Genomic DNA, 57,671 nt, shown 5'->3' on the forward strand with positions numbered 1-57,671 from the left:
ATCTGCCAGAAACTCATGGTTCGTAACAATAGTCTTTTTATATAAAAACAGAACGGGATTAAACCAGGTGAAAATCTTTAATACATCTATCAATATAAGATCAAGGCTATGTTTTTGGGAAATATGGCTTTTCTCATGGAGGAAAATTCTTGGGTCTATTTCATCTTCTTTAAGATAGGCTCTCCCTAAATAAATCGTATTCCAGAAGCTAAACGGAGAAAGATTTTCATTCGTTAACAGTACCCGTTGTCCTTTATAGATGATTGTATTTCCTTTTATTCTTATAATCTTCAGAACAGCAAATATGCTCCTGAGCAGGAAAAGCAAAGTTATAGCAGCGTATATAATCCATAGTACACTCATCCAGTGTAAACCTTCAGGTTCGTTATGGATAGCAATTATTTTTTGTGCCGTATCTTCAATGATGAGCTGCGGTCTGCTTATTTTCTCTTTCGGCAGTTGCAGGCTAATGCTAATAAACGGAATCAGATAAGAGAGTGCCAGCGAACCCAGTAAATAAAACCGGTTGAATCTATATATTCTCTCCTTTTCCAGAAACCAGTAATAAATGGCAATAAACAAAGAAGAACACAATATTATTTTCATGATAATGATAAGCATATTCATTCCTTTATTTGTTTATCAATGATATCACGAAGTTCTTTCAGCTGCTTCTGTGTAAGTTTTGAATTAGAGGTAAAGAATGAGGCAAACTGGGTTACCGAGCTGTTGAAAAAACGGTCAATCATGGAAGTCATTTCTTCCTTGAAATATTCTCCTTTTTCTACTTTTGGGTAGTATTCACGGGAATTTCCATAAAGTGTATAGCCTACTAAGTCCTTGTTTTGCATTCTTTTCAGTAAGGTGGCAATTGTGGTAGCTGCAGGCTTAGGGTCGGGGTAAGCCTCCAGGATATCCTTCATGAAAATATTTTTATTCTCCCAAAGGATTTCCATCAGTACTTTCTCGGCGTCGGTTAATTTGATATCTTTCATTCTACAGCTTTGTATTTTGTTCTACAAATGTAGAATAAAAAATTGTATTATACAAATTTTATGGCATTATTTTTCTATTTATCTTTATAACACTAATCATAATGTTATGAAAATCAATCAATTTTATATTGCAGCTGTGAGTGTCTTATTGATGTTATCATCATGTAAAGAAGGCCATGCCAATGCACAGCAGATAGGAAGTGACGGGAGTGTGGAAACCGAAAAACCAAATTCTGAATATCAGCCAGCCTTTAAGGGACAGACAAGAATTAAGGCTGTAAAAACAAAAACACCTTATAAAGTGGAAGTTTTGAATAAAGAACTCGGAAAGCCATGGGGAATTATTAATCTGCCGGACGGGAGATTTCTCATCACTGAAAAAACAGGATATATGAATGTGGTTTCCAAAGATGGAAAACAGGTTTCTAAAATTACCGGTTTTCCAAAAGTAGACGCAAAAGGGCAGGGAGGAATGCTGGATGTAGCGCTGGATCCTGATTTTAAAAACAATAATATTATTTACTTCAGTTTCTCAGAACCGTTTGGAAAAGGAAACCTGACTTCTGTAGCCAAGGGAACATTATCCCCTGATCTTAAAAGTATTTCCGGAATCAAGGTTATTTTCAGGGCAGAGCCTTCCTATGATGGTGATAAGCATTATGGAAGCCGCCTGGTTTTTGATAAAGATCAGAATTTATATGTAAGTACGGGAGAAAGATCAGATAAAGTGACAAGAGTATATGCTCAGAAAACGGATAATTATTTAGGTAAAATTATGAAGATTACCAAAGAAGGTTTGCCGGCACCCGGAAATCCTTTTATTGGTAAACAGGGGTATAAACCGGAAATTTATGCCTATGGATTACGGAACCCGCAAGGATTGGCCCTGGATCCGCAAGGAAATCTCTGGGATGTTGAAATGGGTCCCAGAGGAGGTGATGAAATTAACCTTATCCGGCCGGGGAAAAATTACGGCTGGGGAGATGTGACATATGGTATTGAGTATTCAGGAGACCAGGTAGGACAGGGGATTACGCAGAAAGCGGGGACAGAGCAGCCGGTATACTATTGGGATCCCGTAATTTCTCCAAGCGGAATAACATTTTACACAGGGAATATTGACGAATGGAAAGGCAACCTGTTTATTGGATGCTTAAGTGGTGAACATATCGACCGGATTGTAATGAAGGATAATAAAGTGGTAGGGGAAGAGCGTCTTCTTGCCGATCAGAAAGAGCGTTTCAGGGATGTACTGGACGGCATGGATGGAAATCTCTACGCTGTAACAGATAGCGGAAAATTATATAGAATTTCAAAGAAATAAAAAAGGCCTGCTGAAAAATTTTCAGCAGGCCTTGTTATAAGGAAACAGGAGTTCGGAAGAGGAAGCCCTTACAGTCATGATAATAAAAACTCTTCCAATCTTCTTAAAATTTAAAATTAAGTCTGGCAAAAACCTGTCGTCCGGCAAATCCCATTTGTACGGGATCGAAAATGCCTCCGGATTCGGTATTTCCGGTTGATACCTGAGTGGTTTGTAATGTAGGGTATCGGTTGAATAAGTTCTTACTCCCCAAAGTCAGATTCAGGTTTTTAGAAAACTCGTATCCAAAAGAAAGATCCGTTGTTACCTTTGGGTTGTATATCTGTTCAGCATCATCATACCCAATTAATGTAACCTTATCAAACCTTACCAGCTGAAGATTTGCATTGAACCTATTGATCTTATAGTTAAGATTAAGGTTAATCTTTGTTTTAGGAGCTGAAGCCAGAATAAAAGCTCTTTCCCTGGCACTTAAATAAAACGTCTTCCTTACCCTGCAGTTTGGGTGAAGTATTGATCTGGGTAATTTCCATATCATTATAGTTTCCGGCTAAAGTTGCCGTTAATTTCCCTGAACCTAAACTTTCACTGTAACTCAGGATAAGGTCAATCCCTTTGGTTCTTGTGTCAATGGCATTGGAAAAAAATTGCGCCTGATCAATATAAGGATAATCATTCTGGACATCGGTAGGTAAATCATCTCTTGAGAAATTTCCTGTCAGAACGATTCTGTTTTTTACACTGATATAGTATCCGTCAATCGTTGCGGTGAATTTTCCCGTATTAAAAGTAAATCCGGCACTCCCGTTTACAGATGTTTCCTGCTTCAGCTGTTCAATACCCAATCTGTTGGCGAGATCACTATCATTCGACGCCAATTGGATGGTAACCAACTTCCCTCCCTGAAAGTTCGTGAACTGCTGGCTGTAATATTTCTGAGCAAGAGAAGGGGCTCTGAATCCTGTAGAGACAGATCCGCGGAAGGCAAATTGAGGAGTAATTGCATACCGTGTAGCAAATTTACCGTTTAAAGTACTTCCAAAATCATTGTAATTCTCAAATCTTCCGGCTATACTTATCATCCAGTTTTTGGTAACATCCAGCTCAGTATCTACATAAGCTGCAAAATTATTTCTGCTTTTACCAATATCAGTAGAATAACCGGGGAATCCTTGTGAACCACCCGGCCTTATGTTATCTTCCGGATCGGCAAGAGGGTTGGTTACCAGTAAATTACCTGGAGTATCAGGAGTTACAGGATTCCCATTGATATCATACATGGTATAAGACGCCTCTTCTCCTTTAATAATATTGAATTTTTCATATCTGAATTCTGATCCGAATGCAATATTTAATCCTTCAAGTACCTTAAACTGTCTTACAGCGTTAAAACCTGTTGTGTTTTGCAGTAATGAATGCCCGCCGGCATAAAATTGAGTCGGGGATTTAGAGCCTAGAGTCGCATTGACGGTATTGGTTATGTCATACGTAAATCTGTTGTTTCCAAAGGCATTATAAAAATCCACATCCCAGTTGGCCACTTTAAATTTTAAACCGTTATCGAAGGTGAAGTCACTGATGCTTGTATCTTCAATAGGATCAAATCCCATCGGATAGATATCCGGAACGTTCCCATTAGCTTCAGGGGTTCTTGTCCAGGCATAAGCCTTGGTATTTCTGTGGGAAAATCCCTGACGTGAATAAAATTTCAGGCCGTCAGATAATGGAAGTTCAATGTTTCCGAAGAAATAGACATTCTGAGCTTTGGCATCTCCGAAACGTTGCCTTGGAGCATTATACATTTGAGGGTTAGCATTCCTGATTGCATAATCTTTGTTGACAAATTCTGCAGTAAAGTTTCCAAAACCTCCTTTGTTGCCAATTTTTGTACCCAGGTTTCCACTGAAGTCAAAAGTGATTCCATCTGCTTTATGGTCTGATACAACATCATTATTGCCGGGACTTTTTAAAAAGGTTCATTCCGTAAAATGCATTTCCTTCAAAACCCTTATCCCGGTCATTAAGGATTACATTGATTACCCCTGCAATTGCGTCAGAACCATATTGTGCTGAAGCTCCGTCGCGAAGGACTTCGACTCTTTTTATAGCTCCGATCGGGATGGTATTCATATCGTACCCTGTATTTCCTCTTCCTTTGGTTCCAAAAAGATTAATCAAAGAAGACTGATGGTACCTTTTTCCATTTAATAAAAGAAGGGTTTGATCAGGTCCTAGCCCTCTCAGTGTTGCCGGATCTACGGCGTCTGCACCGTCTGATCCGGATTGTTTGTTGGAATTGAAGGAAGGAGCCGCAAACTGTAACAGTTGGTTGACTTCTACCTGGCCTGTTGCCTGGCTGGCTTGTTTGATGTCAATGATATCAATGGGAACCGGGGTATTCGTAACCGTTCTTTTCTTATTCCGGCTTCCCGTGATGGCAACTTCATCTATCTTAGATTCCTTTGTAATGGTATCGTTTACCTGTTGGGCATATGATAAGGTAGAGGCCCCCAGTAAAACAGCGCTTATGTATTTTATTTTCATATTGAAGCTTTTGAGTGGTGATTTACTCAAAATTATCATTTTTTATTTTTAAATCAATATGAAATATCGTTATTTGTTAAGGATATATTAATTTTATTCTACTTGTAGCAAAATATAGAATAATAATCACATTTTTGATGTTTTTAATGAAAATTATTAATCGTTAAAACTGGAGATCATTCTGTTAAGCCCTTCTTCTAAAATTTCCTGTGAGGTGGAAAAACAGATTCTTATATGGCCTTCAGCACCTTTCCCAAACCACCTTTCAGAACCGGGAACAATGGCTACTTTTCCGTGTTGTAGAGCATGGCGGGCGAATTCTTCACTGCTTAATCCGTTTTTAATTTCAGGAAATAATACGAAGGTAGCTTCAGGAAGATTAGGCGTTACAATTCCGGAATGGCTTAATATATTAAACGCAAAGTCACGATTGCCCTGTAAATGTTTTAAAAATTCCTTATACCAGGGCTTTGCTTTCTCCAACGCTATGCTTCCTGCCATCTGTGATAATGTTGAAACGCCTTCTATGGTAGAGTTAAAATTTGATTTTTCTGTAAAATCGGTAAGAATATCCACATCATTGCAGAGAACGGCCCCAATTCTCAATCCGGCAATTCCGAAAGATTTAGAAAACCCGTATACGGTAAAGCTTTTTTTCCTTGCCTCTTCAGAGACAGATGAATAGGTATGGAAATTTCTGTTGTCATAGATAATATCGCTCCATATTTCATCGCTCATTACCCATAGATCATGGGCAGAAGCTATTTGGGCTACTTTTCTCAGAACATCGGGGGAATAGACCTTGCCAAGAGGGTTGTGAGGATTGCAGATGCTGATAAGTTTTGTTTTTGAATGGATCAGAGAATTTAATGTTTCAAAATCAATTTCCCCGGTATGGGTATCCACCGGACACAGGTTTACTTTTCCACCAGCCGTTTCTACTGATTTTTTAAACAAAAAATCAACGGGGTCCAGAATAATGGCTTCATCTCCGGGATTCAGGATATAGGAGGCAATCAAAAACATTCCCTGTGCGGCACTGTTGACGGCAAGTACATTTTCAGGAGAAAAGTTTCCGGATTTTTCTTTATTGAAATGATCCGCAACGCTTTTCTTAAACTCGGGCAATCCGGAAAAAGGGCCATAGCTTAGATAGCCATCTTTGATATACTCAATGATTCCGTGTTCTATTTCCCGGGCTATCCTAAAATCAGGATCTGCCGCTGTAAGCGGAATAACTCCGTCTTCCAATGTGGCCCATCTTCCATTATAGGCTTTCCGTTTCAGGGCTTCAAAATTAATATCGTTATTGCTGAACATTTTTATTTATAAGATATGGGTAAAATATTTTCTGTGTATTGATTAAGAGGCAAAAGGAACTGATTTAATAAAACTCTTCCGTTTTTAATATGGATTTCAATTTCCGGTTTTCTTTCTTCTTCATATTTCCTGAAAGCATCGTAAATATTCCTTTTTTCAACTAAATATTCCGTTAAGGCAAAACAATCTTTCAATGCTGAGGTTACTCCCTGGCTTGTAAATGGTATAAGAGGATGTGCTGCATCTCCTATGAAAACGATTTTGTCCTTATAAAACGGATTGAGTTTTTCCAATTCATAAACATGCCATAGATGAACATTTTCATAGTCCGATTGCAGAATAATCGATGGAATGAGGGAATGCCATTCATTAAAAATATCAAGCATATAGGCTTTTAAATTCTGGGGAGGACATTCATTAATCTTATATTTCTCATTATCAAACTGAGAATACCATAGAATAGTATCCGCAGATAATTTAAGGATCCCGAAAGTAAGCCCTCCTTTTTCATGATGAAATTTCATGAAATCATTACTGATGGACTGGGCTATATCTTTATTTTTAACAATATTAACAACTTCGCTTTCTCTCACAGTTCTGATTGTTTCTTCTTTGAATACTTCTCCCCTGATACGGCTTTTTGAGCCATCAGCGATAATGGTAAAATCGGCATTCATATAGCTTCCATCCTTGTACTGTAGTTTCCCTTTTTCTATATCATAAAGGGTGACGGTTTTTCCATAAGTTATTTTTTCCTGGGAAATGTTTTGAGACAGAATATTGATTAATGCCTGCCTTGAAATAGCAAAAACACGATCAAGATTCTTTTCGGCAAGCATTTTTCCTTTGTGAGAATATTGTATATATTTTTCTAAAAAATTTCCCTGTTCATAAAGAAGCTGACAGTCTATGATCCGGGAAAGATATTCAAGACCTTCCTGTGGAAGAAGAAATCCATGTCCTGCCAGATCTTCTTTCTTTCTTCTTTCAAAAATATGATAGTCTAAGTTGTGTTTTTCTAAGTAATTCGCCATGCTCAAACCGGAAATACCAGCGCCCACGACAGCAATATTTTTCATTTCGGAATAATATGTTTTCAGGTTAGTGCTTAAATTTCAAATTGCAAAATTTTAAGGAAACTGCAAATGTAAATTTAAATAGATTCATATTTTTCAAAAAACACAAAAAAAGATTTTTAAATTTTAGTTTTGGATAGAAATTAACTACAACCGGAAATATGTTAACGGACCTGTTTACAGATACCGGAAGAAAAACAGTGGTTGATTAAATTTTTTATTGAAGAAAAGAATTAGGATAAGTATATGCCGGAAAGGTTTTAAGAAAGAGAATAAAACCAGGGGAGAATAGGAAAGAGGTATATTCTCAGAAAGAAAAGGCTGTTTCAAAAAAGCCTGTTTTTAGACCTTTGAAACAGCCTTGTTTTTTATGCTTTTTCAAGCTGAACCGTAAAATGTCTTAAAATTTCAGGCTCCCAGACAATTTTATACCCTTTAGAAATTTCCTCGCGTCTTTCATAAACGTTTTTAATCGCTGCAGCAATATAATCCATGTGATTATTGGTATAGGTTCTTCGGGGAATTGCCAGGCGTACCAGTTCAAGCTTCGGATAACGGTTTTGTCTTGTTTCCGGATCCCTGTCGGCTAATAGAGTACCGATTTCCACTGTTCTGATACCGGCTTCTTTATAAATTTCAAGTCCCAGGGTCTGGGCCGGATATTCCTCGCGGGAAATATTGGGAAGGAAGTTTAAAGAATCAATAAACACGGCATGCCCTCCGATCGGTTTTTGTACGGGAATTCCGTACTCAATTAGTTTATTTCCGAGATATTCCACCTGGGAGATTCTGCTTTCAAGATATGCGAATTCTGTGGCTTCATCCAGTCCTACAGCTAATGCAGCCATATCTCTTCCTGCCATTCCCCCGTAGGTAATAAACCCTTCATAGATGATGGTGAAATTGGAAGCTTTTCTGAAAACCTCTTCACTATTCAGCGCAATGAAACCTCCGATGTTTACTAATCCATCCTTTTTAGAACTCATTGTCATTCCATCCCCGTATGAAAAGATTTCTTTACAGATTTCCTTGATACTTCTGTTTTCCTGCCCTTTTTCTCTTTTTTTTATGAAGTAAGCATTTTCTGCAAATCTCGCCGAATCAAAAAAGACAGGGATTCCATATCGATCGGAAAGTTCTTTCACAGCTTTCATGTTTTCCAGAGAAACAGGTTGTCCCCCCGAAGAATTACAGGTAATGGTAATCAAGCAAAAAGGGATATTTTCCTTCGGGTGGCTTTTGTAAACTTCTTCCAGTTTTTCAAGATTGATATTTCCTTTAAAAGGATGAAGGTCATTGATATCAAAAGCCTCATCAATGGTACAATCGATGGCATGCGCCTTTCTGAATTCGATATGTCCCTTTGTGGTATCGAAATGAGAGTTGCCGGGAACTACATCCCCTTCTTTCACCAGCACTGAAAAAAGAACATTTTCAGCTGCTCTTCCCTGGTGGGTTGGCAATAAATATTTAAAACCTGTAATTTTTTCAACGGTATTTTGAAGCTGTTCGAACGAACGGGATCCTGCGTAGCTTTCGTCTCCGGTCATGAGAGCAGCCCATTGCCTGTCGGACATAGCTCCTGTTCCTGAGTCTGTTAAAAGATCAATATAAACCTGTGAGGATTTTAAGTTGAAAAGATTGTATCTGGCTTCTTTCAGCCATTGTTCTCTTTCCTCTCTTGTGGATAGACGGATTTCTTCCACCATTTTAATGCGGAAGGGTTCCGCGTACGGTAAATTCATGGGATAAGTATGTTTTTTAAATTGTTGATAAGAAAATGGTTTGAAAATAATTTCAAATTCATCAAAGTAAGTAAAGGGGAGTGAAGAAATTACTCCGGAGCTTTAAATATGTTTTCATCAGAATGGAACCCGGCCACACCGCCGCTTACCGCAAACTTCATTGCTGAAGCAGCAGTCATACCTACTACAGGTTTGATGTTTTTTTCTTCAGTAACAATTACCCAGCCCGAAATCGCATAGGAATGGGGAAGGTATACCGCAACGTAATTATGTTTATCAACGTCTGCCATTTCTTTTTGTGTCAAAAAACCGATTCTCCATATTTCAGGATTTTCGTTGGTTTTTACCCAGACAGGATCGTTGAATTTTTTCTTATCACCCACAAATGAAGACATAACATCTTTTGTGGGGGTATAGATATGTTTTACTCCGGGTGTTTTTTCCAACAGGCTATCCATGGTATCAAAAAAGAACCTGCCTACAACGAATTTATTACCCAGGTATCCTAAAATAGCAGTAAACAATATAGTAGAGACAAAAACAAGTCCAGGAACCTGTCTGGCAAGAGAAGGCACAAGATTGTCAATAGCGCTTACAATATACCAGATCACAAAAATGGTAAGCCCTATCGGACCAATAATTACCAGCCCCTGAAAAAAGTTTTTCAGGAAAAGGTTGGCTATATTTTCAAAAGCGGACTTCTTCAACGTTTGTTCTTTACTGTTTATATTTTAACCATGAATGGTTTCTTTATTTCCGTAGGATTTGATAATGTTTGCTTCATATTCCAGCCATTCATCCCAGCGCTGGTTCACCTTATCCGGATCTCCGAGCTGTCTTGCGAATCCAATGAATGTTGTATAGTGATTAGCCTCAGAGATCATCAGCTCCCTGTAGAAAACTTTCAGTTCTTCATCTTTGATATTTTCTGTAAGCACTTTAAATCTTTCGCAGCTTCTGGCTTCAATCATGGCGGCAAAAAGCATTTTATCTACAATCAGATCTTCTCTGCTCCCCTGAATAATAAATTTTGCCAGTTCATTCACATAATCATCCTTTCTTGCTCTTCCAAAAGTATAACCTCGTTTCTTAATAATCTCGTGAACCTGATTGAAGTGGTCCAGCTCCTCCTGTGCTATAGCCAGCAGCTCTGTAACAATTTCAGGATATTCGGGAAGCATCGTGATCAATGTAATGGCATTGGTAGCAGCTTTTTGCTCACACCAGGCATGATCCGTTAAAATTTCTCCAATGTTTCCTTCAGCAATATTTGCCCACCTTGGATCGGTAGGAAGTTTCAACTTAAACATGTTATAAAATTTTTGTAAATTTAAACAAATTGAAATAAGAAAACTTAAGTTTATTTCAATTTAGTCACGAAAGTCTTAAGAAGTAGTCTTTCTTCTTAAAAATTCCAGAATATTCCAGCCTAAGGTATCTACCTTTTTCAACCCTGCCGAAATAATAAATGCCAGGATAATATTAATACTGTAAATGATAATCATTAAAATCCACCAAGGCATAATTTCCTTTAAAGGAACCACAAGGAAATACACCAGCGATGAACTTATTCCCTGAGCAAAATAGAAGAATATAGCATTCTTCCCAATATAGGTGATGATATTATCTTTTGTAATCTTTAGCCTGTTATAAAGAACAAATAGGGTTAAAAGGGAAAACTGGGCCCAGATAATATAAGGAATTTTAGGAGGGAATTTATTTTTATTGATTTTATAGAAAATGTCATTTCCGTAATACCAGAACATTCCGATTAAGAGACAGGCAACCAGGGCATATAATACAGGAATGATGTTTTTGGGGATTTTCTTTCCACGCATTTTATGGCCGACTAAAAAAAACGGCAAGATAAAATGCTATATATCCTACCTGCCCCGTTGGATAATATTCCGGTACCATGTTGAATAGCAAAGTTAAAACGGCACAAAGGCCTATAAACCAGTTGATATGTTTGGGGAAAAACCTGAGGATAAGTACCCCAAATACGGTAAGTATGAAATAGACTTTGAGATACCAAAAGCTTCCCATGACTACCGGGAATGTATCGGTATTAGTATATTGGTGAAGGTACCAGTTTCCGAGATTCTGCCACTGCGGTGTGGTGGAAATATCTGTTGTAGCATATTTTGACCCAAATGTAGAGTAAAAGCCCTGAAGCCACTCCATAGAAAAGAAACTTAACCCGAAAACCTTGAAGAAATAATCTAAAAAGAACAAAAGCGTTACAAAAATCATATAAGTAATCTGTAATTTTAATAATCTGTAAAAGGTTTTTTCAATGTTTGCTCCTGAGGTAATTCCGCTTAACGCATAGAAAAGCGCTACATCAAATACCAGAGAAAAGACCCTCACTTCTGCAGGAATATAAAACTGTCCGGACCAGAAGGCGGTATGAATGAATATAATGGAGAGGGTTGCCATTCCTTTGGCAAAATCAATATAAAGATCTCTGTTCATATTGTATCAAATATGGTTCAAAAGTAAATAAACTTCTGTTAAATAAAAAAGAGGCAGAACAATTACGTCTGCCTCCTTCTTAAAATATGCTAAAAATGAATGTTTGTTTATTTTAAGTGTTTGAATTCTTCCGCAGAAATTTCCCCGGTCTGAATTTTTCTAAGCTCGTCAATATATTGGCTCATATACGCATCAACTTCTGGACTTACCGTATTCTTAGCCATTTTGTAAGTGCCATTAAGAACTCCCTGATAATAATAGAAGAAGTTATAATCAAAGCTGGATGCTGTAAGATTAGAATTAGCCTGTGCTAAAAGGAATCCTAAACGTACGGCAGATCTTCTTTGTGCAGGTGTTCCATGATGATTGGGACTTGAAGTCTGGTAATCCCCGATGCTTTGTGCAAATTCATAAGCGGCAGCAATCTCCGAGAAGGTGGTTTTGTTGTAGCCATTAGGATTTCTAAGATAGTACCCTGCAAAGCCGTCTGCTTCCAGCTCATTGGGTCTTGCTGTGTTTTCATTTACTGAAGGAAGCCCGAAAATGTACTGTAGCTGATGTCCGTATTCATGAGCCAGAATCATTGCATTTACGATATCACCACCTTTTGCTTTTGCATCATAATAGATAGCATATCCGTAGTATATCTTTCCTGTAGAATAAGAAATAGCATTGTACGTGGAATTGTAATTGGAAGGGTCATTTACAAATCTCAGCGTTGGATTGCTTCTTCCCCACATGCCGGCAATTTTAGTCATTTGGGAATTCATAAAATTGGTGTCTGCAGAACTTTGAAGACCTGTTAGCAAAACAGCTGTGGAGCTCCAGTTATTGTCTACATAATAGCAAACTTTTTCACGGTCTCCGGGTTGTTCAATTTTTGCGCTAAGATTTTCTTGTGGCTGGACAGTGTCATCCATTTTGTCATCACTACATGCCGTCAATGAAGATACAGCAATGGCACCTGCTAAAAAGCAGAGATTAAAGTTTCTTTTCATATATAAATTAGTTTGGTAAAACGAAGGTATGAAATATTCTTATATGTGTGAATACTTTAATGTTAAAAATTATTCAAGACATAGTGAATAGGTGAATTTTGAAAAAACATTGCTTTGATTGTAAGCAGATTAGAATTTTATTTGTATATTTGCACCTCGAAATAACTAAAAAATTTTTATAAACAAATGTTTGCAATTGTAGAAATAGCAGGGCTTCAATACAAAGTTGAGCAAGACCAGAAGTTGTTTGTAAACCGTTTAAAAGGAGACAAAGGAGGAAAAGTTTCTTTCGATAAAGTTCTTCTTACTGTAAACGGTGCAATCACTGTAGGCGCCCCAGCTGTAAGCGGAATCACTGTAGAAGCAGAGATTCTTGATCACGTAAAAGCTGATAAAGTAATCGTTTTCAAAAAGAAAAGAAGAAAAGGTTACAAAGTGAAAAACGGTCACAGACAATCTTTAACTCAAATTGTAATCACTGGTATTACAGGTTTTGAGGGCGGAGCTAAAAAAGCTGCTAAAAAAGAAACTGTGAAAGGAGAAGTTCTTTCTGACAACGCAACTGTTAACTTTGGTGAAGATCACGAATTGAACTACCACCTTAAGAAAAACGGATTGTCTCAGTCTAAAGAAAACAGAGAAGCTTTAATCGCTTTAGGTAAAGAAGTAAAAGCTGAATTAGGTAAAGATGTTCTTACTCATGAAGATGTAGATGCAGCAATCGCTAAGAATATCGAAAACTTTAAAGCACTTAACAAATAATAATAATCCACTAATAAAATGGCACACAAGAAAGGAGTCGGTAGTTCCAAGAACGGTAGAGAGTCTCACTCTAAAAGATTAGGTGTGAAGATTTTCGGAGGACAAGCAGCTATTGCCGGAAATATTATTGTTAGACAAAGAGGTACTCAGCACCACCCAGGTGATAACGTGGGAATCGGTAAAGACCACACTTTGTTTGCATTAGTAGATGGTAAAGTAGTTTTCAGAAAGAAAGCAAACAACAGATCTTTCGTATCTGTAGAACCAAACGCGTAATCAAGCGTTTTATAAAAAAATAAAAGCCTCTGCATTATTTTGCAGAGGCTTTTTTGTGCGTGTTGACTATTTGTTTTCAGTAAATTGCGATAGCCGAAAAGCATGTAGAGTAGGCAAACATTAAAACGAATTATCAAAATTAAAAAATTAACCAAGAAGAGCCTCAAGGCAATTAATGGCAGTGCGGCATTGTGTCCACCCAAACCTATCCATGCGATATATGGTGCGGACCAACCCCTAAGCAGAAGATGCGTTGTTTACTGGATGTAGAAGACGGATGTGGATGCTATTAATAATTGAGAAAGATGTTCTAAGCATTTAGCTTTTAATTATCCGGTATTGATGAAATTAAATCACAATTGGAAATAAAGTTGGGCGGCTTCGAAGAAGCCGCCCAACTGTTTATTATTATAGATGAAACTATTTAAAATCCTACCTGAATTCCGGCTTTAACGCCAAACTTGGAAATATCTGGTCTGTCAAGATAATTTCCTCTCCAGTTAAAATCTACTCTGAAGAGTCTTAGATTGCCTATTCCTATGTTTTCAATGCCAAATCCATACTCGTAATAAATATGTTCACTTGGAGCAGAATATTTAAAGCCTTCAACGTTGATAGCCTTAGAAGCATCACTTAAAGTTCCGTATGCCGCCCTGATGAATGCAACCTCCCTGAACTTTAATTTCTTGATTAAAGGAATATAAGAAAGCAGTTTACCATTGAAATGATGCTCCAGATGAAGGGTGGTGTAAGCATCAGCTACGAACTCATAGTAATTAAGCTGTGAAAATGTATTAGGAACCAGCCCATATGAAAGATTGGCCGGGATTATATTCTGCAATGCTAAAGGAACAGTATTGAAGTTCTTTCCTGCCTCAAAATTGACAACTGTTTTACCCAATGTTCCAATAAGAAAGGGTTTATAAAACATAAATTGTAATTTGTCATAATTAAAATCGGCATTAAAAAGTCCTTCAATACCACGGGTATATCTCAGTACGATAGTGGGAGCTAAGTTTCTTGCCTGGTACCGGTCTATCCCTGTTTGAGAGAATTTAGCACCAGGTTTTGCGATGACACTGATTGTAACGTGAGAATCGTTTACTGTTTTTCTTAATTGCCCATCCTGGTAATACATAAGGTTGAACTTCTCGGGAATGGCAGATTTAATACTCTGCATTACTCCGTCTACTCTGAACTGAATGTTTTTCCAGGGTTCGATTGCTACAAAAACATTAGTCTGGTTTACAGAGCTTAATGATATATTTTCTCCTCTGGCGAAAAAGGTACTTGACGATAAGGATCTGGAAGCAACTCCATCTCCTGATGTAAGCTGTCCGCCAAGCTGAACGATATCCCTGCTGGTTCCTGCACCAATCATAAACCGGTTAAGCCTGTTGAACATGAACCTTGCATCAACACCATATTTTACCTGTTGATCTTTGAAGCCGTACGCTGTATAAAACTGAACCCTCCATGGATCATTTAATCCAAAATAAGATCTTGCCCCTATCCTTATTCTGTCTCCTTCTACTTCGTTTCTGCCATAGACAGAAAAAATTGGTCCTAAATCTACTCCTTTAAAAGCATTATAGTAACGGGAACCAAGGGTTTCAAACAGCTTTACCATCCGGTTGAATTTAGGGGTCTGCTGCAGTTGATCCAACATTTTATATACACCTTGTTCAGACTTGGATAAAGTGTCAGGCCTGGCTTTTGCCCAGTAAGCCTCATCCTTGTCGGTGAATTTATCTTCATACTCTTCTTCCTTTCGTTTAAAAACACTGGGATCTAAAGGTTTATTGAACTCATAATTGGAATAATCCACGGATCTTTTGGCAATAATGCTTTTAGACCCTCTCTTTTTTGAAAAAGGACTTATTTCAAACTCGGTAACCAGCTTTTTAGGAAGAAACGTTGTTTCATCAGGATTGTCGTATTCCAGTTCGGTAGAAACACTGTTGACGAAGTTGACATTTATTTTCTGGGTAGATTTTAAGGTAGCTCCTAAAACAGCATAAGTATCAGTGTCAATATACAGATTACCCTGAAAGGCGAGTACATCTTTTCTTTTAGGCTGATATCTGATATGGAAAGCTTTCTCACCATGAACAGTAATAGTGTCTACCAGGCTATAATCATAGGTGCCAAATCCATCCGTTCCTACAGGGCTTTGAAACCCGATATCAAAATAATTCAGGGTATTGTCATAAATATTAATGTCCCTGTAGAGGTTCTTTGCAGAAACGGTGATGACCTGGTTATCCTGAAATCCGGAAGTCTTTTGTGCAACAAGCGTTCTTTTGCTATCTTTTTCCGGTTTGTTTTTTCCGTAATTTTCATAAACGGCTTCATTCAGGAAAATGGGAAGCCCCAATCTTCCGCTTGCGGTAGAATCTGCGTAACTGAAGATGAAATCCAGTTTTTTGAAAATTTTCTTCTTCATGAAAGCGCTGTCTATGTTGTTGAGGTCAAACTGGGTTTTTTCATACTCTTTATAGGAATAGGTATCAAACTTTTCCAGCCCGTTATTCCTTTTCCGTGCCCATACTTTCTGCATGATGGCATAGGCGGGGTTTTCTTTTTTGTTTTTGTACTTCGGTTTTCCGCTGTTGATGACAATTTCCTGAATACTGCTCACCTTTGCCTGGGAAAGCTGTACGAAAATGTTTTCAGCGTTTTCAGGGGTAACATCAAATGTTTCTGTGGTATAATTTTTTTTGGAAAACCTTAACTTGGTAATAATACTGTCAGACTGCACCATAAAGTTGCCCGAAGTAGTGGTAAGGGAAGGTGTTTTATTATCGTTGATAAAGATATCTACTTTGCTGAGTTCTTTATTGCTTTTTTCATCCACAATTTTACCGCTGGCTTTATTTTGGGCCCACGCTAAACCAGTGAAAAACAGGAAAAATAATATAAAATTGTGTTTAGAATTATTGTTTAACATCATTCGTTTCTTCAAGCAATTAGCACAAACAAAAAAGTATGCAGTTTATTTTTAAAAAAATTTGAAAAAAAGTAGAAAAAAAAATTTTATTCTACGTAAAACAGCAAAATGTAACGAAAATAATACTACGATTTACTAAAAATTAAATATGAAATTTTATAGGCTAAAAGATGAAGAATCAGGAAATTAAAGAGTAAACGGAAAGTAGTAATAGGAGTGGAGTTTATTACCCAATATGGAGGAACAGGTATAAATTGAATATAATAAAAAAAAGACTTACATTTCTGTAAGTCTTTCTGCTCCTCCTGCTGGGCTCGAACCAGCGACCCTCTGATTAACAGTCAGATGCTCTAACCAACTGAGCTAAGGAGGAATGTCTTTGTTTTAAGTGGTGCAAATATAGGAGGAATATTAATATCAGTCAAGTTTTCTCCCTGATTATCGATAAATTTAGGCTAAATACATTGAGTTTCAATACGAAATATTTTTAATTTCAGTTCTGGAAATTCAGTGTAGAAAAAATAAGTTAATGTTTTTGAAATTTTTGATAGTGGATGTATGGATGTTCGTAGGCTAGAAAGGGCAATGAAATTGCTTCTACCTTGCTATTTTCAATTATAACATTAGATGAAAATCAAATTTAAAAGACAAAATATAAATAATCTAATTCCCCAGCTTTATACTTCATTCTTAATTCGTCTTTCTTTTCGGGCAAAAAAAAGACCTACATTTCTGTAAGTCTTTTGCTCCTCCTGCTGGGCTCGAACCAGCGACCCTCTGATTAACAGTCAGATGCTCTAACCAACTGAGCTAAGGAGGAATGTCCTTTGTTTTAAGTGGTGCAAATATAGGACGAATATTTATACCCTACAAATATTTTTTAGGAAAATTTCCAAAAAAATTATAATTTTCCTGTAAAGATCTTGAAGATGTCACTACCAAAAATTACTAACATCAAGCCTAACAGGAAGATAACGCCAATCATCTGAGCGTTTTCCAATACTTTCTGAGGAACAGGTTTACCTACAATAATTTCATAAAGAGTAAATAAAAACGTGCCCACCATCAAGCCCCGGAATAGGAATAAGATTCAGGAATGCCAGCCATACAGAGAACATAGCGGTAAAGCTCCAGAAAGCAGCCCAGTTAATTGTGAAACTTCCGTTGGCATCCTTGTCTACCGGCATATTTTTTACAATTGCAATAGGACCTCCTACATTTTTATATCCCTGAACTTTAGAATTGAACATAATCTTGAATTGCTTTACCTGAGTAGTTAAAGCTTCAATAGTTCTTGTGAATCCTCTTGGAATAGCTTCCCCGAAAGAATATTTTTTATTGGTTACAATAGATTTTGCAATTCCTTTAGTATCCAGCGCCACACCCAGCTTTCCGTTTTTATCAACTGAAACCGCAGGTAATGTTTGTACAGCCCCGTTTCTTTCTACCTCTATGCTTATGGTCTTTCCTTTATTTTCTGCCAATAGCGAAGATACTTCATCAAAGAAAGTTACTTTTTTACCATTAATTCCTACAACTTTATCTCCTTTTGCCAGACCTGAAGCCTGCGAAGAAGGAGTTGCCAGGGAATCAATCACCATTGGAACCCTTGGGGTAATGTATAATTTAGCTTCTTTTTGCTTAAGAACATCTGCAACACCATCTGCATTTACAGGAAAAGTTACTTCCTGACCGTTTCTTAACACAGTAACCTGATCTCCTAAAAGGATGTTGATTGATGTGTTCTCCAGTCTCTCAGCAGGCTTTCCATCCACACTGATGATTTTATCTCCGTTTTGAAAGCCCATTTTCTTTCCGGCAGCAGTGGCTTCAATTCCATTACTGAATTTTGTTATATCTGTATAGGTTTCTCCATTGAAGAACGAAAGACAGCTATAGATAAGCCATGCCAGGAAAAAATTGACAGTAACTCCCCCCAGCATAATAATAAGTCTCTGCCATGCCGGTTTAGACCTGAATTCCCATGGTTCAGCCGGTTTTTTCATCTGAGCTGTATCCATGCTTTCATCTACCATTCCGGCAATTTTTACATACCCACCGAAAGGAAGCCACCCGATCCCGTACTTGGTTTGTTCAGGATGCTTTCTCCAGTCGTTGTCCGGAAGTTTTGATATATCGATAGGAACTTCTTCCTTCTTTCCGTTTACTTCTATTACTTCAGAATCAGGCAAATTCTTGGATAAAAATTTATACTGCCATTTTCCGTTGATTTTCTTCATTGAGAATATCGAGAAATAAGGGTCAAAGAACAGGAAAAATTTCTCTGCCCTGGTTTTGAACCATATTGCGGGTAAAAAATGCCCAAGCTCATGAAGAAGCACTAATATAGAAATACTCAGAATGAACTGGAAGAGTTTGATTGCTATTTCCATTAATAAGTTTTAGATTTTAATTTGCAAAGGTAACAATTATCAAAACTATGCCAAATAAAAAAGCTTCCCGAAACGAGAAGCTTTGTCATATTTAAAGACGTTTTTGATTATAAATTGAAAGAAACTCCAAGACTTCCGTTGTTTCCCACCTCAGCAAATACGCCGATTTTTTCAGTGAAAAAGTAACGAGCCCCGATATGTGCTCCGATTCCAAAATCTTTCCCGAGTACTCCTACATCCACTCCCGGATAAATATCCCATTTTGCGGGAAGATTCAGGGCATCATTCAAATGAAAATTCAGCCTTCCAAAAACAAAAACACGATTGTCTTTATCATTGTCTTTATAATTGCTGAAATAAGCATTCAGACCACCTCCTACTGAGAGCAGTTTGTTAAGACCATAATCATAGGTTCCTGTAATTCCGGTTCCATACCCCCAGGCATTCAGACCCAGTTGAATTTTTTGATCTCCTTTTCCGGTATAGGCCTGGGCATTAGCCATTGCTCCACAAAAGAAAATCATCACCATAAAAACCAATTTCTTCATAAATTTCTATTTTTTTAATGATTGTAATAAAAAATATCTGCATCAAAAATAAAACCGAAAGATATTCAATACAATAAAATTGAGAGACTTTAATAAATTATTAAGAAATTTCAACCTAAAATAGCATATCTGGGGATGATCTATTCCTTCGGATATTATTTTGTAATATAAAAGATGTATTTTTATACATCATTATAATAATTAAAAGTAAAGTAATGAAAGTTGTAGGACTCAATTTGGATATCATCTGGAAAAATAAGACTGAAAATTTTGAAACAATAGAACGTGAGCTTCAGAATCAGGAAGCAGATTTATTTATTCTTCCTGAAATGTTTTCCACAGGCTTCTGTATGGATGCTTCAGAAGTTTCAGACAGGCATGAAGAATCCCTCGGGTTTTTGAAAAAAATTTCAAAAGAAAAAAATGCTGCATTTTGTGGCAGCGCTCCGGTTGAGCAATACGGGAAATTTTATAACAGAATGTATTTTGTACAGCCCGGAGGAGAAATATCATTCTACAACAAGCGCCATTTATTTTCCTTTTCCGGAGAAGATAAGGTGTACACTCCGGGAAAAAACAGGATCATTGTAGAATATAAAGGCATACGGTTTCTGCTCCAGGTATGCTATGACCTTCGCTTTCCTGTTTTTGCAAGAAATAATGATGATTATGACGCTATATTATATGTTGCCAACTGGCCTGAGAAAAGAGTAGAGGCCTGGGAGCACCTTCTAAAAGCAAGGGCAATTGAAAATCTATCTTTTGTTTTTGGATTAAACAGAATAGGAACAGATGGGAATAAACTGTTTTATCAGGAAAGTTCTCATTGTTTCTTTGCAGACGGGAAAGAAATTTCACAAAAGACCGGAAATCTTGTATCTGCGGAATTGAATAGGGAAGAGCTGGATGATTTCAGAAATCATTTTCAGTTTTTAAATGATCGGGACAGCTTCTCAATCCAGTTATAAGATAAAAGGGCTGAGATCGGATTTACCGTCTTAGCCCTTTTATAAGTATTTAATTAAGCATATTGCTGTAAAAGCTGGGTCAATGTATTCACATCATGTACTCCGCTTTCTTTCCATAAGAGTTCCCCGTTTTTAAAAATGGCCAGTGTAGGAACACCACGAACTCCGTATTGTGACGCTAAAGCCGGATATTGATCTACATCTACTTTTATAATCCTGGCTCCTTCGCCGATATTTTCTTTTACACTGTTTAAAACTGATGACTGTACTTTACATGGCTGGCACCATGTTGCAAAAAAATCGATAAGTACGGGCCTTTCAGAATTAATAATTTCCTGGAATTTTTGTGACATAATTGGTCGTATTAGTTTATTTATTGCTGGCTTCGTCCTGGATGGCTTTTACGTTTTTCCAGCTTGTTCCGTCATAGACTTCCACTCCGTTTTTCTTTAAAATTTCCACAGCCTGATCTGCCTGTACACCTTTATTGCAAAAAACAACCACTTTTTTACCTTTTAAACTTTCCAGATTATTCTGAATTGTAGATAAAGGAATATTAATGGCATTTTTTGCCGTTCCTTCAGCATATTGTTCAGGTATTCTTACGTCTACCAAAGTGGTTTCTGAACTGTTTATTACCTCTTTAATATCTGCTTTGGACGTTTCTGCTACATGGGTTGTCTGGCAAGCGCTTAACAAAAAGGCTGAAATCAGAGCCGCTCCTTTTAATCCGGTCTTTCTCATTTTATGAGGTTTTGGATTGACATACAAAATCTGTGGTTGGAAGTTTTCCTGTTTTTTTAATTCCATTAAAACCACCTTCAACCTCTGTGAAATTTCTGATACCATGAGAGTTTAAGATGCTTGCAGCGATCATACTTCTGTATCCGCCGGCACAATGAAGGAAGAAGTGTTCGGAATCATCTATACTACGGGCCCAGTCACTGATAGTGTCTAAAGGTCTGTTGTATGCATTTTCAATATGTTCTGCAGAATATTCTGTCAGTTTTCTGACATCAATAATCCTGGCATTTTCTGTAAATTGTTCAGCAAATTCAGCGGGGGTAATCCTTTTGATTTCATCAGTTTCTTTACCGGCATTCTTCCAGGCCTCAAATCCGCCTTTTAAATATCCTGCTACATTATCAAATCCTACTCTGCTAAGCCGGGTAATAACTTCTTCCTCTGTTCCCTCATCCGTTACCAGTAGTAAAGGATGTTTTACGTCTACTATCAAAGTTCCTACCCATGGGGCAAAATCTCCTTTCAGTCCTATATTGATGGAGTTCGGGATAAATCCTTTGTGGAAATCAGCGGCTCCTCTTGTATCCAATATTAAAGCTCCTGTTTCTTCTGCCAAAGCTTCGAAATCCTCAGCATCAACAGGATGAAGGCCTTTGTCCATTACTACATCCAGACTTTCATAGCCACTTTTGTTCATAGCGACATTCATCCCGAAATATTTAGGAGGTGCGGTAAGGCCATCAAGTACTTCCTTAATGAAAGAAGCCTTATCAGGCTGGTTAAGTGCGTAATTGGTTCTTTTTTGGTTGCCCAGAGTATCCACGGTCTCTTTCTGCATGTTTTTTCCGCAAGCAGAGCCGGCACCATGTGCAGGATAAACGGTGATGCTATCACTCAAAGGCATTATCTTATCCTGGAGGCTGTCATACAGGATCCCGGCAAGGTCCTCCTGGGTAAGGTTGGTTGCCTTCTGAGCAAGATCGGGTCTTCCCACATCTCCTAAGAAGAGTGTATCACCTGTGAAGATAGCGGTCTCGGTACCATTTTCATCAATTAAAAGATAAGTACTGCTTTCCATAGTGTGTCCCGGAGTATGCAGAACTTTTATTTTTATTTTCCCGATTTCAAAAATCTGGGAATCTTCCGCAATGATAGCCTCAAATTCAGGAGCAGCTGTAGGCCCGTAAACAATAGGGGCACCTGTTTTCTTGCTTAGATCCAAATGTCCTGATACGAAATCAGCATGGAAGTGTGTTTCAAAAATATACTTTAAAGTGACATTATCTTTTTCCAGACGATCCAGATAAGGCTTTACTTCTCTTAGAGGATCAATAATGGCTGCTTCATTTTCTGAAACAATATAATAGGCACCCTGAGCCAGACAGCCCGTATATATTTGTTCAATTTTCATTGGGTCTTTTTTTTATTAGTTAAAGATACAAAGTATTAGATGAAATGTAAATGAAATGTTAAATCCAATCGATAGTTTCTTTCAATATTACATTCTCAGTAGCTTCCTGAGCCCTTTAATTTCAGCAAAAAGAATGCCTTAGATTATGTTAATTTGTAAATGCTGTTTTTTATCATGTTGTTGAATATATGTATTGTGCTTCTTATCGCGTAGTTACATATAAATTTGTTGAATCTGAAAACAATCCTTAATGATATAATATGGTTTTTATTATCAAATATTTTATAAAAACTTTTATATTTATAAGTTAAAAAAAGAGAGCAAATGGCAGACAAAGCACAATTTATTGAAGAATTAAATGCTAGATATACTCCAAAAGGAGAACATATTATATTAGGGAAAGGGATGTTGAACGGAGAAGTTGTTCCCGAAGTGAATGTTACCATTCCATTAAAAACTATTAACCGGCATGGTCTTATTGCAGGAGCAACGGGGACCGGGAAAACCAAAACGTTGCAGGTTTTTGCAGAACAGCTTTCCCATGCGGGAATTCCGTCACTTGTTTTAGATATCAAAGGGGATTTTTCAGGAATAGCAGAACCAGGGGTGATGAATACCATCATTGAAGAAAGATATGCCAAAACGCAGCTTCCTTATAACCCACAAGGTTTTCCGGTAGAACTGATGAGCATTTCAGGAGGAAAAGGGGTAAAGCTGAGAGCTACCGTTACAGAATTCGGGCCGGTTTTATTAAGTAAAATATTAGAATTGAATGATACCCAGCAGAGTATTATGTCAATTGTTTTTAAATATTGTGATGATAAAGGACTGCCTTTGATCGACCTTAAAGACCTTAAGAAAGTTCTGCAGTACGTCACAGACAATGCTCAGGGAAAAGCTGAGCTGGCAGCCAACTACGGATCCATAGCGCCGGCTTCTTTAGGGGCAATTTTACGGTCAATCGTCGCATTGGAACAACAGGGAGCAGCAGATTTCTTTGGTGAACTAAGTTTTGATGTACAGGATTTGCTTGCCACAAGAGATGGAAAGGGAGTGGTGAATATTTTAAGGGTATCCGATATTCAAAATAAGCCGCAGCTCTTTTCTACCTTTATGCTTTCGCTTTTTGCGGAGATTTATATGACATTTCCTGAAGAAGGGGATAGTGGAAAACCAAAACTGGTATTATTCATTGATGAAGCCCACCTGATTTTTGATGAAGCGTCAAAAGCACTTCTTTCGCAAATTGAAACAATGGTGAAGCTGATCCGGTCCAAAGGAGTTGGAATTTATTTTATTACCCAGATCCCTGGTGATGTCCCTGAGAATGTGTTGTCTCAGCTGGGACTGAAAATACAACATGCGTTAAGAGGCTTTACGGCGAAAGATAAAAAAGAAATTTCCAAAGCCGTGGAAAATTATCCTACAACAGAATATTATAATGCTTCAAGTCTTATACAGAGTTTGGGAATTGGAGAGGCGTTTGTTACGGCTTTAGATGAAAAAGGAATCCCTACTCCATTGGTGCATACCTATCTTATTTCTCCGGAATCGAGGATGGATGTCCTGAACGACGCTGAAGTTTCGGAACTTACCGGAAAATCTGCTTTAGTAGCCAAATACGAAGAAGCATTGGATAAGGAGTCTGCTTATGAAATACTAACCAGCAGAATGGAGCAGGCAGCCCAAAATCCTGCCCCAACACAGAAAACAAAGCAGGTGAAAGAAGAGCCGGGGATGTTTGAACAGGTATTACAAAGCCAGGCAGGAAGAACCTTTACCAATACTTTAATGAGAGAAGGGGCTAAAGCTATTCTTGGTATGTTTGGACTGGGAGGACGGAAGAGATAATGCAATATATGGCTGTCTGCCATGTTTTGATATATTTTTTTGTTATTTTAGCAGGTTGTCTTTAAGAATGAGCCAATGTATGGAGGAATATTCCCTAAAGGCCGGCTTACTTAATGAGGACAAAAGCTTACTATAAATTTAAAAGCAGTTAACGGGAATTAAATGTATTCAATTATAGATATAGAAAGTAATGGTGCAGGTTATAGGCATGAATGCATTATAGATATTGCCATTTACAAATACGATGGCCAGAAAATTACTGACCAGTTTATCTCTCTTGTAAATCCTGAAAGCGACATCACTCCTTTCGTACAGAAGCTGACCGGAATTACTCCCAAAATGGTAAAAACGGCCCCGAAATTTCATGAAATTGCCCGCCGGGTGATTGAGATTACGGAAAATACTACATTGGTAGGCCATAATATTGAGTTTGACTACAGAATGCTGCGCCAGTCTTTTAAAAGGCTGGGGTATGATTTTAAAACCAATACGCTGGATACCATTCCATTGGCTAAGAAACTGATTCCCGAAGAGGTAAGTTACTCATTGGGGAAACTTGTCAAGTCATTGGGAATCCCACTCACGAACCATCATAGAGCGGAAGGAGATGCAAGGGCAACGCTGGAACTGTTCAAGCTGCTGATTTCAAAAGATACGGAAAATGAGATCATTCAGAAGCAGCATGAAGAAACCAATGCGAAAACCTACATCAATAAGATAAAAGAGCTAACCCAGGATCTTCCTAATGATAAAGGATTTGTCTATTTCCAGGATGAAGCCGGCCGTATTATCTTTTCCGATTATGTTCAGGATATTAATAAGTTTTCGAAAAAGGTTTTCAATTCCAAATCTAAAAAATGGGAACAGATTCAGAAGGATGTTGAACAGATCAATTTTGAACTTACAGGAACGGATATTATTGCCAAGCTGATCCTTAATTCTAAAAATATCAAAAAGAAAGAGGTACTGCCTTTCGGGCTTTATTTTAGGAACAATAAATATGTTGTCGAAAAAAATAAACTCAACAAAACAGAGAAGCCAATCCTGAAATTCAGGTCTTTCACCCAGGGAACAAAAGCCAGCCAGTTTATTGAAGCTATGGCAGAATTCGGAGATGCTGCCGTACTGAAACAGAAGATAGAATTCAAAAAAAGAAATGAACTCTGGCTGGGCGCGGGAAGGAAATTAGGAGAGAAGTTGTTTTTAATTATAGAAAACGGCAAAGTAATATCCTTTGGCTTTTATGAACTTTTCACCCAGATACAAACCCTCAGTAAGCTGGCTAAATTGAAAATTGACCTTCCGTTATCCTCAGCAGATCTGAACAACGAATTGCAGCTGGCACTGCTTCGTGGTGATTTTGAGACATTACCATTACCAAAATGATCAACAAAGAACAGGGTGCTTTTCCAACCAATTTCCTCAGAATAAAAAAATAAATAGTATTTTTGCAAAAAATAAAAGAAGCAATGCAAATTTTTAAACAAATTAAAACTGGAAAAAAGGGAGCTGTAAAGTTCTCTAAGGTTTGGAATATTTAAAAGACTTGTCTTGCATAAAAAATAATTAATGTGGCAGGCTCTTTTTCGAAGAATCTGCCTTTTTTTATGTTAAAATGAAATTATGAATTCAAAAGAATTATTAAAGATTGCCAATGAGTTTGGCACCCCGGTGTATGTGTATGATGCGGAGTCCATCAAAATTCAATACGAGAAACTTACATCTTCTTTTTTAAAACACACAAAGTTCTTCTACGCAGCAAAAGCGTTGACAAACATCAATATCCTTAAGTATGTCAAGAACCTGGGTGCTTCTTTGGATTGTGTATCTATTAATGAGGTTAAACTTGGATTAAAAGCAGGATTTCCGAAGGAAAAAATATTGTTTACCCCAAACTGTGTTGACCTGGCTGAAATAGAAGAGGCTATGACCTTCGGAGTTCATATTAACATTGATAACATTTCTATACTCGAACAATTCGGGAATAAATACGGAAACTCTTATCCGATTTTTGTAAGAATCAATCCGCATATTTTTGCAGGAGGAAACTATAAAATTTCAACAGGGCATATCGATAGTAAATTCGGGATTTCCATCCACCAGCTTCGTCACATTGAAAGAGTGATGAAGAGCACCAATGTGAATGTTGAAGGGCTTCACATGCACACAGGGAGTGAAATTAAAGATCCTGAAGTATTTCTCCAGGCTTTGGATATTATGCTGGAGCTTTCTGAACATTTCCCTAACCTGAAATATCTGGATATGGGAAGCGGTTTTAAAATTCCCTACCAGGATAGTGAAGAAGAAACAGACGTTAAAACACTTGGTAAAAAAGTAGAAAGAGTACTTGGGGAGTTTTCAAAATCAACCGGAAGAAAATTCGAATTATGGTTTGAACCGGGGAAATTTTTAGTGGGAAAAAGCGGATATCTTTTAGTGAAAGCGAATGTGATTAAGCAAACGACAGCTACGGTGTTTGTAGGAGTCAATTCCGGTTTCAATCACCTGATCCGTCCGATGTTCTATGATTCTTACCATGTAATTGAAAATTTATCAAATCCGAAAGGAGCTGAAAGAATTTATACAGTAGTCGGCAATATCTGTGAAACAGACACTTTCGCCTGGGATAGAAAACTGAATGAAGTACGTGAAGGAGATATCCTTGCATTCCATAATGCAGGAGCTTATGGCTTCGAGATGAGCTCAAATTTCAATTCAAGATTAAAGCCGGCAGAAGTTTTATTCTTAGACGGAAAAGCTCATCTGATCCGTAAAAGAGATGAGTTTGAGGATTTATTGAGAAATCAGATCGAAGTTATTTAAATCAAAACATATAAAATGAGCGGCTGTCCTTTGGGCAGCCGTTTTTGTTCCCAACTTAAAATATTATGAATTTTAGGTTTTGATAACAAAGAATTTCGTTGGTAAACCTAACAGGTTTTTCAAAACCTGTTAAGTTTAATGATAATAAAATTACAAATTTTTAACATTGAAATTCTACGGATGGTTCAATTTAATTGGTTAAATTTGATAGAAATACAGGGTTTAATGCTGTATTTCATCCAAAAAATAACCACCAAATCTATTAATATGGCTAAGAATATAGCAGAGCAGATTGTTGAAATGCTCGAAAACGCTAATGTGAAAAGAATTTATGCAGTAACGGGAGATAGTCTAAACCATCTGAATGTTGCAGTCAAAAAAAGCAGTATAGAGTGGATTCATGTGCGGCATGAGGAAGTGGGCGCCTATGCTGCGGCGGCTGAAGCAGAATTGGATGGTTTTGCCGTATGTGCAGGAAGCTGTGGCCCCGGCCATGTGCATCTTATCAATGGGGTATACGAAGCGCACAAATCGCACGTTCCGATGTTGGTTATCGCTTCAACGATTCCCAGTGATGAAATGGGAATGGATTACTTCCAGGAGACCAATACAATAAAATTGTTCGATGACTGTAGTTATTATAACCAGATGATTACAAGGCCGGAGCAGGTGCAAAGGATAGTGCAAACCGCCATACAGCATGCCATTTCCAAAAAAGGTGTTGCCGTTATCGGGCTTCCGGGGGATGTTTCTGAATTAGATGCCGAAGAAGCTACTACTTCTAACCGGGTTTTTAAAACAAATCCGGTAATCAGGCCTTCTGATGATGAGCTAAAGCATCTTGCCGCCCTCATTAATGAAAGTGAAAAAGTAACCATTTACTGCGGAATTGGCGCTGGACATGCCAATGCTGAAGTGGTACAGCTTTCCCAATGGCTAAAAGCCCCTGTAGGATATTCTTTCAGAGGAAAAATGGCCATCCAGCCTAATAATCCTAATGAAGTAGGCCTCACCGGATTGTTGGGGCTCCCATCCGCCTACCACGCCATGCATGAAGCAGATTTAGTCCTTCTTTTGGGAACAGACTTTCCTTACCAGAAATTCATGCCCGTAAAAAATAAAATCGTACAGATAGAGGAGAGTCCTGAGAGGTTAGGAAGAAGGGCAAAACTCGAGCTGGGGCTTACCGGTGATGTTAAAGAAACCATCAACGCCCTGTTTCCCCTTTTGAAAGAGAAAACAGATGTTCATTTTCTGAATGAGCAACTGGCCTTTTATGATAAAGTGAAAGAAAATTTAATGACTTATGTAAAAGACTATGGTAAGGAAGATGCCATCCAGCCGGAATATGTGGCCCATACTTTGGACCGGCTGGCTGAGAAAGATGCGATTTTTACTGTAGACACGGGAATGTGCTGTGTATGGGGCGCCAGATTTATTACAGGGACAGGAGAAAGAAAGATGCTGGGCTCATTTAATCATGGCTCAATGGCTAATGCAATGCCCATGGCCATCGGAGCAGCTTTAGCTCATCCCGGAAAGCAGGTGATTGCAATGTGTGGAGATGGAGGATTGTCTATGCTATTGGGAGATATGGCAACTATTTTTCAATATAAATTGCCTATAAAACTTATTGTTTTCAATAACAGAGCCTTAGGAATGGTAAAGCTTGAAATGGAAGTAGGAGGAATGCCGGATAACGAAACAGATATGATAAACCCCGATTTTGCGTTGATAGCGCAGGCAATGGGTTATCCCGGAAAGAATGTTCACAAGCCTGAAGATGTAGAAAATGCTATTAATGAATGCCTGCATTATAATGGTCCTTACCTTCTGAATATCTTTACTAACCCCAATGCATTGGCTCTTCCTCCCAAAATTGAATTGGATCAGGTGATAGGAATGACAAAATCGATGGCACAACTGATGCTTGGCGGTAAAATGGATGAGGTCCTGGAAACAGTAAAGACAAACTATAAACATATTAAAGGATTGTTGTAGTATCTCTTAAAATTTACTACAATAACCACCAAAGACTTCGTACACCGTGCGAAGTTTTCTTTTTTATAAGAAAGTTAAATATTTACCTTTGCCCAATAATTAATGAATAAAATAAAGTTATGAGATCTATACTTTTATTTTTTGCCTTTTGTATAGCTGGTTTTTCCTGGGCACAGGATCTTGAAGACAGGGATGATTCCTTTATCATAGAGAATAATAAAAATCTTTTTAAAATAGATATTAAAGAACCTTTCCTGCAGGTAGCGGTGAAATGCAATGATTTTAACCCGGCTTCTTTTGAAGGAGGAGCGTCCGCATACAAGGATATATTAAGCAAATATATGTACACCTATCTGAACGCAGACTTTTATACGTTAAGCGGAGACTTTACTTTTACATTAACGATTGATGCAACGGGAAAGGTAGTGGATGTAACAGGCTTTCCAAAGGTCCTGAACAGTGAGGTTTTTTTTTGATGATATGCAGTATGTGGTAAGAAGGATAAAGAAAAACTGGGCTCCTGCAACCTGTGGTCGGCAGCCTGTAAAATCCGAGATGAAGTTGAAAATGAACTTTTCTTCTTTATCTATTGATATGTAATTTGCATTGAAAGACCAAATAAAGGAGTTCTCATACAAACCGATTCAGAATATCCCTGATTTTTTTAATTGATATAAGCAGCATAAACCCCTGCCATTCTGTCACAATATTTTGTATCTTTGCAGACTCATCCGTTCGTATTTTAAAATACGAACCTTAATTTGATTGCTGTGCAGGAAAAATATATAGACGAAACAAAACAGGGAGAAGCTTTTGCAATTGCAGAAAGACCTGAGAATTCTAAAAAACTGTTTTTGGAAAGCTATGGTTGCCAGATGAATTTTTCTGACTCCGAAATTGTTGCATCCATACTTAATGAACAAGGGTATAATACCACCATGAAGGTGGAGGAAGCAGACCTTATTCTGTTAAATACATGTTCCATCCGTGAAAAAGCAGAACAGACTGTAAGGATGCGTCTTTCCCAATTTAAGAATCTGAAGAAAGAAAAACCGAATATGACGGTCGGTGTTCTAGGGTGTATGGCGGAGAGGTTAAAAACAAAATTTCTGGAAGAAGAGCAACTGGTGGATCTTGTTGTAGGACCTGATGCATATAGGGACTTGCCTAACTTATTGAAAGAAACCGAAGATGGAAGAGACGCTATCAACGTTATTCTTTCCAAAGAAGAAACCTATGCCGATATCAATCCGGTCCGTTTAGGAGGAAACGGAGTAACAGCCTTTGTTACCATTACCAGAGGCTGTGATAATATGTGTACCTTCTGTGTTGTTCCATTTACGAGAGGAAGAGAAAGAAGCCGTGATCCACATTCAATTATTGATGAATGTAAGGCTCTTTGGAACAGCGGGTATAAAGAAATTACCTTGTTGGGACAAAATGTAGACTCGTACTTATGGTATGGAGGTGGTCCTAAAAAAGACTTTGTCAAGGCCTCTGAAATGCAGAAAGCAACAGCGGTAAACTTTGCGCAGCTGCTTGATCAGGTGGCTAAAGCAGTACCGGAAATGAGAATCAGATTCTCAACTTCCAATCCTCAGGATATGAGCCTGGATGTATTCAGGATGATGGCAAAACACGACAATATCTGTAAATACGTACACCTCCCGGTACAGAGCGGAAGCAATAATATGCTGGCAGCCATGAACAGGCAGCATACCCGTGAAGAATACCTTGATTTAATTAAAAAGGCGAAGGAAATTGTTCCTGATGTTGCCTTTTCACAGGATATGATCGTCGGATTCTGTAATGAATCTGAAGAAGATCATCAGGATACATTAAGTTTAATGAGAGAAGTGGAGTATGACTACGGATACATGTTCGCTTATTCAGAAAGACCGGGAACGCCTGCGCACAAAAAAATGGAAGATAACATTCCTGCCGACGTAAAACAAAGACGCTTGGCAGAAGTTATTGCATTACAGGGAGAACTTTCCAGAAAAAGAATGAAATCTTATGTCGGAAGAACCCATCAGATTTTGATCGAAGGCACCTCTAAAAAGAACGAAAACCAATGGAAAGGAAGAAATTCCCAGAATGCAGTTTGTGTTTTTGATAAGCTTGAAGGACAGAAAATAGGTGACATTGTGGACGTTTTTGTCTATGACAATACCCAAGGCACACTTTTGGGAAAGATAGTTGAATAATTCAGAGCTATGAAAAGCCTGTATCTCTTTGCATTGTTTACTTTTATCCAGATGTCTTGTCAGGCTGAGAAAACCGTAAGCAAATATCCGGATATTGTAGGAGATATAGTCTTTGATGAAAAGCTTGATGAACCAGGTTTTAAGAAGTGTGGAGCCCGAAAGGATAAGCCTTTCAGCTTTCAATATTATCACGGGCCAAAGACGTTCGGGTATAAGGGTGAAAAAATCGCTATTATTGAAAAACTTAAAAAAGAAAATATATTTTCAGAAAAGAAGGTCAATGGTTATATTACCGTTAGATTTTTGGTAAATTGTGAAGGAAAAACAGGATTGTTCAGGCTCAGGCATATGGATTCAGATTTGAAAAATATTTCTTTGGACGAAGATCTGGAAAATAAGCTGTTGAAATTCACGCAATCATTAAACGGCTGGATGCCGAAAGAGATAGAAGGTTTAAAAGTAGATTACTATCAATATTTAACCTATAAAATTGAAAATGGAAAAGTTTCAGAGGTATTACCTTAGCTTTTTGTTCCTTATAGTATACACCAATACTATTGCACAGGTAAACTGTAATGCAATAGAGGGTGAGGACTGTAAAAAAGCCTGTGAACTTTACAACAAAGCTTCAGATTTACAGGGTTTCCGGGAATCGCAGGAAGACTTTGATAAAGCAATCGAGCTTTGTCCCGGTTTCTCCAATGCTTATATGGAGAAAGCGGTACCCTATCTCAAAAACGGTGATTTTGCAACCTGGAAAATACTGATTGATAAAGCAGTAGCCTTAGAACCCCAAAAACATTTGGGGTATAGAGGATGGTGCAAATTTCAATTTTTAGGAGATTATAAAGGCGCAATTCAGGATCTGGAAGAGTTTCGCAGATATTATCCTGAAGACCCTGGCAGATCTTTGAATGGAGATTATCATCTGGATGTGGTGAAAGCTATGTCCTACAGTGCTTTAGGACAGAAGGAAAAGGCTGCCGGAATTATCGAAAGGTTGTTGGCCACAAGAGGATATGTGAAAGGAATGTTCGATCACTACCAATTAGGAGTCACTTATTTCGAGTTGGGAAGATATGACAAAGCCCTGGAAAATTTTGAAAAACAAAGCAAAGAATACGACTTTGCAGAAAATATATACTTTAAAAGTAAAGTTTCTAAAATCAGAAACAAGGATTATTTAGATTTAAAAAGGCTGGCATTACAGACCTATGATGAGGGAAAGACTATGAAAGATGTCTACACCCATCATTTTAACAAAGTCTACAGAAAGCAGATTGAAGAGCTGTAGACAAACTTAAATCAATAATCAAAAATTTACTTATGAGCAACGAGTTACAAAACATAAAGAACCGCTTCGGCATTATCGGAAACTTTCCGGCACTTAACAGAGCTCTGGAAAAATCCATCCAGGTAGCTCCTACAGATATTTCCGTCTTAGTTATTGGAGAAAGTGGAGTTGGAAAAGAATTTATTCCAAAGATCATTCATTCCGAATCCAGAAGAAAACATCAGCCTTATATTGTGGTTAACTGTGGGGCAATTCCGGAAGGTACCATAGATTCCGAATTATTCGGTCATGAAAAAGGAGCTTTTACAGGAGCTACAGCAACCCGTAAAGGATATTTTGAAGTAGCTGATGGCGGTACCATCTTTCTGGATGAGGTTGGAGAATTGCCCTTACAGACGCAGGTCCGTCTTTTAAGAGTATTGGAGAGCGGAGAATTTATGAAAGTGGGGTCATCACAAGTCCAGAAGACGAATGTGAGAATTGTAGCAGCCACCAATGTAAATATGATGAAAGCGATTCACGATGGGAGATTCCGTGAAGATCTCTACTACCGTTTGAATACCGTTCAGATAGATATGCCTCCTTTAAGAGAAAGAAAAGGGGATATTCATTTATTATTCAGGAAATTTGCAATAGATTTTGCAGAAAAATACAGAATGCCTGAGCTTGAGCTTGAGCCCGGTGCAGTGCATTATATTGAAAATTATTCTTTTCCGGGTAACGTCCGCCAGTTGAGAAATCTTGTAGAGCAGATGACCGTTGTGGAAAGAAACAGAAATATAACGGCAGAGAAACTGGCTGAATATATCCCTATGGAAACTCATCTTCCTATGGTGGTGAATTCCCAGGCTAACGCGAAGCAGAGTGATTTTGGAAGTGAGAGAGAAATCATGTATAAGATTCTCTTTGATATGAGGAATGATATTAATGATTTAAAATCCTTAACTTCGGAATTGATAAAGAACAGAGGAACAGCTGACCTGAGCAATCATGAGAAAAACCTTATCAACAGGATTTATACTTCTGAGAATCAGTCGCAGGTGAATCAAGGATCTTTGCTGTATTTTGAAAAAAATAACGATGCGCCGGTTGTTCAGACACCAACAATTATTTCTAATCAGGACGACAGCTATGAAGATGTTGAAGATATAGAAGTTGAAGAAAACAGACCTGAGTCTCTATCTCTTCAGAATAACGAAAAAGATCTGATAATTAAAGCTTTAGAGAAGCATAAGGGCCGCAGGAACAGGGCGGCAGATGAATTGGGAATTTCACAGAGAACTTTATATAGGAAAATAAAACAGTATAACCTGGAAGACTAGACAACATCAATAATGAAAGTAAATTTAGCGCCTAAGCCCATCAATTTTAAGCTTGGAGAATACATCAACAAAGGATTTGATCTTTTAAAGAAAGACTTCGGAAATGTTTTTGTAGCATTTTTAGTATGCCTTATCATGTCTATTATTCCTTTTTGCGGGTTATTGGCAATGGGAAACTTATATAAATACCTGTATAAACTTAATAGGAATCAGCAGCCCGGTGCAGGGGAGATTTTTGACTTTAAAGATTTTATGCCTTATTTTATTATACAGTTGATTATTTTGGGCGGTGTTTTTATACTTTACATTCCATTGATTATTGTGTTGGCTTTAACGGGAGCTATGTCAGAGAATAATGAATATGATCCACTGGCAATGGTTTTTCTTATTCCATACCTGTTTTTAATGGTGGTGGCTATTTATTATTTTGTATTGAAAGCATTTTACATGGTTCCTTTAATCAGTCTTAAAGGAATTAAGGATATAAAAGAAGCATGGAATATTTCAAAAGTGATGACCAAAGGAAATCTGTTGTCGATTTTTCTTTTTTCATTCATTGTAGGTATTTTATCTCAGGTAGGAATTTTCGCTTGTGGAATTGGTATTTTTCTTACCATCCCATTTTTATATACTGCCAATTATTTTGCTTACGAAGATGCTATTCAACAAATTGAGTACGATGAAATTACTGAAATTGGATCTAAAAATGAATTTTAAAATTAAAAATATCAGTCTTAAACAGCCATTTATAATGATGGTGCTTTTTGCTTTGTTGGGTGTCTTACATTCATGTTACAGCTTTACCGGATCTTCCCTTACGGATGAGAAAACGGTTCAGATTAATGAATTCCCTAATAATGCACCCCTTGTAAATCCGGCATTATCACAGCAGTTTTCTATCGATATCCAGAACAGGTTCCTGCAAAGAACCACTTTGAAAGGAACGAAAGAAAATCCTGATATTCTCATTGAAGGAGAAATTTCAGATTATACCATTTCCCCTACCACGATCAGCTCCAATACCCAGACCAACCCTTCGGGAGGAGTAATCCAGCAGGCGCAGAATAAGCTGACCATCACGGTAAAGGTGCATTATGAAAATAAAATACATCCGGATTCCAGCTTTGACAGGACGTATACAGATGAGGCAACATTCAATAGTAATTTGTCACAAGCTGATATAGAGTCTTCCCAGGTGAAATTGGTAACAGAAAGAATTATTAATAAAATATTTAACGATATTGTAGCGAATTGGTAAGATGAATCCAAGAGTTTTAGAATTATTAAAAAATCCGAAAAATATTCAGTCAGAAGACCTCCATCTTTTGAAAGAAGAGATTCACACTTTTCCTTATATTCAGAATATTAGGGCGCTTCATCTGTATGGAGTGCATTTGTATGATAAAGATAACTATCAGAAAGAACTGTCTACAACTGCAGCCTACACTACGGATAAAAAAATCCTTTATCAGCTGATTAACGGGGTCATTCAACGAAGATCCGAACCTGAAACTGCCGAAGAAAAGCAAATTTCCAAAGGAGATGATACAGCTGTCCGGCACGCCTATAAAGATAAAGGTTTTCCTATCAGAAGAGAGCCGGATTTCAATAAAGGAGAACAAAAAGACAGTACAACATTTTGTATCTTACCTGCTTCGCATGAAGTGAAATCTATTTATGTCAATGGCGAACGGAACAGGATATTGTTCGAAGGAGAGGAAAATTTCCTGGATGACACCAACTCCGAAAAAATAGATTTAGAATCTACATTGGAGTCCGGGACTTTAGTTACCCAAAAAGTACATACACCAGAATCTTTTACTAAGGAAGAAGAAATTCGGGAAACTCAAACAGAAGAAAATACAGGCGAGAATTTTACTCCTGAGAAAATAATTAATGAGGATAAAATATCATCAGAAGCTGTAGCTGAAGAAGTTAATAACGAACATGAGGTAAGTTTCCATGAAACAGAAGCCTTGTTGCCTGAAATCAATATTGAGGAAGAAACAGGAAAACGGCAGGATCAGAAACTAGCTGATGAGCATGCAGAAATTTCCGGTCCAGATCAGCAAGAGGTTGCTCCGGACGCAGAACTCAGTTTCCATGGAACAGAAGCCTTCATGCCGGATGTCAAGATCCAGGCCAACAATGAAGAAACCCCTGAAGAAACCCCTGCTTCTCAATCCAGTGTAAACAAACACGAGGAAGAGATGAGACGCCTGATTGAAGAAGTTGAGAAAAAAATGAAAGAGTCCAGGTCCGAAGTTTCTGCAAAAACTGAAGAACCGGAAGTAGTTTCTGATCATGAAATCAGCTTTGCCGAAACTCAGAATTTCCATTTTTGGTCAACTGAAAAAGAAGAATTTCCAAAAACCGAAGAAATTAAAGAAGAAGTATTGGACGAGATTCGGGAGGGAGATAAAAATCCGGTAGAAAGGGAAGCAGCAGCAACTGAAGAGGAAAAAGCAGATACACAGGAGATACCATCCGGATGGAAACCAATGAGTTTTGAATCCAATGTGCCGGACTCTTTACTCAATAAGCCAGCAAAGACTTCTGATACTGAAAAACAGGCTCCTTCAGAAGAACAGATTTCTCCTGTTGCGGAAACAGAAATCAGTCATGCGGATAACCAGTCTTCAGATGATGAAGAACCTGTTGAAGAGGCCTTACCTATAGCTGAAGAAACCTCCGTGATGGAAGAAAATCAAGGAGATGAAGAAATTAACGATACTGGAAAGAAAAGCGTTGGTGAAGCTCCAAAAGAAGAAGCTCCGGTCATAAAACGTTTCATTCTTTAGTACAGATATATCCAGCCTGAATGTTGAAGAAAGGCAAAAAGAAAATAAAGAAGTGCCTAAAAAAGAAGAAACTATGCAAGGAGCTGTGGCAACAACTGTTACTCAATCTTCAGCAGACAGTAACGTTCCGGGATTTATTAATACCTGGCAGAACTGGCTGAAAATTGACAGAAAGGAAGAAATTGAAAAAGAAAAAGCTGAAATTAAAGAGAAGGCTATTGAAACCTTTATTGAAAATAACCCCCGGATAAGCCAGCTTAAAGAGGAAAGTACCTATGTTGTAAAAGAAAAGAATGCTGATATTTCACATTTGATGACAGAAACACTGGCTAATCTTTATTTTGAACAAAAGTTGTATACAAAAGCGATAAAAGCATACGAAATCCTCATCAACAAAAATCCGGAAAAGAAAGAACACTTCAAATCCAGAATTCAGGAGATTAAAGAGTTTAGAAGTAAAAATTAAGATAAAAAAGGTACTGTCAGGACACAGTGCCTTTTTTATTGTCCCGCAATTTGTTCCAAACTTTCCGCCCGAAAACAATAACAAGGACCAGTAAAACGATTGTTAAAATTGCTGCAATAACCGGCATTGCTATTGCCAGCACAGACATAATTCCTGCTCCTGCTGTTTCCGTAGTACCTACCACTGAATTCCCCAACCCACCGGTAGTAGCCGTAGACGCCGCACGTATCCCTGCAAAGCCCGAACTGATTGTAGCAGCAGTTCCTCCGCCTGCAATCAGCGCCAATGCCCACTGTGGAAAGGTTCCCAGATCGGCAAACTGGCTGGCGAATAACACGGATCCTGCAACAGTAGCCATAGGAATAGAAATCGTATCCAGCAGGTGATCTATAAATGGAATATAATACGCTAATATTTCTGCAATAGTGGCAATTCCTGTTGTGATAAGGGTGGGCAGACCTGCAAGCCATTCAAAATGATCATTCATAGGAATCCAATGAAAATAAGAAGCAAGGCTCACAATAAACATTGGCAGAAAGACTCTGAATCCGGTGGCTGCAGCCAATCCGATTCCGATAAATGCACTGAGTACATAGGAAAGGTAGGGAACATGATCTAACATATTAATTTTCAGATTTATTGTTTTCCTTAAAAATACAAAAAACAGGCGAGATAAGAATAAAATGAATTAAATTAGTTATGAGTGCATCTTTGATAAATCGCAAGAAAATAACCACAGATGGCACTGATTTACACAGATGTTTATGTTTTAAGTTTCTTGAGAAATTGGTTGTAATGTGTAACTATTATGGGCAAACGATTAGGGAAGATCTGCTTGCCGCAAGAAAATAACCACAGATGGCACTGATTTACACAAATGTTTATGCTTTGAGTTCTTGAGAAACTGGCTGTAATGCGTGATTTAGAGGTCTGCATAATCAGCAAATCGGCGAGAAAAAATGTCCTAGGTTGCGGGTGAATATCGGTTGCTATGAACTCTATTTCTTCTGTGTTTCACAGAGCTTAATAAACTGTGCTTCCACATCCTGATACTTTTGAGGCATTACAGGGGAAACCCAAAATAACATGGCAACCGTTTTTTCTCCAAAAGCAGTTCTGAAAAGATCTTTATTCAGACGATAGCATTCTCTCAGAAGTCTTTTCAGCCGATTCCTGTGAACCGCTTTTTTAAAATATCTTTTAGAAACAGAAACCCCGAACTTGCTGCTTTCTACAGGAAGAGCAGGCTTATCTTTTAAAATGATTATTCTTAGATTTCCAGAAGTTTTCCATTTACCTTTTTCGAAAAGTAAACTGATCTCATTATTTTTTTTGAGTTTTTCTGCCTTGGTGTATTTGAAGTTCTGCATTAATCTTTTTTCACTAAATAATTGATCACTTCAGCAGCGGCATACAACCCGAAAATAGCAGGGATAAAACTGATCGTGCCATAAAATGATTTTTTGAAGTTACTTCCGTCAGTCATTTTCAGACTTTCTTCCTTTTGAATTTCATTGGAAAATACACATCTGAACCCTTTATTGATTTTTTCCTTTTTTAATCTTTTTCTTACCTGCTTTGCCAGAAAGCAGTTGTGGGTTTTGCTGATATCGCGAACCATTACCATACTCGGATCAGTTTTTCCGCCAGCTCCCATAGAGCTTACGATTTTGATCTTTCTTTTTCTGGCAGCTTTTATAAGGCAGATTTTGGGTGTAACACTGTCGATACAGTCAAGAACATAATCAAATTTATCCCCATCAAGAATCTCATCCATCCTTTCCGGATTCAGAAATTCATTGATTCTTACCAAATGGAGATCAGGATTAATATCAAGAAGTCTTTCGGCAACAACTTCTACCTTATGTTTACCTACGGTGGAGTGCAAAGCAGGAAGCTGTCTGTTGATATTGGTAATATCTACCGTATCACCATCTACAATGGTCATATTTCCAATTCCGGCCCTTGCGAGGAACTCTGCTGCAAAAGAACCTACCCCGCCTAATCCTACAACCAGTACATTTGCTTTGATCAGCTTTTCTAATCCTTCTTCCTTAATCAAAAGTTCAGTTCTTTCCAGCCAGTATTTATCCATTTTTTATAGTGTGTAAATTTTCTAAAATCTGTTCATTGAGTTTGTCCAAAGAAATCCCTTTTATTTCCGAAACCTTTTGATACAATTCGCCGATGTTAAAGTCTTCATTATCAGTTTCAAGAAAGATTTTATTTAAGGGAGTGCTTTTTAAAATATCCTGCAAAGATAAATGATACAAAACAGCTTTTCCAAAACTCAGGTAAAAATTGTTGGCAATGAGATCTTCTGCAATTTGTCTTTTTTTATTAAAACCATGAATGATCATAGGCTGTTCGGCCTTTTTTTTTAAAAGAAATTACTTCGTAGAATTTTCTTACACAATGAATAATAACAGGTTTTTTGATCTCGTTGGCGATTTCAATCTGTCTTAAAAAAACTTCTTCCTGGACTTTTTGATCAACAGGCACCAGAGAATCCAGGCCGCACTCTCCAATGGCAAAGCAGTTGTGAAGTATTGTGTCTTTCATCCAATGCAGTTGTTTTTCTACATTATGAATGTCAATATCCTGGGGATGAATGCCGATAGAATAAGGGAGATCAGGCGGGCTTTGTCCAAAACCAAGATTATAGATTCCGTTCCGGATATATTTTTTATGATGGTGAAAATCAAAAAATTCCATTTTCAAAAATAAGATTATTTGGAATTAATATAAAATTATTAAACAAACGTTTATAAATGTGTTAAAAATTTCTTAACTTTACTCAAACTGCACTTTATGAAAAAAAAATTTACGGAAAAACAGATCCACATCCTGGATATTGCGGAGGAACTGATCGCAAAAAAAGGGTATGAAGGTACTTCTGTCAGGGATATCTGCTCCAAAGCAAATATCAACGTCGCAATGATATCCTACTATTTTGGCTCCAAAGAAAAAAATGATGTCTTATCTCTACCAGTATAGGGTATTGAAGACGAGGGAAAATTTTTCGGAATTTGCAGATACCATTAAAGAGGGCAAGCCGGAAATGCAGATGAGAGAGATGATTAAATATATTGTTTCCCAGCTATTCAAATATAATTACTTTCATGGGTTTGTTACCCAGGAGCTTCGTCATACGGAAAACCTGAAAGATGAGCTTCTGGATTTCTATCAGTTGTTTGTTAAAAAACTGGATGAAGTGATTAAAAAAGGAGTTGCTTCGGGAGTTTTCACTTTTACTCCAAAGCCTGAAGATATTCTGACCATGATTATCGGCTCTACTTTGTTTGTTATCCGGAACAAAAACTTCTATGAGCTTTATGTACCGAGCAAAAATGAAGAAACTTATGCAAAAGAAGCTGAGAAAAAAGTGAGAATGAATCTTTTATTGAGTGTTTTTGCAATTTTGGGATACGCTGCAGACTAAAATTACGTTAAATATTCATAAAAAAAAATCTATTGGCAAAAAAGTTATATTTTTGCAAATTAGTAAATCGGCTGTATAATCCGAAAACTGTTGAATTTTTTTATATGAAAAAATATATTTTTAGGTCTTTTTGCGGTAGCGGTGGTGACATCATGCGTAAGCCAGCAGGAAAGAGCAATGAAGAGTGCTGATAAAGATTATATCTTGAAGGTAGCTAATGAAAATTTTGCTAAGAAAAAGTGGAAGAATGCATTGGCGCTTTACGATAGGCTTGCCAACCTGGTAGCAGGAACAGATGACTTCCCTAATGTAGGCTTCAACACGGCTTATGCAAACTACTATGACAAAAGCTATAAGCTGGCAGGGCATCAGTTTAAGAATTTTGCAGTCAATTTCCCTAAAGATCCGAGAGCAGAAGAAGCAGCTTATATGTCTGCACTATGTTATTATGAAGGATCTATGGACTATAACCTTGATCAGTCCAGTACAGAATTAGCCATTAATGAGCTTCAGGATTTCCTGACCAATTACCCCAATTCTGAAAGATCAAAGAATATTACCCAGCTTATTGATGAGCTATCCTATAAATTGGAATTCAAAGCCTATGAGAATGCAAGACAGTATTTCAAAATGGGGGATTATAAAGCGGCAAACGTTGCGTTGGAAAACGTGTTGGAAGATTTTCCAGGCACAAAACTGCGCGCAAAGATTTATGACTATATCATGAAATCCCGTTATGAGCTGGCTATAAAATCTGTCTATGACCTTAAAGATGAGCGTATTGAAAGTGCTTTAACGTATACCAGGCTGATCGAAAAAGAATTGCCTAATACAGATTACGCTAAGTCAGCCCTTGAAATGCGTGCAAAACTGGAAAAAGAAAAAACAGAATTTTGCGGTTGTTAAAAAGCAAACTGAAGCAAGAATTGCAGCTTTAAATGCAAAACAGAAAAAAGAAGCTGAAAAACTTGCTCAGCAAAATAAATCAGACCAGCAAATGAAAGATCAGATTAATAATGAAAAGCGTGCAATGCAGATGCAGAGGGATAGTGCAGTACTTAAAACCCCACCTCCTGCGGCGACTTTCAAAATTCAAAGATAATTCGTAAATTTGCCATCTTAAAATAAAATAATTTTCTCAAAATGAGTGTAAAAGATACAAAAGCAGAAGTGAACACTATCACTTACGATAAAGATAAGATTGAAGATAAAGTAGGTTCAATCTATGAAGCTATTGTTATCATGGGAAAGAGAGCAGAGCAGATCAATGCGGAGATCCGTACGGAACTTCACAACAAGCTGGATGAATTTGCCGTTCATAATTCTACATTAGAAGAGGTTTTCGAAAACAGAGAACAGATTGAGATCTCTAAACATTACGAAAAAACTTCCGAAGCCAACTTCTATTGCAATTGAAGAATGGTTAAAACGACGATATCTATTTCAGAAAAACAGAAGATAGAAAATAATCATCTGTATCTTTAATAAATCAAGGTCATAAAAGAATAAAGCTCTTTTATGACCTTTGTTGTTTTAAAGCCTGATTGTGGGAAAAAATAAGTATTTTAGTATTTCAAAAATTAAAACTAAATGAGTGTTTCCGGTAAAAAGATACTTATCGCAGTTTCCGGAGGAATTGCAGCGTACAAAATTCATTTTCTGATCAGGGATTTTGTAAAGAAAGGTGCCGAAGTACAGGTAATCATGACTTCCGATGCAGAACATTTTGTAACGAAATTAAGCCTGTCTACCTTATCCAAGAAACCTGTTTATTCAGATTTTTATGGTGATAATGGTAGCTGGAACAGCCATGTGGAGCTCGCTTTATGGGCTGATGTGATGATTGTGGCTCCCTGTACTGCCAATACATTGTCTAAAATGGTGAACGGAATGTGTGATAATCTGGTTATTGCAACCTATATGTCTGCAAAGTGCCCGGTATTTATCGCTCCTGCTATGGACCTGGATATGTATGTACATCCTTCAACGAAGAAAAACCTGGAACTTGCGGAGCATTTCGGGCACAGGGTTATTCCGGCAGAAAAGGGTGAACTGGCAAGTGGTTTGGTGGGACAGGGAAGAATGGCAGAGCCGGCAACGATCTTAGCTGCGGTTGAGAACTATTTTGCATCTGGAATTCCTTTAAAAAGCCTTGAAGGAAAAACGGTTTTAATTACTGCGGGGCCTACTTATGAAGCAATTGATCCGGTAAGGTTTATCGGGAATCATTCTTCAGGAAAAATGGGCTATTCATTAGCAGAAGAAGCTTCAAAAAGAGGGGCAAAGGTAATCCTGATTTCAGGGCCTGGTTCTCAGACCGTTCATGATAAAAGTATAGCAGTACATAAAGTGACTTCCGCCAAAGAGATGTTGGCTAAAGTATTTGAATTTTATGACAGAATAGATATAGGAATTGCCAGTGCGGCCGTTGCAGATTATGCTCCGAAAGAGATTGCGAAGGAAAAAATTAAGAAAAATGATGAACATCTAACCATTGAACTGGTTAAAAACCCGGATATTCTTAAAACGATGGGAGATAAGAAAACCCATCAGTTTTTAGTGGGATTTGCACTGGAAACTCAAAATGAAGAAGAAAATGCCAAAGGAAAACTTGAAAAGAAAAATCTGGATATGATTGTTTTAAATTCTTTGCGTGACGAAGGCGCAGGATTTAAAAATGATACCAATAAAATCAAAATATTTACCAGGACGGATGAGAAAGAATTTGATCTGAAGTCTAAAGACGAAGTAGCCAAAGATATTCTCGATTTTGTTGAAGCTCAACTTTTGAAATAATTTTAATAAATTTCCGTTCTCAATTTTTAATAGACAATGAAGTCGTTATGATTCACAAAAGCCAATATCTATGAAGGTGAAGCGATTACATTTGACCTTTAAAAAACAATAAGTATCTCCATATGAAAAAAATTATCAGTTTATTTTTTCTGTTTTTTATATACAACCTTAGCTTCTCCCAGGAGCTGCTGGCTACTGTACAGGTAAATTCCCAACAACTAGGAGGAAGTAACCAGCAAGCTTTTAAAGCATTGGAAAAAAGTCTTAAAGATTTTATCAATAATACAAGCTGGACGGGGAAAAAACTCCAGAACTTTGAAAAAATCAAATGTGGTTTTGCCCTTGTTATCTCTGAAAGAGACGGAAATAGATTTAAAGGATCAATTGTTGTTCAGGCGGTACGTCCTGTATATAATACCACTTATGAATCTCCTTTGGTAAACCTCCAGGATCAAAGATTGTCTTTTGAATATGTGGAAAATGAAAACCTTATATTTAACGAGAGACAATTCTCGGGGAAAAACCTTACAGATGTCATCAGTTTTTATATTTATCTGATTTTAGGCTATGATGCCGATAGCTTCCAGGCAATGGGAGGATCACAGTGGTTTGCAAAGGCACAGCAGATTGCCCAGAACTCTCAAAATAGAAATTATGAAGGCTGGAATACTATCAATGAGCCAAGAAGCCGTACCATATTGATTAATGAAATCATCAATCCTAACTGGAACCAGTTGAGATCTACCATTTACACCTACCACAGGGCAGGACTGGATAATCTTTTTAATCAGGATCAGACTTCTGCAAAGAAGGTTATCTTTGATGCGCTGATGCAGCTTAAAATGTATGAAAATTCATTCCAGCAAAGCTATTTCTTCAACCTGTTTATGGATAACAAAAGTGATGAAATTTTCAATATTTTCAATTCAGGAAACAATGGAGGAATTATTCTGAATGACCTGAAGCAGCAAATGATTATCCTTTCCCCGAAAAATATTGATAATAAGTGGAATAAGTGGAAAACATAAAGTGTAAGCTTTCTTCTGTTGAATACTGAATCCTAAAGTTTTATATTTGCATTACTTAAAGTAACCGCTATTGATCCATGCTCTCGAGAATTTATATTAAAAATTTTGCCCTGATTGATACCCTTGAAGTATCACTGAAAAATGGTTTGCAGGTTATAACCGGTGAAACAGGAGCAGGAAAATCTATTATTTTAGGAGCCCTGAGGCTTATTTTGGGCGAAAGGGCAGATGTAAAATCTATTTCAAAAGCAGAAGAAAAGAGTATTGTAGAAACAGAATTTGCATTAAATAACCAATTTAAAAAGTTTTTCATTGAAAATGATCTGGACTATGAGCTTCAGACCATTATCAGAAGGGAAATATTGCCTTCCGGAAAATCCAGGGCATTCATTAATGATGTTCCTGTAACATTGGATGTGCTTAAGGAACTGTCTTCACAGCTGATTGATATTCATTCCCAGTTTGAAACATCCAATCTTTTTACTTCTGAATACCAGTTTAAAATTATAGATGGACTTTCCGGGAATAAAAAGGCTATTGAAGACTACCAGCAGGAATTCTCAGAGTTTCAGAACCTGAAGGTGCTTCTTAAAAAAATTGCAGACACAGCTTTCAGAAGTTAATAAAGAAAGTGACTATAAAGAATTTCTGTTGAATGAACTGGAAGAACTGAAGCTTGATGATGTGGACTACGAAGATGTCCAGAATCAATTGTCTATCCAGGAAAATGCAGGGATGATTTCGGAAAATATAGGACAGATCCTGTCAAGGTTCCATCAGGAAGAAATCGGGATTCTTTCTTTTTTTAATGAGGCCAGAAGTAAGTTATCAAAAATAGCTGAAGTTTCCACAGGTTTTGCGGAGCTTAATGAAAGATTTGAAACTTCATTCGTGGAATTGAAAGATATGATTTCCGAACTTGAGCATGAGGCGGAAAAGGTAGAAATCAATCCGGAAAACCTGATCATTCTTACAGAGCTTAATAATAAAATCAATGCTTTATTCTTAAAGCACAATGTTTCAGATATCGGTGAACTGATTGAGGTTAGGAACCAGCTGTCGGGAGATCAGAAAGGGGCTTCCGAACTGGAGGCACAGATTGCTGAAACGCAGGACAATATTTCTAAAAAGGAAAAGGAGCTTCAGGAACTTGCCGGGAAGCTTTCAAAGAACAGGAAAAAGAATATTCCTGTTTTTATAAAAAAAGCGGAAAACCTGCTTAAAAAATTAGGTCTTGAGAAAGCCAGGGTGGATATTGAGCTACAGGACGTTCAGGAGTTTAATGCATTCGGCAAAGAGAATATTCAGCTGTTGTTCCAGGCCAATTCCGGATTTCCCCTGAAACCTATCCAGACTGCGATCTCAGGAGGAGAAAGATCAAGGGTAATGCTTGCCGTAAAGAAAATTATTGCGGAAAGTGATGAGCTGCCAACTCTCATTCTGGATGAGATTGATACCGGAGTTTCGGGAAAGGTGGCCGAAGAAATCGGTATCCTGATGAGGGAAATGTCTGAGGATATGCAGCTTATTGTTATTTCTCACCTCGCACAGGTGGCGGCTAAAGGAAATGATAATTACAAAGTAGTAAAACAGGACGTTTCAGGGAGAACGCAATCTACCATCATTCCTTTGAGTGAAGAGGAAAAACTCCATGAGATTGCCCAATTGCTTTCCGGAAGTAAAATTACAGAAGCGGCTTTAGCGCAGGCAAAAGAGTTAATTGGCTAAGAGGCTGTAACATATTTTACATTATCTTTACTAATGTAAAAAAACTAACATATGTTTCTAAAGCTTTTAAGGCTGGAGATCAGGAGCTTCTTCAGGGGAACCTCTTTAGGAGTTAATCTTGCCATGAAAATTTTCCGTTTTATAGGGATTCTATACTTTATGGGATGCCTGGTAGGAGGCGCATTTCTCGCTTTTTTCTATGTACAGGAAGAAATGCATCAGGATCCTTTAAAGATCGTTTCAAAATTCCTGATTGTCGCCTGGATTATCGATTTAGTCATTAAATATCTCTGGCAGGAGATTCCTACGCAGAATATAAAGCCGTTTCTTACGATGAATATCAGAAAGAATACTCTGGTCAATTATATGCTGGGCAAGACTTTCCTTTCCGCTTTCAGCTGGCTGATTTCTCTCTTCTTTATTACCTTTTCTATAATTGCTTTATTCAACGGATATAGTATTCCCGGAGTGCTGGCATGGTTTGTAGGAGTGTCTTCCCTGCTCTATCTTAATAATTTCATCAATATCTTTTTTAACGGAAAAGAGACCGTAGCTCTCATTGTTGCAATTGTTTTTGCTCTTATCGGAGGATTAGGTTATTATCATATTATTCCGGTGCTTTCCTATTCGGAATCTGTTTTCTATAGTTTTTATGAGCGTCCTTACTTTTCTTTACTCGCTCTTGCGTTGTTTGTAGCGCTTTGGGTGTTGTGTTTCAGGTATGTACGCCGGTCATTTTACCTGGACGAGGGCCTTGAAGCAAAGAAAACAGAGGGAAAAACAGAAAATATTGCCTTTTTAAACAAATATGGGGCTATAGGAACATTTATTAATAATGATATTAAGATGTTAAGACGAAACAAGGTTACCAAAGGAATTCTCATGGGGAGTTTTATGTTTCTTTTCTACGGGCTTCTGATGTTTACTTCTCCACTATACAAAACTCCGGCAATGATGATGTTTATGGGGTTATTTGTAACAGGAGGATTTCAGTTCCTGTTTGGGCAGAGGGTGCCCGCCTTTGACAGTTCGTACTACCCATTGATGATGACCCTGAATGTCCCTTATAAGGAATATCTAAAAGCAAAATGGTGGCTGATGAATATTGTGACAGGGGCTTCCATTATTATTGCATTAATTTACGTTTACTTCGGATGGGAGTTATATATCACCTTTTTGGCGGCAGGATTGTATAATATTGGCGTCAATTCTCAGTTTACCCTTTGGTCGGGAGCCTTCAATAAAACCCAGATCGATCTTAATTCAAAAGAAAAAAGAATAGGGCAGAAGGGAAGCTTTAATTTAGTCGCCCTGCTTCTGCTGATTCCTAAAATGTTGCTTCCTATGGCGGCTTTTGCTGTTACCAAATATTTCTTTGGAATCACTGCCGGTGTCGTGTGTATTGCCATTCTGGGGTTAGCCGGGTTTATTATCAGGGAAAAGATTTTCGACATTATTGTAAAACATTATAAAAAAGAAAAATACAGTACGCTGGATGCGTTCAAAAATAAAAGTTAAGCCATGATCAGTATACATAATTTAACCAAAACCTACGGACCGGCGACGGTTCTTAATATTGAACACCTTAATATACCGGGCGGGGAAACATTTGGCCTTGTAGGAAATAACGGAGCGGGAAAGACGACTCTGTTCAGCCTGATGCTGGATCTGATCCAGGCAACAACAGGTTCAGTAAGTATTGACGGAATTAAAGTGAATGAATCCGAAGAATGGAAAAACAAGGTTTCCGCTTTTGTAGATGATACTTTCTTAATCGGATACCTGACTCCCGAAGAATATTTTTATTTTATCGGAGAATTGAGGGGGCAAAATAAAGCCTCTGTGGATGAATTCCTGAAACCTTTCCATGATTTCTTCAACGGGGAGATTTTGGCATCCGGAAAATATATCCGTGACCTGTCGAAAGGAAACCAGAAAAAAGTAGGTATTGTAGGGGCAATTATCGGGAACCCCGAAATTATTATCCTTGATGAACCTTTTGCCAATCTGGACCCATCTACACAGATCAAGCTTAAGAATTTAATCAAGGAATTAGCCAAGCAGGAGGGCGTTACTTTTCTTATTTCCAGCCATGATTTGTCCCATACTACAGAAGTCTGCAACAGGATTGTAGTGGTAAATAAAGGATTGATGGTAAAAGATATTCAGACAAATCCGGAAACCCTGAAAGAACTGGAGCATTATTTTGCTGAGCAGGTTTCCTCCGGACCGGAACCCTCATAAGTACCGAACTTTCAGAATGAATGTGATTAAATAATTTATGATCAGTAAAAAACTCCGGAATATTCCCGGAGTTTTTCTATAAGTCTATGAATAAAATTAGGTGTATTATTTCAAGCTGCCCACCATATCCTCAGGTTTTACCCACTGATCAAATTGTTCAGCAGTTAAAAAGCCAAGATTGATGGCTTCCTCTTTTAATGTGGTCCCGTTTTTATGAGCCGTTTTAGCAATTTTTGCTGCATTTTCATATCCGATATGAGTGTTTAAAGCAGTTACCAGCATTAAAGACTTATCCACCAGTTCTTTAATCCTCTCGTGATTCGGTTCAATTCCTACCGCACAATGGTCATTGAATGAAATGCAGGCATCGGCAATCAGCTGGGCAGACTGCAGGAAATTATAAGCCATTACAGGTTTGAATACGTTCAACTCATAATTTCCTTGTGTTCCCGCAAAAGAAATAGTCGTGTCATTTCCCAGAACCTGGGCGCAGACCATCGTCATTGCTTCGTTTTGAGTAGGGTTCACTTTACCTGGCATAATGGATGATCCCGGCTCATTTTCAGGAATGTAGATTTCCCCGATTCCTGAACGTGGACCTGAAGCCAGTAATCTGATATCCTGTGCAATTTTATATAAAGAAACGGCAAGCTGTTTTAAGGCTCCGTGGGTTTCTACAATAGCATCATGGGCAGCAAGCGCTTCAAATTTATTTTCTGCTGTTACAAAAGGGTGACTGGTAAACTTAGCAATGTATTCAGCTACTTTTACATCATATCCGTTTGGGGTATTCAGACCGGTTCCTACGGCAGTTCCTCCCAATGCCAGTTCAGAAAGATGAGGTAAAGTATTTCTTAAAGCCCTCAGACCGAATTCCAATTGTGCCACATAGCCTGAAAATTCCTGGCCAAGCGTAAGAGGAGTAGCATCCATAAGGTGGGTTCTTCCGATTTTTACAACATCTTTGAATGCCTTAGATTTTTCAGCTAAGGTATTTTTTAATTTTTCTACTGCCGGAATTGTTACTTCCACCACTTTTTTTATAAGCAGCAATATGCATGGCTGTAGGATAGGTGTCATTGGAAGACTGGGATTTATTGACATCATCGTTCGGATGGATTTCTGATTTTTCGCCTAAAAGTCCCGCCATTATTGATGTGAGCCTTATTTGAAATGACTTCATTGACATTCATGTTGGATTGAGTTCCGGAACCTGTCTGCCAGATAACCAGAGGAAACTGATCATTAAGCTTTCCTTCCAGAATTTCATCGCAAACTTTGGCAATCATATCCCTTTTCTCAGCAGGAAGCACACCCAAGTCCGTATTGGTATAAGCCGCCGCTTTTTTCAGATAGGCAAAAGCTTCAATAATCTCGTGAGGCATGGAACCTTCAGGACCGATTTTAAAATTATTTCTGGAACGCTCCGTCTGTGCACCCCAAAGTTTGTCTGCAGGGACCTGCACTTCTCCCATGGTGTCTTTTTCTATTCTGTAATTCATTGTGATGGAATTTTATAATCTGTTTTATTATTTACGGCACTTAGAGGTTAAAATCATTCTGCAATTGCTCATGGATAAGAGACCGAAGATTTCAAAAACCTGTATCCTTATCAGCAGTTAGTATCTGGATCTTAAAAAAACCTTAAGCGGTAAATACTTTATAGCCTGATTTATTTAGCTCGAATAAAGGTACTTATAAACTCAGAATTCTGCAATTTATAATCATTATAAATATCGATTTTAATGACTGATTTTACTCATATTTTTTTTAATGGAAGCCGTATTTTTGTGCAAACAAAAAAATTGAATGGAATTTAGATATCAGGATCCGTATCCAATTCAGAAAGATGATACGGTGTATAAAAAGCTTACATCAGATTATGTAAAAGTTGAAAAACTGGGAGACAGAGAAATCTTAACGGTTGATCCAAAAGGGTTGGAGCTATTGGCTGAAGAAGCGATGGCTGACGTCTCTTTCATGCTACGCTCTTCACACTTAGAGAGTCTCAGAAGAATTATTGATGATCCTGAAGCTACTGATAATGACAGATTCGTTGCCTATAACCTGTTGCAAAATGCAGCTGTAGCGGCTGAAGGAGCACTTCCTTCCTGCCAGGATACAGGAACTGCCATTGTTATGGGTAAAAAAGGAGAAGATGTTTACACGGGAGTTGATGATGGAGAATACCTTAGTAAAGGAATCTACAATACATACCAAAAAAGAAATCTGAGATATTCCCAGGTTGTTCCTTTAACCATGTTCGATGAGAAGAACTCAGGATCAAATCTTCCGGCACAGATTGATATCTATGCTAAAAAAGGTGATTATTATGAATTTTTATTCTTAACGAAAGGAGGAGGTTCTGCCAATAAAACATTCTTATATCAAAAGACAAAATCTTTATTGAACGAAAAATCCCTGGAAGAATTTATCAGGGAAAAAATTTCGGATCTGGGAACAGCAGCGTGCCCGCCATACCATCTTGCACTGGTTATCGGAGGTACTTCAGCAGAGGCCAATCTTGCAGCAGTAAAGAAAGCTTCGGCAAAATATTATGATAATCTTCCAACGGAAGGAAATGAGGCAGGACAAGCGTTCAGAGACCTTGAATGGGAAGCAAGAGTTCAGAAAATCTGCCAGGAAAGTGCAATCGGAGCACAGTTTGGGGGTAAATACCTGACTCACGATGTAAGGGTCATCAGACTTCCGAGACATGCCGCTTCCTGCCCGGTAGGAATGGGCGTTTCCTGTTCTGCAGATAGAAATATCAAAGGAAAGATTACCAAAGAGGGTATTTTCCTTGAGCAACTGGAGCAGGACCCAAAAAGATTCCTGCCTGCTACTCCGCCACACCTGGAAGAGGCGGTTGAGATTAATCTCAATAAACCAATGCCTGAGATTCTGGCAGAACTTTCAAAATATCCGATCAAAACAAGGCTAAAGCTGAACGGAACCCTGATTGTTGCCAGAGATATTGCCCACGCAAAAATCAAAGAAATTATTGATAGTGGTAAACCCATGCCTGAATATTTCAAAAATCACCCGATTTATTATGCAGGGCCGGCAAAAACTCCGGAAGGAATGGCTTCAGGAAGCTTCGGGCCTACTACGGCAGGAAGAATGGATGTGTATGTGGATGAATTCCAGAGCCATGGCGGAAGTATGATCATGCTGGCAAAAGGAAACAGAAGCAAAGAAGTTACGGAGGCGTGCAATAAATACGGAGGTTTCTATCTCGGATCCATCGGGGGCCCGGCTGCCATTCTTGCTAAAGACAATATTGTATCTGTAGATGTTGTAGATTTTCCGGAATTAGGTATGGAAGCCGTAAGGAAAATTGAAGTCAGAGACTTCCCTGCATTCATTATTACAGATGATAAAGGAAATGATTTCTTTGCTGATCTTGCTCACTAATAGCCTTAAACCTATATAGAATTAAAATAAATTAAAAAATAGGTCCTGTATCTTTTGTGTAAAAAAGAAAAAAGTTCTATTTTTGCCTAAAATCTTTAAGAGAATGATAACGATTTTATCAGCATTTTGGCCGTTCTACCAGTTCCTATGGACTATATTCTTCATTACGATGTTCTTAGTAGGATTCTGGTGTATTTTCATGTTCTTCGGATTAGTAATCCCAATGTGGTTAACAGAAGGTTTGAAAGAGTACTTCGGAAAAGTGAAGCCTTTCGATCCTGAAGATATCAGAAGAAAGAACATCTATGAGCAGGAAGGGGTAGAGGTTATTTATAACCAGCCTAAAGGGAACGGGCCTTTTATCCACGATCACGGACATCATCATTAATTGATTGTCATTGCTTTTTCACCTGAATTCTGAAAAAGTAATATCAAAGCAAAACAACATATATAAACCGCTTAATCCGTTAAGCGGTTTTTTTATTTCCCAGTGTCAGCTATTCCGGAAAGACTCGGGATTTCTTTTGGGTCAGTCTCAAAAATTTGGACATAATACATTGGGTCTGAATATAAAAAATTCTGTCCATTATTGATTAGCATCAAAATTATTGAGTTCGTTTTTCACGCAAAGTTTTAAAAAAAATAATGTCTATTTCAATTAGGCAAAAAAGGCAGCATAGCTGCTGATGAAGCGAAGACTTTGCATGCGCTTCATCAGAATCGATTAAAGATCAATTCATTTCTTAGCTTACCTAAAATAAAGGGTAATCAAAAAGAAACCCCTTGCGTGAATTTTAAAAATTAAATAGATCTAAATATTATATACCCCAACTTTTGTACTTGATCCTTTCTTTTACATGTATAAACAACTTCATCGGCAATTTCAGAGTCCATTCAATACAAATAAGAAAATTTAATATTATATTCGGTAAAAATAATACTATGAAAAAGTTTTATTCCGTTGTTTCCCTGCTTATTACAGTCTTTGTTTTTGGGCAGATCAATTATACCATTACTCCCAATCCTTTCAATGAAACGGATGCCATTACACTGACTATTCCCGGAGATCAGATTGATGAAGCTGCCTGGGGAGTTTCCAATAATGCCATTTATATATGGTCATGGTCATTTGACACCAATTATCAGAATAGCCAGGATTGCCCTACCAATGGGAGCTGGAACAACTCCAGCGATTTGAATAAACTCAGCTATGATGCTGTTGCAGACACTTATTCTCTAAGCTTCACCCCAACTTCTTTTTTCGGCAGAACAGGAATCGGAAAATTCGGATTCTTATTAAAAGATAAAAGTGGATCCCATCAGACATCACCCGATATTTTTGTTAATGTGGGAGTATTAAGTTTAAATCTGACAAACCCTGCAGCCAATAGCCTGACATCTGTTCCGGCTGGAAGCATTATCAATATTACAGCCACAACGAATGTGGATGCTACCTTCCAGCTAAAAGCCAATGGAACAGTGGTACATTCTACTACAGCTGCCTCATCGTCATATTCTTATCAATATACTGTTACACAGGATGCTAATATGGAGCTTAAGGCTATACAAGGTTCTGATACTAAAACAGCTTCTTTTATATTACAGCTTCCCAGAAATGTAATCTCAGAATCTATTCCCGGTTGGATCAGGCAGGGGATTAATTACCATCCAACAGATCAGACAAAGGTAGGGTTGGCTTTATATGCTCCATACAAAAACTTTGTACATGTAATAGGAAGTTTTAATAACTGGGCTGTAGACGATGCTTATTTAATGAAGAAAGATACCACAAACCCCGATCTTTATTGGATTGAGCTTAGTGGGCTCACTCCCCAGCAATTATATTCATTTCAATACAGAACAAATGATTTAAGAAAAGTAGCAGATCCTTACTCACCACAGATTTTATCCTCTTATGATGATCCTTCGATCTCTGCCGCAACATATCCGAATTTGCCTGCATTTCCGGCAGGACAGGATTTTGAAGTTTCTACGTTTGCAACCGGGCAATCTCCCTATAACTGGCAGGTGACTAATTTTCAAAGGCCTGCCAAAGAAAATTTAGTAATCTATGAATTGCTGTTGAGAGACTTTACCCAGGAAAAAAACTGGCAATCTCTGATTAATAAAATTTCTTATTTAAAAAGTCTAAATATTAATGCGATAGAACTGCTTCCCATTATGGAGTTTGACGGAAACCTTTCCTGGGGATATAATACATCGTTCCATTATGCCTTGGATAAGGCTTATGGAACCCCCGAGAAATTTAAAGAATTCGTGGACTTGTGTCATCAAAACGGAATTGCAGTAATCCTGGATATCGCGCTGAATCATGCAACAGGCCGTTCACCTTTGGTTAGGCTTTGGAATGTAGATCCGGATGGAGACGGTTATGGAGATGTAGCCCAGAATAATCCTTATTTTAACCAGGTTCCGAAGCATTCATATAATGTATTTAACGATTTCAATCATTCAAGCCCTTCCACTCAGTATTATGTGGAAAGATGCCTTCAGCAGTGGCTGACAGAGTATCATATTGACGGTTTCCGTTGGGATTTGACGAAAGGATTCACCCAAAACTGTTCTGAGAATGATGAAGCCTGTACCAATGCCTATCAACAGGACAGAGTGGATATTATGAAACATTATGCAGATAAACAATGGGCTATTGATCCTAATTCTTACATGATATTTGAACATCTGGGAACGGATGCCGAAGAACAGCAATGGGCCAATTACAGAGTGGCGGAAGGCAAGGGCGTTCTCCTTTGGAATAAACAGACGGAGCCTTACAATCAAAATACGATGGGCTATAAGGAAAACAGCAACTATGACAGGATGAATCATGCATTGCATGGATTTACCAATATGCATGCTGTAGGCTATGGAGAAAGCCATGATGAAGAAAGGCTGATGTTTAAAAACCTTACCTATGGAGCTGTCAATGGAAGCTATAATGTTAAAAACCTGAATACGGCTCTTGAGAGAATGAAAACTTTTGGAGCTGCATTTTTTACCATTCCGGGCCCGAAAATGATCTGGCAGTTCGGAGAGCTGGGGTATGAGTTTAGTATTAACAGATGTACCAATGGTACCATCAGTACTGGATGCAGAACCGATGAAAAACCTGTTGCTTTTGCTTTAGGGTATGATACAGATATGAACAGAAAGGCGGTATATGACACCTGGGCAAAAATCATTAATCTCAGAAATACCAACGGGATCTTTACAACAAAAACATACAGTATAGAATCAAATAACCTGGCGAATGATCCTGATGGCCTCATTACAAGAATATACCTTTATGACAATACCATCAATGGAATGAAAAATGTAGTGGTTCTGGCTAACTTTACAACTTCCGGGCAAAATGTAGTTCCATATTTTCCGTATACAGGTCAATGGCAGAACCTTATGGATAATTCGGTTTTGAATATTGCCTCAACCACCGCTCCGATAGCATTACTTCCGGGTGAATTCAGGATCTTCGGAAATTATGCAGGAGCTCTGTCAACCGATGATATAAACGCATCCCACAAATTATCTCTTCAAATAGCAGATAATCCGGTAAAAAAGTGGTGTTGCAAAACTCATTTACAGCAAAGCCAGAAATGGTGAAATAACCATTTCTGATATGAACGGAAAGAGAATCGGATCTTTTAAATTATTGAATGAAAGCGGAACCCATGAATTGAAAGTCCATTATCCGGCCGGGACCTATTTTATTCATCTGAAGTCGGATACAGGGATAGCCATTCAGAAAATGATCATAAGATAAACAGAAATCAGCATTATATAAAAATAAAAGGTAAATGAGCACACCTGCACATTTACCTTTTGCATATTAGAAAAAATAGTCTACTTTTGCAGTAGATTTATCAAGAAAGGTGGAGGGATTTGGCCCAATGAAACCTTAGCAACCGACATGATTCCAGAAGTGTAAAGGTGCTAATTCCAACCCGAGGGGAAGATAAGTGAAGTCAATATTCTGATGTGAATTCCATTTCTTGATGTCTTGTATATCTGCGGGGTCGAACCGCAGGAATATTTTTTAATTGCAAGAACAAATGAAAAAAATTAAGTATAGCAGTGTTACTGTTGGGAACTATTATCGTTACAGCCCAGGAACAGGAAAAAGGAAAACAAATCGAGGATATTATTATTGTCGGAAACAGGAATGCCAAAAGAACAAAATTGGAAACACCCGTTCCGGTAGATGTCATCAATATTGAAAAAATACAGAAGGCCTCTCCCCAGGTTACTGTTCAGGATCTTCTGAATTATGTAATTCCATCATTCAATTCTGTAAGGCAGTCGGCATCGGACGGGACGGAACATATTGATCCTGTTACCTTAAGGGGAATGGGGCCTGACCAGGTGCTGGTACTGGTTAATGGAAAAAGAAGGCATACGACTTCTTTAGTGAATTACCAGAATACCGTAGGGAACGGTTCCGTAGGAACAGATCTGAGCACGGTTCCGGTGATCGCCATAGACAGGATAGAAGTCTTAAGAGACGGTGCCGCAGCACAATATGGTTCAGATGCTATTGCGGGGGTTATCAATATTATTCTTAAAAAGAATCAAGGCGCTACAGCGAGCATTACTTATGGGCTCAGCGGTAGAAATGATGGGGATACCTATCAGGCAGGAGCAAATTATGGCGCCTCTTTAGGAAAAAAAGACGGCTATATCAATCTGTCATTACAGGTAAGCCACAGAGGGAAAACAACAAGAACTCAAAATCATGATCTGGATATTTTCGGAGATAATTTTGCATACCCGTTTGCAGATGATCCGGATGCAGCCAGAGCAGCAGATGATGAGGAAATAAGAAAAAGAGGGTTAACCCGCGATGATTTCAATTTTCAGATCGGAGATGCCCAGATCAGGCAGGGACAGCTTTTTTTTAATTCAGAATATCCTTTTAATGAAAACTTTAAACTTTATTCCTTCGGAGGGTTCAGTATCAAAGAAGGAAAAGGTTTTGGTTTCAGAAGACTTCCCAGTGAAACATTCAATGTGGTTTCTTCAATCTATCCAAACGGCTTCCAGGCAACCCTCGGATCCCATGTGTATGATGTTTCTTATGCAGTAGGTGCAAAATATACAATCAATAATTGGTTGATTGATCTTAGCAATACCTTTGGCAGCAATACCTTTAATTATAACGTAAGCAATACCAATAATGCTTCACTGGGAGCAAAATCCCCAACCCGTTTTTATGCAGGAGCACATAGTTTTCTGCAAAATACGGTTAACCTGGATGTTTCTAAAAGTCTGAACAGGTTTAATATTGCATTTGGTGGTGAATTCAGGTTTGAACAATACCAGATCAAAGAAGGGGACGAAGCATCTTACACCCAGTACGATATCAATGGAAATATTGCAACTCAGGGATCAACTGTAATAGGAGCAGGTGGCTCCCAGTCTTTTATAGGATTCTCACCTCAGAATGCCTTGAAAAAAGACAGACATTCCACGGCTGTATATGCTGATGTATCATATGATCTGGATAAAAAGCTTAATATTGATGTGGCAGCACGATTTGAAAATTATTCCGACTTTGGCAATACCCTGAACGGAAAATTGGCTGTACGATATGAATTTGTTCCGGATTATGCAGTAAGAGCGGCCGTAGGAACCGGCTTCAGGGCGCCTTCTCTTCAGCAGCAGTATTTTAACAACTCTTATGCAGATATCTCGACTTCCGGGGCAGGAA

The 57,671-nt window shown here is 37.9% G+C and carries 48 protein-coding genes, 2 tRNA genes, 6 pseudogenes and 1 riboswitch (2 of these 57 only partly in view); of the genes and pseudogenes, 31 read left to right on the top strand and 25 right to left on the bottom strand.

The window, feature by feature from the left end; genetic code table 11:
* Positions 1-627: the 5' portion of a M56 family metallopeptidase gene (locus HX13_RS15600; RefSeq protein WP_050021837.1), read on the bottom strand. Its footprint begins 621 nt before the window's first position; the window shows 627 of its 1,248 coding nt (coding positions 1-627); the start codon lies at positions 625-627; its stop codon lies off the left edge, out of view.
* Complete coding sequence (locus HX13_RS15605) at positions 624-995, bottom strand: BlaI/MecI/CopY family transcriptional regulator (RefSeq protein WP_050021838.1); 372 nt, start codon at positions 993-995, stop codon at positions 624-626. The genes HX13_RS15600 and HX13_RS15605 overlap by 4 nt, the downstream gene beginning before the upstream one ends.
* Positions 996-1,101: 106 nt before the next feature.
* Here HX13_RS15605 and HX13_RS15610 point away from each other — a divergent pair, with 106 nt between their 5' ends.
* Positions 1,102-2,319, top strand: coding sequence for a PQQ-dependent sugar dehydrogenase (locus tag HX13_RS15610; RefSeq protein ID WP_050021839.1), 1,218 nt, complete (start codon positions 1,102-1,104; stop codon positions 2,317-2,319).
* Between the two features lie 103 nt (positions 2,320-2,422).
* On the opposite strand, the gene HX13_RS24550 is transcribed toward HX13_RS15610, so the two are convergent.
* The 10 genes and pseudogenes from HX13_RS24550 to HX13_RS15650 form a co-directional block, all read right to left on the bottom strand.
* Positions 2,423-2,857: a TonB-dependent receptor gene (locus HX13_RS24550; protein ID WP_238555395.1), complete on the bottom strand. Its 435-nt coding sequence runs from the start codon at positions 2,855-2,857 to the stop codon at positions 2,423-2,425.
* Positions 2,751-4,121, bottom strand: a complete 1,371-nt coding sequence (locus tag HX13_RS24555) for a TonB-dependent receptor plug domain-containing protein (RefSeq protein WP_238555396.1) — start codon at positions 4,119-4,121, stop codon at positions 2,751-2,753. The genes HX13_RS24550 and HX13_RS24555 overlap by 107 nt, the downstream gene beginning before the upstream one ends.
* Before the next feature lie 148 nt (positions 4,122-4,269).
* A complete protein-coding gene (locus tag HX13_RS24560; protein WP_238555397.1) occupies positions 4,270-4,863 on the bottom strand; it encodes a TonB-dependent receptor plug domain-containing protein in 594 nt (197 codons plus the stop codon).
* A 156-nt stretch (positions 4,864-5,019) separates the two neighbouring features.
* Positions 5,020-6,183, bottom strand: a complete 1,164-nt coding sequence (locus HX13_RS15620; protein WP_050021840.1) for a pyridoxal phosphate-dependent aminotransferase — start codon at positions 6,181-6,183, stop codon at positions 5,020-5,022.
* 2 nt (positions 6,184-6,185) lie between these two features.
* The gene (locus tag HX13_RS15625) at positions 6,186-7,262 is read right to left on the bottom strand and encodes an FAD-dependent monooxygenase (RefSeq protein ID WP_050021841.1); all 1,077 of its coding nucleotides are present in this window, start codon (positions 7,260-7,262) and stop codon (positions 6,186-6,188) included.
* 365 nt (positions 7,263-7,627) lie between these two features.
* On the bottom strand, positions 7,628-9,004 hold the full coding sequence (locus HX13_RS15630; RefSeq protein ID WP_050021842.1) for a tryptophanase: 1,377 nt from the start codon (positions 9,002-9,004) through the stop codon (positions 7,628-7,630).
* A gap of 89 nt (positions 9,005-9,093) precedes the next feature.
* Complete coding sequence (locus tag HX13_RS15635) at positions 9,094-9,711, bottom strand: DUF502 domain-containing protein (RefSeq protein ID WP_050021843.1); 618 nt, start codon at positions 9,709-9,711, stop codon at positions 9,094-9,096.
* Positions 9,712-9,735: 24 nt separating this feature from the next.
* Positions 9,736-10,314, bottom strand: coding sequence for a tRNA-(ms[2]io[6]A)-hydroxylase (locus HX13_RS15640; protein WP_050021844.1), 579 nt, complete (start codon positions 10,312-10,314; stop codon positions 9,736-9,738).
* 75 nt (positions 10,315-10,389) lie between these two features.
* Positions 10,390-11,479 (bottom strand): annotated as a pseudogene (locus HX13_RS15645) (acyltransferase family protein).
* A 107-nt stretch (positions 11,480-11,586) separates the two neighbouring features.
* A complete protein-coding gene (locus tag HX13_RS15650; RefSeq protein ID WP_050021845.1) occupies positions 11,587-12,477 on the bottom strand; it encodes a metalloprotease in 891 nt (296 codons plus the stop codon).
* A gap of 186 nt (positions 12,478-12,663) precedes the next feature.
* Between HX13_RS15650 and rplU the strand changes: the two genes are divergently transcribed.
* Positions 12,664-13,239, top strand: a complete 576-nt coding sequence (gene rplU / locus HX13_RS22160) for a 50S ribosomal protein L21 (RefSeq protein WP_082129156.1) — start codon at positions 12,664-12,666, stop codon at positions 13,237-13,239.
* 18 nt (positions 13,240-13,257) lie between these two features.
* Complete coding sequence (gene rpmA / locus HX13_RS15660) at positions 13,258-13,515, top strand: 50S ribosomal protein L27 (protein WP_027372929.1); 258 nt, start codon at positions 13,258-13,260, stop codon at positions 13,513-13,515.
* 424 nt (positions 13,516-13,939) lie between these two features.
* On the opposite strand, the gene HX13_RS15665 is transcribed toward rpmA, so the two are convergent.
* The 5 genes from HX13_RS15665 to HX13_RS15685 form a co-directional block, all read right to left on the bottom strand.
* Entirely contained in the window at positions 13,940-16,468 is a 2,529-nt protein-coding gene (locus HX13_RS15665) for a DUF5686 family protein (protein WP_238555398.1), read from the bottom strand.
* A 296-nt stretch (positions 16,469-16,764) separates the two neighbouring features.
* Positions 16,765-16,838 (bottom strand) — tRNA-Asn (locus HX13_RS15670).
* 373 nt (positions 16,839-17,211) lie between these two features.
* Positions 17,212-17,285, bottom strand: a tRNA-Asn gene (locus tag HX13_RS15675).
* Positions 17,286-17,499: 214 nt separating this feature from the next.
* Positions 17,500-18,858 (bottom strand): RIP metalloprotease RseP, encoded by a 1,359-nt coding sequence (gene rseP / locus HX13_RS15680; protein ID WP_238555399.1) that lies wholly within the window; start codon positions 18,856-18,858, stop codon positions 17,500-17,502.
* A gap of 107 nt (positions 18,859-18,965) precedes the next feature.
* Positions 18,966-19,406, bottom strand: a complete 441-nt coding sequence (locus HX13_RS15685) for a DUF6646 family protein (RefSeq protein WP_050021847.1) — start codon at positions 19,404-19,406, stop codon at positions 18,966-18,968.
* Positions 19,407-19,621: 215 nt separating this feature from the next.
* On the opposite strand from HX13_RS15685, the gene HX13_RS15690 reads away from it, so the two are divergent.
* Positions 19,622-20,374: a nitrilase-related carbon-nitrogen hydrolase gene (locus HX13_RS15690; protein ID WP_050021848.1), complete on the top strand. Its 753-nt coding sequence runs from the start codon at positions 19,622-19,624 to the stop codon at positions 20,372-20,374.
* 53 nt (positions 20,375-20,427) lie between these two features.
* On the opposite strand, the gene HX13_RS15695 is transcribed toward HX13_RS15690, so the two are convergent.
* Genes HX13_RS15695 through HX13_RS15705 form a run of 3 tightly spaced genes read right to left on the bottom strand, consistent with a single transcriptional unit; the run spans position 20,428 to position 22,529 of the window.
* Positions 20,428-20,727, bottom strand: coding sequence for a thioredoxin family protein (locus HX13_RS15695; protein WP_050021849.1), 300 nt, complete (start codon positions 20,725-20,727; stop codon positions 20,428-20,430).
* 16 nt (positions 20,728-20,743) lie between these two features.
* Entirely contained in the window at positions 20,744-21,118 is a 375-nt protein-coding gene (locus HX13_RS15700) for a rhodanese-like domain-containing protein (protein ID WP_050021850.1), read from the bottom strand.
* Between the two features lies 1 nt (position 21,119).
* Positions 21,120-22,529: an MBL fold metallo-hydrolase gene (locus HX13_RS15705; protein ID WP_050021851.1), complete on the bottom strand. Its 1,410-nt coding sequence runs from the start codon at positions 22,527-22,529 to the stop codon at positions 21,120-21,122.
* A gap of 324 nt (positions 22,530-22,853) precedes the next feature.
* Between HX13_RS15705 and HX13_RS15710 the strand changes: the two genes are divergently transcribed.
* The 13 genes from HX13_RS15710 (at position 22,854) to HX13_RS15770 (ending at position 37,294) form a co-directional block, all read left to right on the top strand.
* A complete protein-coding gene (locus HX13_RS15710) occupies positions 22,854-24,380 on the top strand; it encodes a helicase HerA-like domain-containing protein (RefSeq protein ID WP_050021852.1) in 1,527 nt (508 codons plus the stop codon).
* Positions 24,381-24,542: 162 nt separating this feature from the next.
* On the top strand, positions 24,543-25,766 hold the full coding sequence (locus HX13_RS15715; protein WP_050021853.1) for a PolC-type DNA polymerase III: 1,224 nt from the start codon (positions 24,543-24,545) through the stop codon (positions 25,764-25,766).
* A gap of 237 nt (positions 25,767-26,003) precedes the next feature.
* Positions 26,004-27,203 (top strand): diaminopimelate decarboxylase, encoded by a 1,200-nt coding sequence (lysA, locus tag HX13_RS15720; RefSeq protein ID WP_174441950.1) that lies wholly within the window; start codon positions 26,004-26,006, stop codon positions 27,201-27,203.
* A gap of 267 nt (positions 27,204-27,470) precedes the next feature.
* On the top strand, positions 27,471-29,204 hold the full coding sequence (locus HX13_RS15725) for a thiamine pyrophosphate-dependent enzyme (protein ID WP_050021908.1): 1,734 nt from the start codon (positions 27,471-27,473) through the stop codon (positions 29,202-29,204).
* A gap of 119 nt (positions 29,205-29,323) precedes the next feature.
* Positions 29,324-29,680, top strand: a complete 357-nt coding sequence (locus HX13_RS15730; RefSeq protein ID WP_238555400.1) for a hypothetical protein — start codon at positions 29,324-29,326, stop codon at positions 29,678-29,680.
* A gap of 294 nt (positions 29,681-29,974) precedes the next feature.
* Positions 29,975-31,411, top strand: coding sequence for a tRNA (N6-isopentenyl adenosine(37)-C2)-methylthiotransferase MiaB (gene miaB / locus HX13_RS15735; RefSeq protein WP_050021909.1), 1,437 nt, complete (start codon positions 29,975-29,977; stop codon positions 31,409-31,411).
* Between the two features lie 9 nt (positions 31,412-31,420).
* The gene (locus HX13_RS15740) at positions 31,421-31,936 is read left to right on the top strand and encodes a hypothetical protein (RefSeq protein ID WP_050021855.1); all 516 of its coding nucleotides are present in this window, start codon (positions 31,421-31,423) and stop codon (positions 31,934-31,936) included.
* Positions 31,908-32,705: a tetratricopeptide repeat protein gene (locus HX13_RS15745; RefSeq protein ID WP_050021856.1), complete on the top strand. Its 798-nt coding sequence runs from the start codon at positions 31,908-31,910 to the stop codon at positions 32,703-32,705. Before HX13_RS15740 ends, HX13_RS15745 begins: the two co-directional genes overlap by 29 nt.
* A 32-nt stretch (positions 32,706-32,737) precedes the next feature.
* Positions 32,738-34,027, top strand: coding sequence for a sigma-54 interaction domain-containing protein (locus HX13_RS15750; RefSeq protein ID WP_050021857.1), 1,290 nt, complete (start codon positions 32,738-32,740; stop codon positions 34,025-34,027).
* A 12-nt stretch (positions 34,028-34,039) separates the two neighbouring features.
* Positions 34,040-34,744: a hypothetical protein gene (locus tag HX13_RS15755; RefSeq protein ID WP_050021858.1), complete on the top strand. Its 705-nt coding sequence runs from the start codon at positions 34,040-34,042 to the stop codon at positions 34,742-34,744.
* Positions 34,734-35,285: an LptE family protein gene (locus HX13_RS15760; RefSeq protein WP_050021910.1), complete on the top strand. Its 552-nt coding sequence runs from the start codon at positions 34,734-34,736 to the stop codon at positions 35,283-35,285. The genes HX13_RS15755 and HX13_RS15760 overlap by 11 nt, the downstream gene beginning before the upstream one ends.
* Before the next feature lies 1 nt (position 35,286).
* A complete protein-coding gene (locus tag HX13_RS15765) occupies positions 35,287-36,828 on the top strand; it encodes a hypothetical protein (protein ID WP_050021859.1) in 1,542 nt (513 codons plus the stop codon).
* Positions 36,829-36,880: 52 nt separating this feature from the next.
* Positions 36,881-37,294: a tetratricopeptide repeat protein gene (locus HX13_RS15770; protein WP_050021860.1), complete on the top strand. Its 414-nt coding sequence runs from the start codon at positions 36,881-36,883 to the stop codon at positions 37,292-37,294.
* A gap of 16 nt (positions 37,295-37,310) precedes the next feature.
* Here the strand turns inward: HX13_RS15770 and HX13_RS15775 are convergent, their stop codons facing one another.
* The 4 genes and pseudogenes from HX13_RS15775 to HX13_RS26425 form a co-directional block, all read right to left on the bottom strand.
* Positions 37,311-37,916, bottom strand: coding sequence for a DUF4126 domain-containing protein (locus HX13_RS15775; RefSeq protein WP_050021861.1), 606 nt, complete (start codon positions 37,914-37,916; stop codon positions 37,311-37,313).
* Positions 37,917-38,292: 376 nt separating this feature from the next.
* A complete protein-coding gene (rnpA, locus tag HX13_RS15780; RefSeq protein WP_050021862.1) occupies positions 38,293-38,664 on the bottom strand; it encodes a ribonuclease P protein component in 372 nt (123 codons plus the stop codon).
* Positions 38,664-39,389 carry a ThiF family adenylyltransferase gene (locus HX13_RS15785; RefSeq protein ID WP_050021863.1) on the bottom strand — a complete coding sequence of 242 codons (726 nt, stop codon included), beginning with the start codon at positions 39,387-39,389 and terminating at the stop codon, positions 38,664-38,666. The genes rnpA and HX13_RS15785 overlap by 1 nt, the downstream gene beginning before the upstream one ends.
* Positions 39,382-40,009: pseudogene (locus HX13_RS26425) on the bottom strand (TatD family hydrolase). The gene HX13_RS15785 and the pseudogene HX13_RS26425 overlap by 8 nt, the downstream one beginning before the upstream one ends.
* Positions 40,010-40,105: 96 nt before the next feature.
* On the opposite strand from HX13_RS26425, the pseudogene HX13_RS15795 reads away from it, so the two are divergent.
* The 9 genes and pseudogenes from HX13_RS15795 (at position 40,106) to HX13_RS15830 (ending at position 48,532) form a co-directional block, all read left to right on the top strand.
* Positions 40,106-40,736 (top strand): annotated as a pseudogene (locus HX13_RS15795) (TetR/AcrR family transcriptional regulator).
* Between the two features lie 141 nt (positions 40,737-40,877).
* Positions 40,878-41,642, top strand: coding sequence for an outer membrane protein assembly factor BamD (locus HX13_RS15800; RefSeq protein WP_238555403.1), 765 nt, complete (start codon positions 40,878-40,880; stop codon positions 41,640-41,642).
* Entirely contained in the window at positions 41,599-41,838 is a 240-nt protein-coding gene (locus tag HX13_RS24575) for a hypothetical protein (RefSeq protein WP_238555404.1), read from the top strand. Before HX13_RS15800 ends, HX13_RS24575 begins: the two co-directional genes overlap by 44 nt.
* 41 nt (positions 41,839-41,879) lie before the next feature.
* Positions 41,880-42,205, top strand: a pseudogene (locus HX13_RS15805) (DNA-directed RNA polymerase subunit omega).
* Between the two features lie 121 nt (positions 42,206-42,326).
* Complete coding sequence (gene coaBC, locus HX13_RS15810) at positions 42,327-43,532, top strand: bifunctional phosphopantothenoylcysteine decarboxylase/phosphopantothenate--cysteine ligase CoaBC (protein ID WP_050021864.1); 1,206 nt, start codon at positions 42,327-42,329, stop codon at positions 43,530-43,532.
* Between the two features lie 122 nt (positions 43,533-43,654).
* Complete coding sequence (locus tag HX13_RS15815) at positions 43,655-44,560, top strand: DUF4835 family protein (RefSeq protein WP_050021865.1); 906 nt, start codon at positions 43,655-43,657, stop codon at positions 44,558-44,560.
* Positions 44,561-44,637: 77 nt separating this feature from the next.
* Positions 44,638-46,288 (top strand): annotated as a pseudogene (locus HX13_RS15820) (DNA repair protein RecN).
* A gap of 51 nt (positions 46,289-46,339) precedes the next feature.
* Positions 46,340-47,806 (top strand): DUF5687 family protein, encoded by a 1,467-nt coding sequence (locus HX13_RS15825; protein WP_050021866.1) that lies wholly within the window; start codon positions 46,340-46,342, stop codon positions 47,804-47,806.
* Between the two features lie 3 nt (positions 47,807-47,809).
* Positions 47,810-48,532, top strand: coding sequence for an ABC transporter ATP-binding protein (locus HX13_RS15830; protein WP_050021867.1), 723 nt, complete (start codon positions 47,810-47,812; stop codon positions 48,530-48,532).
* Positions 48,533-48,637: 105 nt separating this feature from the next.
* Here HX13_RS15830 and fumC read toward each other — a convergent pair.
* Positions 48,638-50,034 (bottom strand): annotated as a pseudogene (gene fumC / locus HX13_RS15835) (class II fumarate hydratase).
* A 307-nt stretch (positions 50,035-50,341) separates the two neighbouring features.
* Between fumC and HX13_RS15840 the strand changes: the two are divergent.
* The 5 genes from HX13_RS15840 to HX13_RS15855 form a co-directional block, all read left to right on the top strand.
* Positions 50,342-51,949, top strand: coding sequence for a fumarate hydratase (locus tag HX13_RS15840; RefSeq protein WP_050021868.1), 1,608 nt, complete (start codon positions 50,342-50,344; stop codon positions 51,947-51,949).
* Between the two features lie 103 nt (positions 51,950-52,052).
* On the top strand, positions 52,053-52,337 hold the full coding sequence (locus HX13_RS15845; protein WP_174441949.1) for a hypothetical protein: 285 nt from the start codon (positions 52,053-52,055) through the stop codon (positions 52,335-52,337).
* A 554-nt stretch (positions 52,338-52,891) separates the two neighbouring features.
* A complete protein-coding gene (locus HX13_RS15850; protein ID WP_238555405.1) occupies positions 52,892-55,567 on the top strand; it encodes an alpha-amylase family glycosyl hydrolase in 2,676 nt (891 codons plus the stop codon).
* Positions 55,568-55,583: 16 nt separating this feature from the next.
* Complete coding sequence (locus HX13_RS24580) at positions 55,584-55,727, top strand: T9SS type A sorting domain-containing protein (protein WP_238555406.1); 144 nt, start codon at positions 55,584-55,586, stop codon at positions 55,725-55,727.
* Between the two features lie 94 nt (positions 55,728-55,821).
* Positions 55,822-55,926: riboswitch (SAM riboswitch) on the top strand.
* Positions 55,927-56,038: 112 nt separating this feature from the next.
* Positions 56,039-57,671 carry the 5' portion of a TonB-dependent receptor plug domain-containing protein gene (locus HX13_RS15855; protein ID WP_238555407.1) on the top strand. It continues 767 nt past the right edge of the window, so 1,633 of the gene's 2,400 nt are visible here — the first part of the coding sequence; its start codon is at positions 56,039-56,041; its stop codon lies off the right edge, out of view.

The organism is Chryseobacterium sp. P1-3, from assembly GCF_000738495.1.
In the GTDB taxonomy this organism is placed as follows: domain Bacteria; phylum Bacteroidota; class Bacteroidia; order Flavobacteriales; family Weeksellaceae; genus Chryseobacterium; species Chryseobacterium gallinarum.

Excerpts from the sequence above, each read along its gene's own strand:
- HX13_RS15715 (WP_050021853.1), top strand. The coding sequence starts at position 24,543 with ATGTATTCAATTATAGATATAGAAAGTAATGGTGCAGGTTATAGGCAT.
- HX13_RS15745 (WP_050021856.1), top strand. The coding sequence starts at position 31,908 with ATGGAAAAGTTTCAGAGGTATTACCTTAGCTTTTTGTTCCTTATAGTA.
- HX13_RS15695 (WP_050021849.1), bottom strand. The coding sequence starts at position 20,727 with ATGTCACAAAAATTCCAGGAAATTATTAATTCTGAAAGGCCCGTACTT.
- rpmA (WP_027372929.1), top strand. The coding sequence starts at position 13,258 with ATGGCACACAAGAAAGGAGTCGGTAGTTCCAAGAACGGTAGAGAGTCT.
- HX13_RS24560 (WP_238555397.1), bottom strand. The coding sequence starts at position 4,863 with ATGAAAATAAAATACATAAGCGCTGTTTTACTGGGGGCCTCTACCTTA.
- HX13_RS15710 (WP_050021852.1), top strand. The coding sequence starts at position 22,854 with ATGGCAGACAAAGCACAATTTATTGAAGAATTAAATGCTAGATATACT.
- HX13_RS15725 (WP_050021908.1), top strand. The coding sequence starts at position 27,471 with ATGGCTAAGAATATAGCAGAGCAGATTGTTGAAATGCTCGAAAACGCT.
- HX13_RS15830 (WP_050021867.1), top strand. The coding sequence starts at position 47,810 with ATGATCAGTATACATAATTTAACCAAAACCTACGGACCGGCGACGGTT.
- HX13_RS24550 (WP_238555395.1), bottom strand. The coding sequence starts at position 2,857 with ATGATATGGAAATTACCCAGATCAATACTTCACCCAAACTGCAGGGTA.
- HX13_RS15825 (WP_050021866.1), top strand. The coding sequence starts at position 46,340 with ATGTTTCTAAAGCTTTTAAGGCTGGAGATCAGGAGCTTCTTCAGGGGA.
- lysA (WP_174441950.1), top strand. The coding sequence starts at position 26,004 with ATGAATTCAAAAGAATTATTAAAGATTGCCAATGAGTTTGGCACCCCG.
- HX13_RS15605 (WP_050021838.1), bottom strand. The coding sequence starts at position 995 with ATGAAAGATATCAAATTAACCGACGCCGAGAAAGTACTGATGGAAATC.
- HX13_RS15630 (WP_050021842.1), bottom strand. The coding sequence starts at position 9,004 with ATGAATTTACCGTACGCGGAACCCTTCCGCATTAAAATGGTGGAAGAA.
- HX13_RS15815 (WP_050021865.1), top strand. The coding sequence starts at position 43,655 with ATGAAAAAAATTATCAGTTTATTTTTTCTGTTTTTTATATACAACCTT.
- rnpA (WP_050021862.1), bottom strand. The coding sequence starts at position 38,664 with ATGCAGAACTTCAAATACACCAAGGCAGAAAAACTCAAAAAAAATAAT.
- HX13_RS24555 (WP_238555396.1), bottom strand. The coding sequence starts at position 4,121 with ATGTATAATGCTCCAAGGCAACGTTTCGGAGATGCCAAAGCTCAGAAT.
- HX13_RS15665 (WP_238555398.1), bottom strand. The coding sequence starts at position 16,468 with ATGATGTTAAACAATAATTCTAAACACAATTTTATATTATTTTTCCTG.
- HX13_RS15775 (WP_050021861.1), bottom strand. The coding sequence starts at position 37,916 with ATGTTAGATCATGTTCCCTACCTTTCCTATGTACTCAGTGCATTTATC.
- HX13_RS15845 (WP_174441949.1), top strand. The coding sequence starts at position 52,053 with ATGATAACGATTTTATCAGCATTTTGGCCGTTCTACCAGTTCCTATGG.
- HX13_RS15625 (WP_050021841.1), bottom strand. The coding sequence starts at position 7,262 with ATGAAAAATATTGCTGTCGTGGGCGCTGGTATTTCCGGTTTGAGCATG.
- HX13_RS15740 (WP_050021855.1), top strand. The coding sequence starts at position 31,421 with ATGAAAAGCCTGTATCTCTTTGCATTGTTTACTTTTATCCAGATGTCT.
- HX13_RS24580 (WP_238555406.1), top strand. The coding sequence starts at position 55,584 with ATGAACGGAAAGAGAATCGGATCTTTTAAATTATTGAATGAAAGCGGA.
- HX13_RS15690 (WP_050021848.1), top strand. The coding sequence starts at position 19,622 with ATGAAAGTTGTAGGACTCAATTTGGATATCATCTGGAAAAATAAGACT.
- HX13_RS15610 (WP_050021839.1), top strand. The coding sequence starts at position 1,102 with ATGAAAATCAATCAATTTTATATTGCAGCTGTGAGTGTCTTATTGATG.
- HX13_RS15705 (WP_050021851.1), bottom strand. The coding sequence starts at position 22,529 with ATGAAAATTGAACAAATATATACGGGCTGTCTGGCTCAGGGTGCCTAT.
- HX13_RS15765 (WP_050021859.1), top strand. The coding sequence starts at position 35,287 with ATGAATCCAAGAGTTTTAGAATTATTAAAAAATCCGAAAAATATTCAG.
- HX13_RS15850 (WP_238555405.1), top strand. The coding sequence starts at position 52,892 with ATGAAAAAGTTTTATTCCGTTGTTTCCCTGCTTATTACAGTCTTTGTT.
- HX13_RS15750 (WP_050021857.1), top strand. The coding sequence starts at position 32,738 with ATGAGCAACGAGTTACAAAACATAAAGAACCGCTTCGGCATTATCGGA.
- HX13_RS15755 (WP_050021858.1), top strand. The coding sequence starts at position 34,040 with ATGAAAGTAAATTTAGCGCCTAAGCCCATCAATTTTAAGCTTGGAGAA.
- HX13_RS15640 (WP_050021844.1), bottom strand. The coding sequence starts at position 10,314 with ATGTTTAAGTTGAAACTTCCTACCGATCCAAGGTGGGCAAATATTGCT.
- HX13_RS15700 (WP_050021850.1), bottom strand. The coding sequence starts at position 21,118 with ATGAGAAAGACCGGATTAAAAGGAGCGGCTCTGATTTCAGCCTTTTTG.
- HX13_RS15840 (WP_050021868.1), top strand. The coding sequence starts at position 50,342 with ATGGAATTTAGATATCAGGATCCGTATCCAATTCAGAAAGATGATACG.
- HX13_RS15785 (WP_050021863.1), bottom strand. The coding sequence starts at position 39,389 with ATGGATAAATACTGGCTGGAAAGAACTGAACTTTTGATTAAGGAAGAA.
- HX13_RS15730 (WP_238555400.1), top strand. The coding sequence starts at position 29,324 with ATGAGATCTATACTTTTATTTTTTGCCTTTTGTATAGCTGGTTTTTCC.
- rplU (WP_082129156.1), top strand. The coding sequence starts at position 12,664 with ATGTTTGCAATTGTAGAAATAGCAGGGCTTCAATACAAAGTTGAGCAA.
- HX13_RS15620 (WP_050021840.1), bottom strand. The coding sequence starts at position 6,183 with ATGTTCAGCAATAACGATATTAATTTTGAAGCCCTGAAACGGAAAGCC.
- HX13_RS15685 (WP_050021847.1), bottom strand. The coding sequence starts at position 19,406 with ATGAAGAAATTGGTTTTTATGGTGATGATTTTCTTTTGTGGAGCAATG.
- rseP (WP_238555399.1), bottom strand. The coding sequence starts at position 18,858 with ATGGAAATAGCAATCAAACTCTTCCAGTTCATTCTGAGTATTTCTATA.
- HX13_RS15650 (WP_050021845.1), bottom strand. The coding sequence starts at position 12,477 with ATGAAAAGAAACTTTAATCTCTGCTTTTTAGCAGGTGCCATTGCTGTA.
- HX13_RS15760 (WP_050021910.1), top strand. The coding sequence starts at position 34,734 with ATGAATTTTAAAATTAAAAATATCAGTCTTAAACAGCCATTTATAATG.
- coaBC (WP_050021864.1), top strand. The coding sequence starts at position 42,327 with ATGAGTGTTTCCGGTAAAAAGATACTTATCGCAGTTTCCGGAGGAATT.